At 50.4% G+C, this 57,671-nt stretch carries 50 protein-coding genes (1 of these 50 running past the window's edge); 6 read left to right on the plus strand and 44 right to left on the minus strand.

Annotation, left to right across the window (positions count from 1 at the left end; translation table 11 throughout):
• The 9 genes from ACFSB2_RS23140 to ACFSB2_RS23180 form a co-directional block, all read right to left on the minus strand.
• The coding region (locus ACFSB2_RS23140; protein WP_377945473.1) for a glycosyl hydrolase at positions 1–3,165 on the minus strand (3,165 nt) is incomplete at its 3' end.
• A 33-nt stretch (positions 3,166–3,198) separates the two neighbouring features.
• Positions 3,199–5,238, minus strand: a complete 2,040-nt coding sequence (locus tag ACFSB2_RS23145) for a hypothetical protein (protein WP_377945474.1) — start codon at positions 5,236–5,238, stop codon at positions 3,199–3,201.
• 397 nt (positions 5,239–5,635) lie between these two features.
• On the minus strand, positions 5,636–7,642 hold the full coding sequence (locus tag ACFSB2_RS23150) for a glycoside hydrolase family 71/99 protein (RefSeq protein ID WP_377945475.1): 2,007 nt from the start codon (positions 7,640–7,642) through the stop codon (positions 5,636–5,638).
• Between the two features lie 60 nt (positions 7,643–7,702).
• Positions 7,703–9,304, minus strand: a complete 1,602-nt coding sequence (locus tag ACFSB2_RS23155) for a hypothetical protein (RefSeq protein ID WP_377945476.1) — start codon at positions 9,302–9,304, stop codon at positions 7,703–7,705.
• 97 nt (positions 9,305–9,401) lie between these two features.
• A complete protein-coding gene (locus ACFSB2_RS23160; protein WP_377945477.1) occupies positions 9,402–9,656 on the minus strand; it encodes a hypothetical protein in 255 nt (84 codons plus the stop codon).
• 229 nt (positions 9,657–9,885) lie between these two features.
• Positions 9,886–10,086: a twin-arginine translocase TatA/TatE family subunit gene (locus ACFSB2_RS23165; protein WP_377945478.1), complete on the minus strand. Its 201-nt coding sequence runs from the start codon at positions 10,084–10,086 to the stop codon at positions 9,886–9,888.
• Between the two features lie 41 nt (positions 10,087–10,127).
• Positions 10,128–10,952, minus strand: coding sequence for a twin-arginine translocase subunit TatC (tatC, locus tag ACFSB2_RS23170; protein WP_377945479.1), 825 nt, complete (start codon positions 10,950–10,952; stop codon positions 10,128–10,130).
• Positions 10,953–10,994: 42 nt separating this feature from the next.
• Complete coding sequence (locus ACFSB2_RS23175; protein ID WP_377945480.1) at positions 10,995–11,231, minus strand: twin-arginine translocase TatA/TatE family subunit; 237 nt, start codon at positions 11,229–11,231, stop codon at positions 10,995–10,997.
• Between the two features lie 675 nt (positions 11,232–11,906).
• A complete protein-coding gene (locus ACFSB2_RS23180) occupies positions 11,907–13,937 on the minus strand; it encodes a glutaminase family protein (protein ID WP_377945481.1) in 2,031 nt (676 codons plus the stop codon).
• Positions 13,938–14,124: 187 nt separating this feature from the next.
• On the opposite strand from ACFSB2_RS23180, the gene ACFSB2_RS23185 reads away from it, so the two are divergent.
• The gene (locus tag ACFSB2_RS23185; protein ID WP_377945482.1) at positions 14,125–14,961 is read left to right on the plus strand and encodes a helix-turn-helix transcriptional regulator; all 837 of its coding nucleotides are present in this window, start codon (positions 14,125–14,127) and stop codon (positions 14,959–14,961) included.
• A 40-nt stretch (positions 14,962–15,001) separates the two neighbouring features.
• Here ACFSB2_RS23185 and ACFSB2_RS23190 read toward each other — a convergent pair whose 3' ends face one another.
• Genes ACFSB2_RS23190 through ACFSB2_RS23200 form a run of 3 tightly spaced genes read right to left on the minus strand, consistent with a single transcriptional unit; the run spans position 15,002 to position 19,960 of the window.
• Positions 15,002–16,018, minus strand: a complete 1,017-nt coding sequence (locus ACFSB2_RS23190; RefSeq protein ID WP_377945483.1) for a zinc-binding alcohol dehydrogenase family protein — start codon at positions 16,016–16,018, stop codon at positions 15,002–15,004.
• A 32-nt stretch (positions 16,019–16,050) separates the two neighbouring features.
• Positions 16,051–17,541, minus strand: coding sequence for a tagaturonate reductase (locus ACFSB2_RS23195; protein WP_377945484.1), 1,491 nt, complete (start codon positions 17,539–17,541; stop codon positions 16,051–16,053).
• A gap of 28 nt (positions 17,542–17,569) precedes the next feature.
• Positions 17,570–19,960, minus strand: a complete 2,391-nt coding sequence (locus ACFSB2_RS23200; protein ID WP_377945485.1) for a glycoside hydrolase family 95 protein — start codon at positions 19,958–19,960, stop codon at positions 17,570–17,572.
• Between the two features lie 146 nt (positions 19,961–20,106).
• Between ACFSB2_RS23200 and ACFSB2_RS23205 the strand changes: the two genes are divergently transcribed.
• Both ACFSB2_RS23205 and ACFSB2_RS23210 read left to right on the plus strand, forming a co-directional pair.
• Positions 20,107–20,982, plus strand: coding sequence for an AraC family transcriptional regulator (locus ACFSB2_RS23205; protein WP_377945486.1), 876 nt, complete (start codon positions 20,107–20,109; stop codon positions 20,980–20,982).
• A gap of 348 nt (positions 20,983–21,330) precedes the next feature.
• On the plus strand, positions 21,331–21,966 hold the full coding sequence (locus tag ACFSB2_RS23210) for an LA_3659 family protein (protein WP_377945487.1): 636 nt from the start codon (positions 21,331–21,333) through the stop codon (positions 21,964–21,966).
• A gap of 27 nt (positions 21,967–21,993) precedes the next feature.
• Here the strand turns inward: ACFSB2_RS23210 and ACFSB2_RS23215 are convergent, their stop codons facing one another.
• The 8 genes from ACFSB2_RS23215 to lacZ all read right to left on the minus strand — a co-directional run bounded on the left by ACFSB2_RS23215 (position 21,994) and on the right by lacZ (position 30,550).
• Entirely contained in the window at positions 21,994–22,200 is a 207-nt protein-coding gene (locus ACFSB2_RS23215; protein ID WP_377945488.1) for a hypothetical protein, read from the minus strand.
• Between the two features lie 13 nt (positions 22,201–22,213).
• Positions 22,214–23,731, minus strand: coding sequence for an arabinosylfuranosidase ArfA (gene arfA, locus ACFSB2_RS23220; RefSeq protein ID WP_377945553.1), 1,518 nt, complete (start codon positions 23,729–23,731; stop codon positions 22,214–22,216).
• A 130-nt stretch (positions 23,732–23,861) separates the two neighbouring features.
• Positions 23,862–24,527, minus strand: coding sequence for a bifunctional 2-keto-4-hydroxyglutarate aldolase/2-keto-3-deoxy-6-phosphogluconate aldolase (locus tag ACFSB2_RS23225; protein ID WP_377945489.1), 666 nt, complete (start codon positions 24,525–24,527; stop codon positions 23,862–23,864).
• A 3-nt stretch (positions 24,528–24,530) separates the two neighbouring features.
• Positions 24,531–25,574, minus strand: coding sequence for a 4-hydroxythreonine-4-phosphate dehydrogenase PdxA (gene pdxA, locus ACFSB2_RS23230; RefSeq protein WP_377945490.1), 1,044 nt, complete (start codon positions 25,572–25,574; stop codon positions 24,531–24,533).
• 132 nt (positions 25,575–25,706) lie between these two features.
• On the minus strand, positions 25,707–26,162 hold the full coding sequence (locus tag ACFSB2_RS23235; protein WP_377945491.1) for a VOC family protein: 456 nt from the start codon (positions 26,160–26,162) through the stop codon (positions 25,707–25,709).
• Between the two features lie 113 nt (positions 26,163–26,275).
• The gene (locus tag ACFSB2_RS23240; protein ID WP_377945492.1) at positions 26,276–26,503 is read right to left on the minus strand and encodes a hypothetical protein; all 228 of its coding nucleotides are present in this window, start codon (positions 26,501–26,503) and stop codon (positions 26,276–26,278) included.
• The gene (locus ACFSB2_RS23245) at positions 26,500–27,330 is read right to left on the minus strand and encodes a sugar phosphate isomerase/epimerase family protein (RefSeq protein WP_377945493.1); all 831 of its coding nucleotides are present in this window, start codon (positions 27,328–27,330) and stop codon (positions 26,500–26,502) included. Before ACFSB2_RS23245 ends, ACFSB2_RS23240 begins: the two co-directional genes overlap by 4 nt.
• 100 nt (positions 27,331–27,430) lie before the next feature.
• Positions 27,431–30,550: a beta-galactosidase, LacZ type gene (lacZ, locus tag ACFSB2_RS23250; RefSeq protein WP_377945494.1), complete on the minus strand. Its 3,120-nt coding sequence runs from the start codon at positions 30,548–30,550 to the stop codon at positions 27,431–27,433.
• A 181-nt stretch (positions 30,551–30,731) separates the two neighbouring features.
• On the opposite strand from lacZ, the gene ACFSB2_RS23255 reads away from it, so the two are divergent.
• Positions 30,732–31,568 (plus strand): helix-turn-helix domain-containing protein, encoded by an 837-nt coding sequence (locus ACFSB2_RS23255; protein ID WP_377945495.1) that lies wholly within the window; start codon positions 30,732–30,734, stop codon positions 31,566–31,568.
• 60 nt (positions 31,569–31,628) lie between these two features.
• Here the strand turns inward: ACFSB2_RS23255 and ACFSB2_RS23260 are convergent, their stop codons facing one another.
• The gene (locus tag ACFSB2_RS23260; protein WP_377945496.1) at positions 31,629–32,456 is read right to left on the minus strand and encodes a phytanoyl-CoA dioxygenase family protein; all 828 of its coding nucleotides are present in this window, start codon (positions 32,454–32,456) and stop codon (positions 31,629–31,631) included.
• Between the two features lie 82 nt (positions 32,457–32,538).
• Between ACFSB2_RS23260 and ACFSB2_RS23265 the strand changes: the two genes are divergently transcribed.
• Positions 32,539–33,372, plus strand: a complete 834-nt coding sequence (locus ACFSB2_RS23265) for a helix-turn-helix domain-containing protein (RefSeq protein WP_377945497.1) — start codon at positions 32,539–32,541, stop codon at positions 33,370–33,372.
• 57 nt (positions 33,373–33,429) lie between these two features.
• Here ACFSB2_RS23265 and ACFSB2_RS23270 read toward each other — a convergent pair whose 3' ends face one another.
• The 11 genes from ACFSB2_RS23270 to ACFSB2_RS23325 form a co-directional block, all read right to left on the minus strand.
• Positions 33,430–34,101 (minus strand): HAD hydrolase-like protein, encoded by a 672-nt coding sequence (locus ACFSB2_RS23270; RefSeq protein ID WP_377945498.1) that lies wholly within the window; start codon positions 34,099–34,101, stop codon positions 33,430–33,432.
• Positions 34,102–34,187: 86 nt separating this feature from the next.
• The gene (locus tag ACFSB2_RS23275; RefSeq protein WP_377945499.1) at positions 34,188–34,691 is read right to left on the minus strand and encodes a universal stress protein; all 504 of its coding nucleotides are present in this window, start codon (positions 34,689–34,691) and stop codon (positions 34,188–34,190) included.
• 213 nt (positions 34,692–34,904) lie between these two features.
• Positions 34,905–36,434 (minus strand): alpha-glucosidase/alpha-galactosidase, encoded by a 1,530-nt coding sequence (gene melA / locus ACFSB2_RS23280; RefSeq protein ID WP_377945500.1) that lies wholly within the window; start codon positions 36,432–36,434, stop codon positions 34,905–34,907.
• A gap of 115 nt (positions 36,435–36,549) precedes the next feature.
• Entirely contained in the window at positions 36,550–37,482 is a 933-nt protein-coding gene (locus tag ACFSB2_RS23285; protein ID WP_377945501.1) for an AraC family transcriptional regulator, read from the minus strand.
• Positions 37,483–37,525: 43 nt separating this feature from the next.
• Positions 37,526–37,771, minus strand: a complete 246-nt coding sequence (locus tag ACFSB2_RS23290; RefSeq protein WP_377945554.1) for an integrase core domain-containing protein — start codon at positions 37,769–37,771, stop codon at positions 37,526–37,528.
• A gap of 420 nt (positions 37,772–38,191) precedes the next feature.
• On the minus strand, positions 38,192–38,668 hold the full coding sequence (locus ACFSB2_RS23300; RefSeq protein ID WP_377945555.1) for a nitroreductase family protein: 477 nt from the start codon (positions 38,666–38,668) through the stop codon (positions 38,192–38,194).
• A 682-nt stretch (positions 38,669–39,350) separates the two neighbouring features.
• Positions 39,351–39,572: a hypothetical protein gene (locus ACFSB2_RS23305; RefSeq protein ID WP_377945502.1), complete on the minus strand. Its 222-nt coding sequence runs from the start codon at positions 39,570–39,572 to the stop codon at positions 39,351–39,353.
• A 138-nt stretch (positions 39,573–39,710) separates the two neighbouring features.
• Positions 39,711–40,364: a YesL family protein gene (locus tag ACFSB2_RS23310; RefSeq protein WP_377945556.1), complete on the minus strand. Its 654-nt coding sequence runs from the start codon at positions 40,362–40,364 to the stop codon at positions 39,711–39,713.
• 284 nt (positions 40,365–40,648) lie between these two features.
• On the minus strand, positions 40,649–41,221 hold the full coding sequence (locus tag ACFSB2_RS23315) for an O-methyltransferase (protein WP_377945503.1): 573 nt from the start codon (positions 41,219–41,221) through the stop codon (positions 40,649–40,651).
• A 28-nt stretch (positions 41,222–41,249) separates the two neighbouring features.
• Positions 41,250–41,960, minus strand: a complete 711-nt coding sequence (locus ACFSB2_RS23320; protein WP_377945504.1) for a GDSL-type esterase/lipase family protein — start codon at positions 41,958–41,960, stop codon at positions 41,250–41,252.
• Positions 41,961–42,012: 52 nt separating this feature from the next.
• Positions 42,013–43,029, minus strand: coding sequence for a Gfo/Idh/MocA family protein (locus ACFSB2_RS23325; RefSeq protein ID WP_377945505.1), 1,017 nt, complete (start codon positions 43,027–43,029; stop codon positions 42,013–42,015).
• Between the two features lie 245 nt (positions 43,030–43,274).
• On the opposite strand from ACFSB2_RS23325, the gene ACFSB2_RS23330 reads away from it, so the two are divergent.
• Positions 43,275–44,165: a helix-turn-helix domain-containing protein gene (locus ACFSB2_RS23330; RefSeq protein ID WP_377945506.1), complete on the plus strand. Its 891-nt coding sequence runs from the start codon at positions 43,275–43,277 to the stop codon at positions 44,163–44,165.
• A 96-nt stretch (positions 44,166–44,261) separates the two neighbouring features.
• On the opposite strand, the gene ACFSB2_RS23335 is transcribed toward ACFSB2_RS23330, so the two are convergent.
• The 12 genes from ACFSB2_RS23335 to ACFSB2_RS23390 all read right to left on the minus strand — a co-directional run.
• A complete protein-coding gene (locus ACFSB2_RS23335; RefSeq protein ID WP_377945507.1) occupies positions 44,262–44,765 on the minus strand; it encodes a DUF1854 domain-containing protein in 504 nt (167 codons plus the stop codon).
• Positions 44,762–46,957, minus strand: coding sequence for an ABC transporter ATP-binding protein (locus ACFSB2_RS23340; RefSeq protein ID WP_377945508.1), 2,196 nt, complete (start codon positions 46,955–46,957; stop codon positions 44,762–44,764). The genes ACFSB2_RS23335 and ACFSB2_RS23340 overlap by 4 nt, the downstream gene beginning before the upstream one ends.
• Positions 46,958–47,019: 62 nt before the next feature.
• Complete coding sequence (locus ACFSB2_RS23345) at positions 47,020–47,451, minus strand: MarR family winged helix-turn-helix transcriptional regulator (protein ID WP_377945509.1); 432 nt, start codon at positions 47,449–47,451, stop codon at positions 47,020–47,022.
• 135 nt (positions 47,452–47,586) lie between these two features.
• A complete protein-coding gene (locus ACFSB2_RS23350; RefSeq protein ID WP_377945510.1) occupies positions 47,587–49,365 on the minus strand; it encodes a glycoside hydrolase family 2 protein in 1,779 nt (592 codons plus the stop codon).
• Between the two features lie 32 nt (positions 49,366–49,397).
• Positions 49,398–50,366: a glycoside hydrolase family 43 protein gene (locus tag ACFSB2_RS23355; RefSeq protein WP_377945511.1), complete on the minus strand. Its 969-nt coding sequence runs from the start codon at positions 50,364–50,366 to the stop codon at positions 49,398–49,400.
• A 63-nt stretch (positions 50,367–50,429) separates the two neighbouring features.
• On the minus strand, positions 50,430–52,271 hold the full coding sequence (locus tag ACFSB2_RS23360) for a glycoside hydrolase family 127 protein (RefSeq protein WP_377945512.1): 1,842 nt from the start codon (positions 52,269–52,271) through the stop codon (positions 50,430–50,432).
• 119 nt (positions 52,272–52,390) lie between these two features.
• Positions 52,391–53,410: an aldo/keto reductase gene (locus tag ACFSB2_RS23365; RefSeq protein ID WP_377945513.1), complete on the minus strand. Its 1,020-nt coding sequence runs from the start codon at positions 53,408–53,410 to the stop codon at positions 52,391–52,393.
• Between the two features lie 51 nt (positions 53,411–53,461).
• Positions 53,462–54,328, minus strand: coding sequence for an aldo/keto reductase (locus ACFSB2_RS23370; RefSeq protein ID WP_377945514.1), 867 nt, complete (start codon positions 54,326–54,328; stop codon positions 53,462–53,464).
• 21 nt (positions 54,329–54,349) lie between these two features.
• Entirely contained in the window at positions 54,350–55,567 is a 1,218-nt protein-coding gene (gene larC / locus ACFSB2_RS23375; RefSeq protein ID WP_377945515.1) for a nickel pincer cofactor biosynthesis protein LarC, read from the minus strand.
• 90 nt (positions 55,568–55,657) lie between these two features.
• Positions 55,658–56,407: a nickel pincer cofactor biosynthesis protein LarB gene (larB, locus tag ACFSB2_RS23380; RefSeq protein ID WP_377945516.1), complete on the minus strand. Its 750-nt coding sequence runs from the start codon at positions 56,405–56,407 to the stop codon at positions 55,658–55,660.
• Positions 56,408–56,409: 2 nt separating this feature from the next.
• Complete coding sequence (gene larE / locus ACFSB2_RS23385; protein WP_377945517.1) at positions 56,410–57,237, minus strand: ATP-dependent sacrificial sulfur transferase LarE; 828 nt, start codon at positions 57,235–57,237, stop codon at positions 56,410–56,412.
• A 30-nt stretch (positions 57,238–57,267) separates the two neighbouring features.
• A protein-coding gene (locus ACFSB2_RS23390) for a HoxN/HupN/NixA family nickel/cobalt transporter (RefSeq protein ID WP_377945518.1) crosses the window boundary here: on the minus strand, positions 57,268–57,671 show its 3' end. The gene runs 610 nt beyond the window's last position; only the last 404 of its 1,014 coding nucleotides appear in the window; its start codon lies off the right edge, out of view; it ends in the stop codon at positions 57,268–57,270.

Here is a 57,671-nt window from a genome sequence, read left to right on the forward strand (position 1 = left end):
TTGAAATCTGCATCGTATTGTTTTGTCATCGTAGACACCTCGAATCAATTTACTTATTTTCACATTCTTGATTCGTTGTGTCCACACTTTTAACCTAACACCAGCATATACAGGCACCATGTGCAGTGGGCCAAACGTGTTTCGCCTCGTCAATACGACATCCACCTCAATTGGCCAGCCATTTCTGATCTCCTCGGTAATATCTATCTCATAGGGTTGCCATGCGATCATTTTTCCACCACTCTGTTGCGAGTGAACTTTGATGTATGCCGCTTCGAATTCGGAGAAGGCAAGCAACACGTTTTCACTTTGATCAGGCACCATTCCTGGCTCTAAAATATAAGTAATGACACCCGAGTAAAATGGTAGCCCCTGCCCTGTGACATCGCCAATTTCCAGTTTCTCAGGTAAACCAGTAATGATTTTTCTCGCTCTGTCAATCTGCACCCCAAACTCACCAAGAAGATAAATGGCTTCCAAATTCACCGCATCATGAAATGATACGGATAGCTGCACTGTGTTAGTGCCCACTTGCAGAATGTCCGTCGATACTGAAATACGCTTAAAGCACCTATCGATCCACCAACCGCGTGGATTGCTCGTATCAATGCCGTGCCCATTGATTTCAACTTGGAACAATTCGGGCGCTTCCAAGACGACTTCAACATCGCTACTTGGTAGCTTGTCGATCTCGAAGTCAAAGGCCAACGTCAATTGACACTTGCATTTTGGCCATTCGGTCTTGGCATACCAAGGTTGAATCATCTCTCCGCCGCGCGGTTTCATGCCAAAATGCTCGCGAATCTCTCTATCCACTTTAAGAATCTCTTTTTGAGTTTGCCATTCTCCAGCATCTACACGATATCTAGCTATATCCAACACACAGACGTTTGGTTCGCTCAGTCGATAGTTATACGAGCCCTCAAATTCGCCAATGACTTCCACTTCACTTTGCGTTTCTTCAAAAATGCCATCTTCTTGTTCTGTCAACTGGACAAATAAATGTTCACCCGTCGGTGGGAAGTCCACACAAACTTCTACTATGTCTTCGAGATGCTCCGATAGCATTCGTTTTTTTGTCCCATTCACACAGTCCCATTCCTCGACAAAACCGCCATTCACAAGCGGAAATTGAATGCGTGCGTTTTGATATCCATGTTCACGATTGACGTTCATTAATAGCACAATATGCCGATTTTCGTAAACCCGTACTTGACTGTAGATATCTTGGATAGTCTCTCCTGTTCCTGCATCAATGACCCTGACGCTTGGTGCACCTTGAGTAGTACATGCCGCAACAACTGCCTCCATCTCAAAGGGTACTGTTACAACTGTTGCTGCAAAGTGTTTGGCTTCGTCCGAAGCCAACGCATCGACATATGTCGGCACGTCACCGACAAAAACTACCTGTCCCCCTAACTTCGCAAATTTCTGCAGTACTTGGAGTGTGGTTAAACGAATCGTCGTGACACCGGCAATCACAACCACTTTGTAGTTCGCCTCTCCAACCCATAATATAGGACGTCCTATTTCATCTATTTCAATTCGATGTAATCGGTGAATCATGTCTTCATCACCGTAGTCAAAGTCAATTTGCGAACCAGCAAGAATATGGAACATCTTCTGGTACGTTTCCTCTAATGCTTGAATCGCTGAAGAAGTCGTGGAGAGCCCTTTTGACCACCCTGGATAAACTTGGCACCAAACACTCTCAACTGGATTGATAACTAAAACATCACAAACCGGTTTACCTTGCATCATCATGTATCCAAGTCGCGAAAAATAAGTTTCGACATAATCATAATCTTGCCACCATGTCGACTGGTGCAAGATGCTTGCCGGAAAATCACGTTTCGCTTCGCCTTCCATCGTATACCACGACAAGTGATGACAACGGAGATTGATGCCAAACAACGCCTGCCAGTCTCCCACCGCTTTATGTGACTCAAACGACATCTGCCATCCTGTACAACCATATAATTCCGACAGCAACCACCTCTTACCAAGTTGCCTCGCTGCTGAAGACAGCTGTTTGACAATCCAAAAGTTTTTGTTGCCTTCTGATAACACATCAACCCCTGGGTGCCCCATATGTTCGTAATATCGCATCACAGAGCCAGACATCGCGACTTGCGCAGTTAGACTGTCTTCATGCAAGATATGCCCGGTCAAAACCAGATTATTTTCTTCACACCATGCGTTTAAAGGTTTTGCATAGTTATTGAGAAATAACTCCTGTAACAATTCGACATAATGCCATTTTACTTGGGAGACAACCTGACCACCGGGGCGTAAAAATAGTTCCGGCAATTTTGCAACAAGATCGTAGCCGTATTTACCAGTGAAATCAGCAAAAAGAGAGTACGTCCAAGGCGCTAACCACTGTGCATCTTCATTGTGAATACCAAAACCGTCGAATAACGCTCCACGATGTGGTTCATCCGTAAAGATCCCTTTAATCGACTTCCCTAACCTATCACCGCAATACGCTTTATACTTCTCGTGTGTAAGCTCAAGAAACCTTGCTGTTGCCTCTGCATTCATCGTATCCAAATACGTATAACCATTGTAAAAGCTCTCTTTTTTCATTTCTTCAACAGAAAAACACAAAACACTAAATCCTTCTCTAGCTACAAATGAAACTTTGCTGTCCAACTGCTCACACTGTTCATAATTCAATCCATCCAATCGACAAGAAAACGCAGCAATAAGATTTTCCGACCACTCAAAGTCGCGTGCAGCAACCACCCGTAACCGGATGAACTTTAACCTATACTCTGGAGTTTGTGTGACCATACCACCAGCAGTTCCGCTCGGCCACCTGTCCTCGTCATACAGCCACGCCTCCATCCCTAATTTTTCCGCTTCATCTGCACACGCATTGATGAGCTCAAACCATTCATCTCCCAGATACTCCGTGACTAATCCTGTTCTTGAGTGCATAAAAAATCCACCAAAACCCATTTCTTTCATCACGTAAATCTGCCGAATCAGTTCCTCCTTATCGAGCTTCCCGTTCCATGACCAGAAAGGTTTTCCTCGATACTCGCTATTCGGATTTGTAAATTGTTGATACATATTCCCCATGTCTTCTCCTTCTCGCACCCGCTTTGGCGTGACAATCAACACGTTTGATTCTTTTAGATGGTTTACGCTGTTTCTCATAAATGCGATGTCATTGTTTTTCGGAAGGAGCGATTACGACTCTAAAACCTTAAGTAAATTCATCGCAATCGGATCCGGCATGATGGCCATGCCGCCATAGTTCCCCGTTATACTATTGTGAGTATCAGCAAAAGTGTCGTCGAGCAAGCCCTGTCTGTACAACTCGTCTGTCTCAGGCATGTTATGAGGCTGCCAGTTTTCCAATTGATGGTCGATCATAAAACGTAAACCAGCGATGGTGATCCCTTTTTGATAACGGCGCCAATCGATTTCTGGATCAACCTCTCCCCAATCAATGCCCAAACCAATGGATGTTGCAAATGTTTCCAATATTTCCCATTGAACATGATCTCGCACCCAGTTGGCAAAATACCAGTCACTGGAGCAGAAACAAGGTTTCGTGTTATACATCAACGGGATTTGTTTAGGTTGCCAAAGATGAGTAAATGGCAACAGTGAACGGAGCCATCGAATCGCCTGCTGCCGATACACCTTCACACCAAAAACCTTGTACCCCGTGTAATATGCAATGGCTGCGTGACCTGCAGCCAAAAGATTCGGGCTGTGTAAAGGCGTTTCCCAAAAATCCCCTCCTTCAGGGCGGCGCATTTTTTGGCAAACATCCAATGCCTTCTTCGCGCCATCAAGGAATTTATGTTCACCAGTTGTTTCGCCTAACATCATTAGTTCCATCGCAGGCAGCATAGAAATCGCGAGTGCTGTATCTCCAGAAAGCCCCATTGGTTCTATAAAGGCGCGAGCGACGACAAAATCATCTTTAGAGTAATGTCTTCCGTCGGGATCAAACGGAAAAGTACCGTCCTCAGACTGCCATGCAAGCAATTCTTCTCCATATTTTAGCTGTTCGGCCTGATTCATGCGCTCAATCCGCTGTCCTCTCAGCTTCGATGGAGATCTGAAATTTGGTTGCCGTCGACACCAGTCCAGCTTATTTTGCAATTCCCTTCCCAGGGCTGTATCTCTGTACCGACTTAAATACAGTTCGAGAAAACGAGGCTCATAGGGTCCGAATGAATCCGGATGCTGATGATTACCAAATCCTATGTCATCTTTCCAAAAGCGACTGTTATAGGCATCCGCAATTCGATGCAACGCCTCTTCCAGTGGCCAACGTGGACATGGCGGCTCGGGCATTCCTTTACGCTTGACCCATTCCACCACAGCATCAAGGCTTGTGCCCCTATGGAGGAAAACTTCAGCTTCAAACCTTATCTTTTGCCCTGGATGTAATTCAAGTGGAACATCCGCATACACTTTGTTTTCTTCTGATTCTTCCACGACATCTGGCACCATAAGCCCCATTAGATGACTACTTTGTCTGTCGATAAAATTCGGTGACGCAAACACGGGCTGGGCATAATGCTTCCTATAATTAAACCATTGGGTTGCCAATTGATTGGGATTCCATGAAATTCCTAACACTTGGCCATGATGGCTGATTGCCATGAGAGGAATCGCTACTTTATTGGGATGAGGAACGAAACGTTTTGCCCAAGGATCTTTGAACCAATCGGTTCCGCTCGACCACTCATCGTCAAGAAGCCATTCTACACCTGGAAAAATCGCATCCTCTTTGTCCGCGCCAAAGGCATCTACCCCAGCTTTTAACCATGGACCACGTACATACCTCGCATTTAAGTTGGCCATAGATGTGAGATTGAATTCGACCTGTAAACGTGGTGCATTCGACAAAAGCGTAAGAGAGACCTCTCCTTCGAGACAATGCTCTTTAACCGGATAGTGGATCCAATTTTCAAATGAAGTACCCTGCAATTTTTCTTGGACAATCACCGATTTGACTGTAAAAACGAGCCTTTGACCAAAATCCCCCGTCATTTGCTCAACATCATCCGCTTCCAAACGCATCGGAACATCTTGATCTCTAAGCATGATTTCACCTAGGTGGTCCAGCACGCCCATGAACTCGCCCGATGGTGTATAAAACTCCACCCATCCCCAACCTGTGATTCGTTTGTGCACCTCCACCCGCAGGAGATTGTTCTCCAGTATAACCTTATCGCCAGTGTAGCTCGCATGCTGATAACTTGGCATCTTGTAACGCTCCCATCCATCTCAAGTCTCCGTATAGATTTGCATAACGTTATAAGCTAAATTTCTGAAGCAACCCGTTTAAGCGTCTTCTATGTTCTATTTTAACAAATAACAAAATAAAATGGACATAAAACCTCATTTTCACCCATATAAAACAAACTAAAACAGACAATGAACTTTGACAATCGGCGCCAATTGTCAAAGTTGAAGCGTATGTCGCTTAGGGAAACCTGGGGGAATGTGTAAAGACAAAATGAATCGCTAGACTGGGCTAATTTCAAGAACATCTTCATCGCTTTCTAGTGCTTTCGGGAAGCGTAATGATTCTCTTCCCGAAAGCGATTCGAATCTTGTCTGGATTTTCACAGATGACCTTGTTCAATGACACGATTTCCGCTCAAGGATACTTGGAGTCAATGTCTACTACAGGATATGGCTTATCTGTTCTGTACTGATTGATCATCTCTTTTATCAACTGCAAGTAATAGTTATCCCAGCCATCCGAGTTTGGCCCATTCAGTTTTTTGACATTCGTCGGTTCAATGTCATTACTTGCTGTGGGGCTATGCTCATCCGGTTTCGAAAAGTTATTCCACTGTTGCAGTAAAACTACATCAGGTTGATAACGGAAAATGCCTTGCATGTATTGGACAAGCGTCATACCAGACATTCGAAGTTTCGCATCCTGCGCCAGCCAACTCGCCTCACCCGATTCATTGCCACCAATCGCACATGTTGCAACTGAAAATTCCGCGTAGATCTGTTGGACACCTGAGAACGCAATCCAGCCATTCGAATTGTTATCTACCGCCTGAAAGACGACCGTTTGCCCAGTTAAATCGTGTACATCCCATTGAATCTCCTGGAAAGAGTCACTGCCCGGAGTATGCGCTTTTCTCAACGTTTGCCCCGTAGTCGCATTCTTCAGGTAATACCAACATTGATTGCCACTGTTGTCCACATCGTCATGCCCAGCTGCATTGAAGACAATGGAGGTTCCAGTAATAGCGAAGGACGAACTTGTGATGCTCCCTGTTGCACTATCCCCAGACGAATGCGTATCAGCAAAAGCCCCATCCGGTGAAGTTCGTCCTGAAGAATCCTCCCCATTCACCACAAGTGTCCATGAAGGATCTGCCTTCCACCCCGCCAACCCCTGCCCGACGATCCCAGTACGGAAAACAGCAGTCAGATTCGATTGTGGCTGACGATCCACATAAGCAGAACCGATGACGGTGCTATCCGTTCCTTGGTGATACCACCAAGTCGGACTGTCTATAGGATTGGAAATTTCCATGTAGTAGGTGCCAGCTGGTTGTGGATCACAGCTCAATGTATACCAACTGTTGTCGGCCATGTTCGTAAGGTCCTTACTTGCCACCTTAGTCAAAGCCGTCTCCGGATCACCCTTATATAAAGTAAATGTCACACCGGAGTCTGTCGTGCCGTACGTCGCTAACAACGCTGTAACTTGAGTCAAATTGCCGTAAGTGAATGTAAATGACTGGCCATACGTGTGACCTGGTTGAAGTGCTTGCCATGCTCCGTTGTTCGCGGTCTCAGACACTGAATCCCCTGCAAATTGAGAAATTCGTGTTTGTGTGCCGCTCATGAGCGGCGTTCGATCTATCCAACTCCACTGTCCGGCAGTGTCTCCACTAATTTCATGATAAGCGGTCATCCATCTGACGGTAAAAGCATCATCCGTCCAATCTGGCGGATTGCCTGTAGCATTTGTGCCACGAAATATCAGTAATAGCGGTTTGCCATCATACTGCTGTAGAATCGGCTTATACTGCGGATCGTTCAAATAAGTCTTCTTAATTCGTGAGATTTGCGCACGAAAATTCGTGGTGTTCACTTGACCATTATCCAATCCGAGCATCAAAGAAATTTTTGGATGAGCCTGTTGTTTTGAACCTTCACCCAACTTCGCATATTGGTTAAAAACTGAGTCCGTTGCGTTCATAATTTGTTGTGCTACACCATTGCTCCAGTTGTCGCCTAGATTATCAGACCAGTCGATGAGAATAAAATCTACACCCGCATCAATGAGCCATTTTGCATGCTGTGTAATCACATTCGGGTCATCTGAGCGATAGAGTCCCAGCTTCGGTGTAGCCTCACGTGTTGCCCACTCATTTACGCCAGGCATAAAACTTGTTTGATACCCCATGGCAAACAATGTTTTTTGTCTCGCTGAATTGGAAGTGACATTCATTTTTCCTGACTTTATTTTCTTATCTGACACGATGGAATTGGCCAAAGCAGTCGGAGTTTCCAGAGCACCAGCAGCTAGCATGCTACCAACACCCGCCGTCATCACACCCAACACTTTACGACGAGTAACCTTTGTACCATTTTGCTCGTTATTTGAGCTACTACCTTCCTTTTGGACATTCATCTTCTATGCCTCCTATGAAAATCCGTTTGCATTACCAAACGCTCTACATTGTCTGGTGAATTACGGATATCGCAAGTCGAGTTCTACATCTGGAATAGGTCGTCCCTGGCGATATTGTTGAATCAACGCTTTGACTAGATTGAGATAATAGAAACCCCACCCATCCGAATTTGGACCATCTAAATTGTTGACGACAGTTGGCTCAATGTCGTTGCTTCCCTCAACTGTCAGTTGATCTGTTTGACCAAACTCGTTCCACTGTTGAACAAGCGCCACATCTGGTTCAAAGGTAAACACCTCTTGCATATACCGCACGAGCGTCGCTCCAGAAAGGCGTCGTTCTGCATTCCAATTTGTCCAACCATTCATACCTGTCGAGCCACTTCCGAATATCCCTGTCTGCGCCACAGAAAATTCATTTTGTATTTGAACCAGACCAGAGCACGCCAACCAAGCGTGATCAGCCCCTGCATTTCCGTCGACAGCTTCAAAAATTACTTTTCGTCCTGAAAATGCTCTGACATCCCAAAACACAGGAATAAAAATATCTTCGCCTGGTGCATGCATTTGCTTCAAGATTTGTCCCGTAGAAGCATCTTTCAAATAGAAGAAGTTTTGTTTGCCACTATTATCTGGTTTGTCATACCCCGCTGCGTAAAAGAAAAAGAACGCGCCCGTGATTTCAAATGACGGACTCGTCAGAATCCCCGTGGCCGCGTCACCGTTTACCCGAGTATCTGCAAAGCCCCCATTTGGAGAAGTGCGCCCAAATTTATCACTTCCGTTCTGGACAACTTGCCAAGCAGAATCCGCATTCCATCCTTTAAAACCATCAACCGCAAAATTAGACACACTCGTTTGGGGACCATATAGTGTGGGCGCATTATCGATCCAGCTCCACTTTCCATCAGCTGGCCCGATATTTCCATTGTAAAGTGCGCCTTGCCAACGAACAGTAAAGTCGGAATCATCCCAATCAGGAATTGCCCCAGCACTAGGTCCCATATAGACGATTAGTAACGGCTTGTCCTTATACTGCTGCAATATTGCATTATATTGAGGGTTATTCAAGTAGTTTTGCTTAATGAGGGCAATCTGTTCGTTCCAATGGTCTGTTCCTACTTCTCCTCCATCATCCAATCCAAGAAGTAGAGCAATCTTGGGGTGTTTTTGTATCTTGTTATATTGTTGAAATACCGCGTCGGTGCCTCCTATAATGGCTTGAGCCGTCCCATTGGTCCAATTCCCCCCTAGGTTATTCGACCAATCCACCAAAATAAAGTCATACCCTGCATCTACCAACCACTGTGCATGTTGATTAATAACATTCGGGTCATCCGATCTGTAAGTGCCTAGTTTTGGTGTTGCCTCCCGTGTATTCCATGTTACCCCGCCTGGTACAAACCATGTCTCGTAACCGATACCAAAAAGGGTTTTTATTCGAGCCGTGGAAGGGTTAAATGGACCTTTGTTTTTATTCGGTTCCGATTTCTTGACAGAACTTGACGATGTTTGTGTTGTCGCGAGTGCAGTTGGTGTTGTTATCCCCCCCGCAACAATACCTCCGATGCCTGCCGCCATGGTACCAAGCATTTGCCGCCGTGTAATACCTACCTTCTCAGCTTGATGATTTGCTGAAACTTCCTTCCATTTTTGCTTCATTACCCATACCTCCTAATGCAAATCAATGTATCGTTTGGAAAGCATTCAATCATATCGACAAGTACCCTCAAGTCTTATCGGCTAAAAACTTAGACTCTTATGGTGCGTCGTTCGATTCTAAATTCCTTTTGACAAACGGTGTTTCATCGGAAAACGCATTGACTGGATCAGATGACCAATCTCCCTCACTTGCGCCATCTACGTTGCGGACTACATTTTTAAGCCATTTCGGGAAAAGGAGCACACTCCCAACCGCAACGAAAGACACACCAAGTTGCCGTACTGCCTCTCTGCGATCAAACATTTCGTCGTCCTCTGAATGTTGTGAAGCACCAATTTTACGAGTTGCCATGAGACACACCCTCTTTACCAAAATGGCTGTAAGTGCGGAGAAATTGGTTTCCATCTGCGACTTTGCCTTCTACACTGTCGCACTCGCTTAGGAGCAGCAATTCGCTACGACTTTGCTCCTCATCAACGATGGCCTCCGCATCTAAATTTCACTAGTGAATAAGCTCCTGCCCGACGGTATAGATAAATAAAGCCTGTGATATACCCTGCTACTTCGATTCGGAAAGGACTTACGGTTTCTTTGTCTGTTCTGGTTTCTCCGCTTTCGTTTCCGTCTCGTCATCCGTCGTAATGCCCTGAGTTGCGCGTTTGAACTCTGATAGTGTTCGTCCCAGTGATTTCCCGAAGTCAGGAAGTTTCTTTGGACCAAAAACCACCAAAGCGATGACCAAAATCAAAATGAAACCTGGAACGCCAATGTTGGATAACATTCCCTATTCCCTCCTTCTTTGATATACGCCATGAGCGCACGTCAAGCCGTAGTGCGACGATTTTCCTCATACTCGTCCATTTCTGTCTGCCGCCTCCGATAAGCAATCTTCGCCACAGACACGCTGATTTCGTAAAGCAAAATCAGCGGAGCCGCTACACTAATATGTGAGATGAACTCCGGAGGGCTTAAAATAGAAGCAATGACAACCATGACGAGGTATGCATATTTTCGAGCTTTCGCTAAGTGCCTCGGTGTTAGCACCCCAATTCTCGCCAGAAACATCATGACGATAGGCATCTCAAAGAGAAACCCGAACGGAATGACGATTCTCCCCATAAAACCAAAATAGTTCCCCGCCGTAATCATTGTGCTGAAGTTTTTCTGCGCAAGATTAAGCAAAAAATGATAAACCAAGTGGAATACTACGAAATATCCGAAACAAGCTCCACCAATAAAGACAAGCACAGTCATCGGGACAAAGCGGACTATGATTTTTTGTTCACGCTTTGTCAGTCCTTGTCGAACAAATATCCATGACTGCCATACCGCAAAAGGCAGTGTCACGCCGATGGCCGTGCCGCCAGCAATCGTCATGTATACGCCAATCACTTCACCAGGGCTTAGGACAGTAAGGCGGTGACCATCCATGGCACCAATTAAGAAATGATAGATATGGTTGACGAAAATCAATGACACAATGAGGCAAACGATAAATACCCCCAAAATGATCATGATTCGTTTTCGTAATTCTTCCAGATGCTCCACCCAACTCATTACAGCGAATGACTCACCCTCTGTATCAGTCTCTATATTGGAGGTCATCAAATTCTTGACAACACTCGTTTTCCGTGCTGACTTTGCCATCTCTACCCTCCATTCCAAAAACTGAGGCCAGTGCAACTTAAATTACACTTGACTCTCAGATGAAACATCAGACGTTTTGGTTTCCTCTGCACGAACCTCAGTCCTCATAGACACTTGCTCTTCATCCTCATCGATGGCCAAGTTTCTTGTGGCGCTTTTGAATTCTTTCAACGTATTCCCAAATGATTTACCGATTTCAGGTAATTTCTTTGGTCCAAAAACAATCAAAGTGATGACCAAAATGAGAATAAGCCCAGGTATACCGATGTTTGACAACATTACATCCCCCCCCCCTATTTACCCTTATCCATTTCCCTTAAACTCAATGAAATCGTTTTCTTAAATCTTATCTTTCACATTTCAATGTTTTTAAGATCCATTTCATCACCTCCGCTCAAGAAGACTTGCATCAGAAGCCAGAATGTTCACACAATACTAACCGCAATTAAACAAAAATCAAATTAAACAATTCAATCATATTCAAATATTAATACAATTTCAATGTGTTGTTTCATGATTAATAAAAAATTATTTTTAGGTTTTTAATCCATTAAATCAACTAGAACACAGATTTATATCTTAGAATTAAGAAGAAATATCAAAAACATTGAACAACTACAACGAATATTTCTCATAGGATTCAGTTGATAAATCTCTGTAACAAGCGATATTATGTTCAGTTGCATCTACCTCGTTTCATCATTTTTATTCAATTTCGCAATTCGGCACAGATATCAAGCACATCAAACCAGAGCAACACCAAAAGCAAAGATAAAAAGTCCTATACACAGATTATTTACTTATACTTACATCACCTTGATGCATGGTCAACGGCATTTAACATTGGCTGTGGATGTGTGGCATTTCGACAACTGCCATTAGAAAAAAAGAACCGAAGCATAGAATGGCTTCGGTTCTTTTTCAATGTCATTATTTTACAAATCATGTTTTCCCCTACCGCGCAAGCCCTTTCTCCACCAGCAACTTCATAAAGATGCCACCGATGACAGAGCGATGCTGGAACGACTGTTGTGTGCGATCCGTCGTGCTATACCAATCGGTAAATGGCACGCGGCTGGGACTGGCGTTGAGAAAATCGTAGAGCGGTTGAATAAGAGCCTGGAAATCCGCTGCAGATGTGGCCAATGATGCTGCCCAGACAAGCCAATCCGTTTTGGTATAGTGCCTGCGGCTGTCCAGCGGTATGCCATATCTGTCTTGTTGCTTGATATAGTAGTTGACCTCCCGCTGCTTCACCTCTTCAGGGAACAAGTGAAGCTCAAACAGCTGATCCCAAATCATGTTGTACTTGAGGCTCCAGGTGTCTGCATCCACAAAAGTGAGTTTATAGTGATCTCCCTCACGGGCTGTCTCCTCCCACTTTTGGGCCATCTTCCGCGCCGTGTTGAGGCATTTCTCCCCTTCGTCGTCTTTGCCAAGCATGTTGCACAACAGGGCATATCCGGCGACTCCCATGATCGCTTTAACAGACAAGTTGGTGTTGTGCGCCAGATGCCCGGCGAAATCATCTGTACACAGTTGGTTGCCTGGATCCTGGCCATATTCTACGAGATACGCATTCCATTTGCTGAGCAACGCCCAGTTGTCCCGCGCGAAGTCAGCATTTCCCTCCGCCACACACACAGCCGCCATCATGATGAGCATGTTGCCGCACTCTTCGACGGGCATTTGCAGTTCGAGGAGGAGTTTCTTTTCCCGGTTTAAGCCGTACACTTGACCATTGGCTTTCGGGTAAACGCCTACATCGTGCGGGGCAAAATCAAACTTCCAATCTGCCGTCGCAGCAAACCGAAAAACTGGGCGCATCATCCCCTTGATGAGTTCAGGATTGTAGAGCAAGAACAGCGGAATGGACGGATAACTCACATCGACCGTCGCCATACAGCCATTGCTGAAACACTCTTTCGAGAAGAAGAGAATATCCCCGTTTTCGTCTGCGACCAATTTGTGTGCGGCAATCGCTTGGCGATAGGCAAGAGCCAGCATCTGCGCGTATGCCGCTCCCCCCGCGGCCGTTCCCGACTGCAGCAGTTGCGTGTTGAAACGACCGCACCTTTGCATGATATCCGCATACTCGGCCACTGCACTCCCCAACATCGCGGTGAAGGAAGCTCCATTTCGCCGCCAATAGGCCGGAAGCGGTTTTTGGAAATATTCGATGGAAGCGACATCATCATAAGCCACCAACAAGTGTCGATCCGTCGATTCTCCCGCCGCGCAAGACATATCCAACACCGTCGCCATCACAGGCAGACGTTCCCCAACCGTCTGTGGGCCTTGTTCATCTTGCTGCCCGATATCCCCGTCCTTCATAAAGTTTCGACGGACTTCGTGCGAGGCAATCACCGTTTTCGCGACGGCGCTGTATGTGCTCGGAATGGCAAGATAGACGTGCCCCCAATCAATTCGAATATCATCGCCGCTGTGTCCCAGGACATCCTGCGTGGTTGTCCCCATGTACATCGCCGTAAATTGTTCATTGTCCGTACGGCCCCAAGTCACTTGTTGATCCGGTGTATTGACACACCATTCACCCGTAATATCAAAATACAATTTGACATCGTGTTGCTGGCCATCGATTGCCCGCGCGCGAAATGTGATATAAGACGCTGGTCGAGACAGAATTTCAAGCTCATCTAGGAGGAGCGGCGTGGTAAAGTCCACGACCAGTTCAACGCCGCCAGCTTGAAATGTGTAGGTGCTGGAAAGCGGTTGCACCTCCAGGCGCGTTTGCGCCATGCCGATGGCTTCCCCCGTATTGTGAGCAGGCGTGTCAGCCAAGCCGCATTTTCCGATGAAACGCCAAGGTACGCCGTCAATCATAAGCATGCCCATCATCCCGTTGCGCTGCCCTGTCCAATGCACTGTGTGATCGTCATACAAAGCGTCCGCAGGCGACCACACACTCAAATAGGGATCGACCGTTACCAGTGGCACCGCAGGCGGTCTAAAGTTTGTATTCATCTGAATCATCTCCACTTAGAAGCATAGTGAACTATGCAGATTTGATTTACGTAATCAACTACAAAATATAGTTGAGCGTCCGATTTCACAATGCATTTAACGACTCTTTTATTGATGTTTTCTTTTGCGATCTCTATATTGGACAATAAATAGAACACAGGGATGATAGGAAGGGTTTTCGCGCACAATGGCTCATTTTACGATGCATCGCATTGGCTTTGACGTGTCAGACAGGCAAGGGTTCATGATTGACAGACCAAAGGGAAGCGGGGACTATCTGTTTCTGCACTTTCTCTCCAGTGTGGATATCCAACAGCAGCATCAGTTGGTGACCACTGAACCAAATGCTTGCATTCTCTATACACCAGACTGCCCACAATGGTTTCATTCACCGAACCACGAACTACAGCACCATTGGTTTCATTTTACGTGCGATGAAATGCCACGCTTGCTGACCCAATGGGAATTTCCCTACAACCAGATTTTCTATCCCTTTGCGCCGACGTTCATCGCTTTGTTTATCAACGAATTGCTCACCGAACACATGCGCAAGGACTTGCACTGGCAAGACGCCATCGATGGCCTGACACTGCAGTTTTTCGCCAAGCTGGCCCGGGATCTGAAAACCGCGCGCCATACAAAGGCCAATCCCGCCCAGGCGGCCACCTTGGAGAAATTCAAACAAATACGCGCCGAAATGCTGCGTCAGGTCGAGCTGCCATGGACCATCCGCGACTTGGCCAATATGGCCGGTCTCAGCGATTCGAGATTCTCTGTGCGCTATAAGGAGTTGTTTGAAACCAGCGCCAAAGAGGATCTGATACGCGCCCGACTGGAGAAGGCAAAGCATTTGCTGACGAACACGGCCTTAACCGTCAAAAGCGTGGCAGAACTCGTCGGCTATACCAACGAGTTCCACTTCATCCGCCAATTTAAAGAACGTACGGGTTGCACGCCTGGCCAATATGCCATGAGATGGCTCGAAGTCGATGCGGTTCAAAGCCAAACGCCGTTGCCGGATTGATGTTGCCATAGGAGGCGTGATCGAAATGGACAACGCGATTTTATTCGATCTCGACAACGGCCTTGATCACATGGGATTCAGGTTTGGTCAATCCTTCGAATTCATCGACGAAATCGGCAAAGTTGACGTGGTGTGTCACGTACAACTGCGCGTCAATGACACCCTCGCGGACTGCTTGCAAAACGACGTCAAAATCCGCGCGCGTCGCGTTGCGGCTCCCCAGCAATGTCAGTTCCCGCTTGTGCAATTCTGGATCCGACAAGGCCACATTGTCCTTGACCAAACCGACAAACACCAGTTTGCCACCATGCGCCACATACTGTAGCGCTGCCTCCATCGAGCGCGCATTCCCTGTCGCATCAAACACAACGGTCGGCATGTCCCCATCCGTCCATTTTTCGATCTCGACAGCCGGTTGCCCCGCTGCATGCACAAGCCCGTCCACATTGGCCCATTTCTGACAAAAGGCGAGCCGTTCCTCATTGATGTCCATCACCAGCACTTTTGCGCCACGCTGTTTGGCAAACGCCATCACACCAAGCCCAATGGGCCCTGCGCCAATGACCAATACCACTTCATCTTTTTGCAGTTGCGATCTCCGCACAGCATGCGCCCCAATGCTCAACGGCTCTAAAATCGCAGACTCATCGAGTGTCAATGCATTGGTTTGGATGAGATGATCCAACGGAACAGATATCCATTCGCACATCCCACCATCCATGTGCACACCCAGCACTTTCAAATCAGTACAACAGTTGGTTTTGCCGGATCGACAAGCGATACATGTTCCACAGTGCATATAGGGAATGACAGCGACTTGATCTCCCTTTTGAAACCCATGAGGATTCGCATCGACTTCTTCGATCACGCCAGACAGTTCATGCCCGAGTATCCGCGGATAGGCAAAATAGGGTTGATTCCCGTAGTACGCGTGAATATCTGTCCCGCAGATGCCAATGCGCCGCACCCGGACCAGCGCTTCTGCTTTGCGACGGGTGGGTTTGGCAAGTTCAATCATTTTGAACTGCTTCGGTTGTTCACACACAATTGTTCTCATAAGGACACCTGTTCCTTCTCTCAAATTTTGCGTCATTGATATTCCGCAAGATGCTTGCCTAGTAAATCCGCCAAGCCATCGACTTGCGTCAAATCCGTCCCCCATAACTCAACATTCGCAAGTGTGTGCACCCCGACTTCGTCAAGCGAAATCTCTTTGGTGTCATGGCGCGACCACAACGTCGCAAAAAACTGCAGGACCGCTGGCTCATCGCGAAGGGGATAAATTTCTCCGTTGAGCCGCGCGCCGACATAGCCTGCTTCGGTTTGACGACATTTGTACAAGCGCACGAGCGCTGCCAGCGCCTCCACGATGTGCGTTGGGAGCGCGCCTGTCTTCGTTTGAAAATCGAGTAGGGAAGGAAGCAAGCGCACGCGGAATTTACTGATGCTGTTCATGGCGATATCCAACAGCCGATGTTGGATGAACGGATTGCAAAACCGCTCAAACACCGTGTCTGCATAAGCTTGCAATTCCTCTGCGTCCAGCGCGAGCACAGGCATGATTTCGCCTTCGATGGCTGTTTGGACGAAACGTCGCAGGCGCGTATCTTCCATGATTTCACGCACGTGATGAAACCCGCGCAACAAGCCAAGTGGGGTCATCAGCGTGTGCGCCCCATTCAGAATGCGAACTTTGCGCACGTGGTACGGCTCTAGGTCTTCTACCCAATGCACATTGAGGCCGGCTTGTTGAAACGGGAGCAGTTTTGCGAGACGTTCATCCCCCTCAATCGCCCAAAAATGATAGGGTTCTGCCGTATTTAAAAAAGCGTCTTCATATCCCCAATCTGCAAACAACTGTGCAGCCTCATCTGTGGGGTAACCCGTCACAATCCGATCCACCAATGAATTGAGAAACCGATTGTGATGTTTCACCCACGCCACAAATTCATCTGGCAAGCCCCAATCCGCACTATGCCGCAAGACGCCAGTGCGCAGCAGATCCCCGTTATGCTCCAAAAGCTCGCACGGCAACAGCACGAGTCCCTTGTCTGCTGCGCCTTCAAAGTGCGAGAAGCGCCGAAATAAGAACGCCGTGAGCCGTGCAGGAAACGATACCAGCGGTTGATCACCTGTAAACGGCGTTGGCACGTAAGCTAACCCTGCCTCGGTCGTATTCGACACAACGACCTCCAGGTGGGGATTTTCCGCTAGGGAGAGGAATTCTGACCACGTTGCATAAGGATCTACGGCATCGCTAAACACCGAAATGACTTCACTTTGCTCGACCAGTTTCCCCTGTTCCAAGCCGCGGGTGAGCAGTGTGTACAATCCTTCTTGGCGTCGCAGATCAGCAAGCTTTTGAGCGCCAGCAGGACGTGGCTGTGTGACGACGATGCTGCCGTCGTATAACCCCTGTTTACGACAGGTGTGCACCATCCAGTCGAAAAAACCGCGCAGAAAATTCCCTTCCCCAATTTGCAGGATTTTCACCGGACTTGTTCGCGCAGACTCAAACAGTGCGCGTTGGTTCGCATCAAGCTGTGTGTGGTTCAATAATGGGCGTGGTTTGCTCGGCATCATCTCATCCCCTTTGACGCTGTCGACTTCATTCGTTCAACGTGATCGCCGATTGTACGCGCTTTAAACGATAGCTTTGACCAACCTCCGTCTCGAAGGAGACCGTCCCATTCTCCAACGGATCGACAGGCGTACCGCCCGCGGCAGATTCGACCAGCATCGGGACGCCCGACTGTATAAGACAACGACCGCCAGACGCTGAACGGATCTCCGCTTCCTGCAAAACGCCGTTTTCCCATTTGATATCGACCTGGAAGCCACCTCTTGCTTTGAGGCCGCTCACGCGCCCTGTCGGCCACACTTCAGGCAGGGCTGGCAACAATTGAAGTACGCCGGTGTGCGATTGCAGCAACATTTCGGCCACGCCAGCGGTAAAACCAAAATTCCCATCGATTTGGAATGGGGGATGCGCATCAAACAAGTTGGTATAGACGCCCCCCGAGTGGTAGTTGTGTTCATCTCCAGTGACCAAGCGCAGGAGATTGGCAATCATCCGATGAGCTCTATCCCCGTCTTTAAAGCGAGCCCAAAGGCCAATCTTCCACGCTAAACTCCAGCCTGTGCCCCCATCGTCCCGCCGTTCCAGCGACTGCCGCGCCGCTGCGAAGTATGCCGGATTGTCCCCTTCTGTAATTTGATGTCCAGGATAAACGCCAAACAAGTGGGAGACATGGCGATGATGTACATCTTCGTCATCAAAGTCTTCAAACCACTCCTGCAGTTGTCCATGCTTGCCAATCTGCATGGGCAACAACTTTCCTCTTGTTTCAATCCATTGATTGCGCAAAATTTCATCACATTGCAGAACGGCTGACGCAGCTATGCAATTTGTGAACAAATCCCATATCAAGGACATATCCATGGTGGAGGCCATGCTGACCGCTGCCAGTTCACCGCTTGCCGTGCGGAACTTGTGCTCGGGAGAAGTCGAAGGCGCGGTGACCATATGCCCTTTTCCGTCTTCAATCAGCCAGTCCAAATAGAAGAAAGCGGCCGACTTCATCAATGGATACGCCTGCTCACGCAAAAATGTTGCATCTTGATTGAATGCATAGTGTTCCCAGAGATGCTGGCAGAGCCACGCCGCAGACATCGGCCACATGGTCCAGGACGCATCGCCGTGGCCATAACCGCCAACTGGCGCAGCCTGACACCATATATCGCCGTTGTGATGAGCTGTCCAACCGCGGCAGCCATAATTGACTTCCGCTGTTTTTGCGCCGTTATGCGCAAGATTTTGCATGTAGTCAAACAACGCTTCATGACACTCTGACAAATTACAGGTCTCCACATGCCAATAGTTCATTTCTGTATTGATGTTCAGCGTCCAGTTACTGCTCCAAGGCGGCTGAATTTCATGGTTCCATATTCCTTGCAAATTGGCTGGCTGTGTGCCCGGACGCGAACTGGCAATCATCAAGTACCGCCCATACTGAAACAACAGCTCAACCAAGTGCGGATCTTTCACGCCATATTCGACAATCCGTCGATCCGTCGGCATATCTTCCGGCACGTCAGACGGTCCAAGCTCAAATTCCACCCGCTTGAACAAAGTCTGATAATCTGCGACATGCGACTTGTACAGCTCCGCATGCGACTTTTGCATCGCGTTTGCCAAGTACGCACGCGCAATTGGCGATGGATCCCGATCCGGCACTGCATCAAATCCCTTAAAACTGGTTGCAGCACTAAAGAAGATAGTCACCTCCGTGCCATCCTCCACGTGCAACCCTTGCGCATCGGCGCTGACCGTGCCCGCCTGCAGACTGACACCCAATCGCCCTTCAAAGGACATGGCCTTTGTCGCGCCAAATTCACCGTATACGATAGCGTTTTCACTGTGATAGTAATTGGGATTCACGTGCTCTGGGCATATCCCGTTCATTTGCAATGCTTTACCGAGCGGCGTGATTTGATATTTGTGTTCGCTCGCCATGGTGGCCGTAAAATTTAACATACCAGGGCGACTTGCCGACAGGTGCATCACCACGACCTGATCTGGGTAAGAAGCGAATATTTCACGATGGTAAACGACCTCTCCGATGCGGTATTGAACACGAGTGGTCGCTGTCTGTAAATCCAGACTTCGCTCATAATCTGTGCCGTCCCCGTCATGGTGAAATTGGATATACAGGTCACCCAATGGCTGATAGGATTGGTTGTAAGGCCCCATCATTTGTTTGCAAAGTTGATCGGCCTTCACGTATTGCCCGGCAAAAATCAAACGCCGAACCTCTGGCAAAATGTCCTTTGCTGATGGATTGTTGTATTCCTTGGGTCCACCGGACCACAACGTGTCCTCATTCAACTGCAAATGCTCTTTTTTGACACCGCCAAACACCATCGCGCCCAACCTGCCGTTGCCAATCGGAAGCGTATCCGTCCATGTTACGGCAGGTGTTCGATAGCGTAATTTCATTTGGGAAACCTCCGATAGCGTTCAAAATATGTACTTCTGAATTATATGAATTCAGTTGCCGCATTTGAATTGCGAAATCCACCAAGTACATACTCTATTTTGCGGTATGATAAAGTGAGAAATTTTGAAGAAATGGTGAACATATGATGCCAATCCGTGAAATTGCGCTGTCAGATGTCTCTTTCCCCTTCCGCATGGTTTACCAGGATACGAAGGATCCCGCAAGTGAACTCCCAGATCACTTGCACGACAGATATGAAATTGTCTACGTGTATAACGGACTAGGGACCTTTTTTATCGACAATACGTTACTCGATATGTGTCGGGGGGATTTATTCGTCATTCCAGGGAACACAATTCACCACGCAATCCCGAACGCTGAAAATCCAGTGACCTCCACTGCCGTTTTTTTCGACGCGATGTTGTTGCAAAACCCGTTTTTTGGCGATGGGTTTTCCATCCTTCAGAACATAGAAGGCAATCGGAGCAAAAACGTCTACCAATTTCGCCTGACCAAGGCGGAGCAAGGCACTGCAGAAGCACAACTGGAATCCATCTACAAGGAGTGCTTGCAGCCGCAAACAGGGTATCAGCAAATCATCGCCCTTACATTACAGTTGATGTTGATACGCTTCATGCGGGCGGATCGCCAAAAATCGCAGGAGACCTCCATTGCGCTCACCAGCCCCGCTTGGTTTAAGGACGTCCTGCAACATATTGAAAACCATTTGCAGCACACCATCACTTTAGGAGAACTCGCCAATGTGGCCATGATCAGCCAATCCCATCTCAGCCGGGCATTCAAACGGTTCGTCGGCTTGAATCTCGTCGACTACATCACGACCAAGCGCATGATCTTGGCGAAAGAATTGCTCATCAACACCGACGCAAAGGTGGCCACCGTATGCGAAAACTGTGGTTTTGAAAGCTTGCCGCACTTTCATCGGACCTTTAAGAAATACACTGGCGTCACCCCAGCGACATACCGAAAACTGAACGGGATGAGCTTGGGACGGTGGTAGAGTTGCGAAACGCGCCTTTGATGGCGGAAAATAGAGTTGTAGACTGACCCTCTTCGAGGTTGTCAGCCCTACGTTTCGTTTTTGCACCTTAGGGGCTTCATCCATCCCTCCACCGGGATACACACGCATCGAAACAGCCATCTCAGCCGCCTGTAAGCTACTGTGATAACTGAAATCAGAATACACTGTATTTCCGTAGACATATTTTATGGTTGTATAGTTGCCGTCTCCACCTATTTGCTCACCAATACACCATATTTAACAACCACTGGCAGCTAAAAAGAGTCCCCCGCCCTACCTCATCATGATATACTGTAATTGGCAAACATAGACGGGGGAGGTCTTTTGGTGGACGTTGAATTGAAAGCCTTTTTGGAAAACATTCAAAGTGAATTAAAGCAAGGGTTTCTAAAAGTTGACCAACGGTTCGAACAGGTTGACCAACGACTCGATGGCGTTGACAAGCGCTTCGATCAGGTTGACCAACGGCTCAATGACGTTGACAAGCGCTTCGACCAGGTTGACCAACGGCTCGATGGCGTTGACAAGCGCTTCGACCAGGTTGACCAACGGCTCAATGACGTTGACAAGCGCTTCGACCAGGTTGACCAACGACTCGATGGCGTTGACAAGCATCTTAGCCAGGTTGACCAACGACTCGATGGCGTCGACAAGCGCTTCGACCAGGTTGACCAACGGCTCGATGGCGTCGACAAGCGCTTCGACCAGATTGACCAACGACTCGATGGCGTCGACAAGCATCTTAGCCAGATTGACCAACGGCTCGATGGCGTCGACAAGCATCTTAGCCAGATTGACCAACGACTCGATGGCGTCGAGAAAAAACTTGATGCAACTTACCAACACGTTGGCAAGCTGAGTGAAAATATGACGGACGTCAAAAGATCAGTCGAATACATCCAGCACAAGACCATGGAACACGACAAAGACATCTACTTTCTCAACAAAATGGCAAATTCCTAAATCACAGCACTACATTCGGCGCTATTTTCACGGTGCTGGGCCATCAACTGTATCGTCGTCCAAAATCATCTGAACTGATTCAGTCACTGTGGTATCCGTGCCGCCGAGGTTCCCAAACGCCTGGTTCACTTTTCGCTCATCGCTCACATTGCATTGGACATTGGTGCCGACAAAAATGCCAGACGCATTCGAGAGATTCCCCACTTCTAAAAACTTGTAAGAAATTGATGTCATGCTCAATCACCTCTTACTGTATAGGTATGCCTTGACTTGGACGCATATCTACCAAACGAATCACATTCCACGACAATTTGGGCAATGACGTTGTCACAATGCCGCCACTGATGGTTGTGTTGTGACTTTTCTGTGGTACAACGTGCTGTGGATTGGTTGCCGTATTTGTCGCTTTTGCATCTTCATGCGTCAAGACAAGATGTTCGATCACGTCATAGCCTTCGAAATTCCGCAGGTCACATGTAAGTGATAGCGCATCTGATTCATCCCGATTGACCGCAAAAATGGTCAACGCCCGCTCCGCCTCATTCCAAACAACTGTCGTCTCCAGCATGGGAACATCCGTAAAATCCTTTGTGTCGTACTTGGGGCTTGACACCAGCGGATTTAGCACGACGCCTCGGCCATAAACGGATGCATGCAGATATGGGTAATAAATGGTCTGCCGCCATGCATCACCGCCATTCACGGTCATAATCGGCGCTATGACGTTCACCAATTGTGCAAGACAGGCCATTTTGACGCGATGCGCATATTTCAGCAAAGTGATCAACAAACACCCAACCACGAGTGCGTCCTCAAGTGTATAGACATCTTCAAGTTGTGGCGGCGCAATGGACCATGGTTCAATCTGCTCGTCTGCCTGGTTGGAATGGAACCACACATTCCACTCGTCAAATGACAGATACATCGTTTTTTTGCTGCGTTTTTTCGCTTTCACATAGTCACAGACCGCGATGACGGAGCGGATAAATTCGTCCATATCCATAGATTGAGCTAGATAATTTGACGTATCTCCATCCCGGTTGCCGTAGTAAGAGTGAAGGGAAATATACTGGACGTGATCGTAGGTGTGATCCAACACGGTGGCTTCCCAATCAGGGAAAGTGGGCATATGTCGATTGGAACTGCCACAGGCCACGAGCTCAATGCTGGAATCCACCCATTTCATCGCTTTCGCCGCTTCACAGGCCATCCGCCCATATTCTATTGCCGCCTTGTGGCCAATCTGCCAAGGGCCGTCCATTTCATTGCCCAAACACCACGTTTTGATGCTGTGCGGCTTTTGATAGCCATGCGCAATGCGCAAATCACTGTACGCCGATCCCGCCGGATGATTGCAGTACTCCACCAGATTGCGCGCTGCATCGACGCCGCGGGTGCCGAGATTGACGGCCATCATCACGTCCGCATTGGCGGCTTTCGCCCAGTCGACAAACTCGTTGGTTCCGAATAGATTGGTCTCCACGGTGCGCCAAGCGAGCTCCAGACGCCGCTTGCGCTCGTCCCGCGGTCCAACGCCGTCTTCCCAATTGTAACCGGATACAAAATTCCCGCCCGGATAGCGCACAATCGGCACTTTCAACGCCCGCACGAGTTCTAATACATCCGTGCGAAATCCATTGTGATCGGCAGTCGGATGATCCGGCTCATAAATGCCGCCATAAACGGCCCGGCCCAAGTGTTCGATGAACGAACCATACAGGCGATCATCGACGGTTCCAATCTGAAAGTCCTTTTCGATCACCATTTTCGCTTGTTTGTTGTCAGCCACTGGACATGACCTTTCACAAGTAGAAAGTGAAAAACCTTGGAAAACGACAAATGGCGGGCATCTCCATTGCCCGCCATTTGGATGCAAGCGCGTCACGCACATCAATCTATGCCATTTTCGCCTGTTTGTATGCAGCGACATATGCTGCCGCCTTCTTTTGCACGAGACTGTAGTCTCCGGTTTTGACAGCTTCGTTTGTCAAATCGGATCCGATGCCAACCGCAATGGCGCCAGCCTTGACCCAAGCCGCCAGGTTGTCCAAGCTGACACCGCCGGTCGGCATGATGTTTGCCTGTGGCACTGGCCCTTTGAGCGCTTTGATGATGGCTGGCTCGTACAAATTGCCAGGGAATAGCTTGACGATGTCTACGCCTAGTTCCAGCGCCTCCAGCATTTCCTTCACCGTCATGACACCTGGCATCACGGGTACGCGATACCGATTGCACAAGGCAATCGTCGCTGGATTGAGCGAAGGGCCGACGACAAATTCGGCGCCGCTCAATATCGCTTGGCGCGCCGTCTCGGGATCTAGCACCGTCCCTACGCCAATGATGGCATAGTTCGCAGCATCACTTGGTTGACTCGTATATTTGCGCGCGAGCGTTTCGATGGCTTGTAAGGCAAAAGGAACCGTCATGGTCACCTCGATGACCTTGATGCCCCCCGCAATCGCCTGTTCCGCCAGCGCGACGACTTCCTCCGGTGTGTCTCCGCGCAAAACGGCGACGACGCCCTCCTCGACAATTTGTTGGATCAATTGCAATTTTCGCATCTTTTATTTTCCGCCTCCTGCAATTCGTTCAGCCTGCGTGCTTGTCAATTTTACGCCTGCATTGGCATATTCGGCAGCAACCCGCGTCGCCTCAATCATGCTGATGGCACTGGCGATCCCCTGACCAGCAATATCAAAGGCTGTGCCGTGATCGACACTGGTGCGCAGAATCGGCAGACCGAGCGTCACACTGACTGTTCTTTCAAAATCCATCATCTTCGCGGCAATGTGCCCTTGGTCGTGGTAGAGCGACAACACAGCGTCAAATCGCCCTATCCGGCCCATGTGAAACACCGAATCCGCCGGGACGGGTCCGGTCACATTCAAGCCGCTGGCGACAGCTTGTTCCACAGCGGGCGCGATGGCGTCCACTTCCTCACGGCCGAACAGCCCATGTTCCCCTGCATGTGGATTGAGTCCGGCCACTGCCAAGCGCGGCGAGTCCAAGCCGAGTTGCTTTAAAGCCTCAATGGTCTTCTTGATGCCCGCAAACACGCGCTCCTGCGTGATCATCTGGCACGCTTGCGCAAGGGAGACATGGCGCGTGAGGAAGAAGATTTTCAGACTTAAAATGGAGAACATCGTCATTTCTTCCTTGGCGCCGGTCATGTCGGCAAACATCTCTGTGTGGCCAATGTATGGAACTTTTGCCGCTTGCAAGGATTCCTTGTTCACTGGCGCGGTGACAACCGCATCCACCAAACCGTCCAGCGCCAATTCGATGGATTTTTTCACATATCCGAAAGCTGCTGCACCACATTCTGCCTGAATTTGGCCGTACTGCACCTGATTTTCATCTGCCAAACCGAGGTGCAGCACATCAATGGTGCCCTGTTGATACAGCCCTTCGTCTGGTGTTGTGATGGGATGAATCTCTGCCGAAAGGCCAGCACACTGCAACGCCTTGCGAATCACACCGGTGTCGCCGATGATGAATGATCTCGATGTTCGATGCACCTGTTCATCCAGCACCGCCTTCGCGGAAATTTCCGGACCGATACCTGCAGGATCTCCCATCGTCAAAGCCAAAATAGGTCGTTTCGTCACTAGCTATCTCCTCCTTTCGGCAGGATACCCCGATTCTGAAAATAAAGCGATACCTTTCTATTTTAAACCCAGCGCCAAGCCAAAATCAGCGAACGAAAATCACCTGTGCCATTTAAGCGGCTACCATTTTCATCATTTATCATTTTCCAGTAGTTCAAGTATGACTTTCAAATCTTGCAACGTGTCCATGTACGCGTAACGCCCGCCCGTATACTCGCCTTTTTGCACCAGCGGCATCTGGTTGCGTTCCATCCGCATGATTTTCTCCTGCATCCCGTCAATGACAAAAGCAATATGATGCGGCCCCTCGCCATGCTCGTCCAAATATTCTCGCCAAGTGCTTGGATGATGATCCGGTTCAATCAATTCCAATTGCAGTGACCCCATATGAAAAAAGGCAAGCTTCGCCCGCGCTTCCGAAGGCTGACCGCGATATTCGGTTTTGGCGACATCCACGGTGTCGGTCAGTGACCATTTCGGGCATTCGACGCCAAAAAAATCAGCATACGCTTGAGATGTTTTCTCGATATCATTCACTAAAATGCCAATTTGGGCGATCACTTTCGTTCCGATGATATTTTTATCCATTCGTGTAACCTCCTATTTTGTTGCACGTATGATACAAAAATTGAAAGCCCTTCCCTATATCTCGTATTGTATAGTATAGGTAATATTTCGAACATATCCGCCGTGCCAAACCATCAGCCTGACGAATTGATGCACATCGGTCTCCATCTGCCAAGACAAGCTGGCGATTTCCAAAGTTGCATGTGGCAAATCACCGCCAAGCGCTGACCCGCTGCTGGAGAAGTCGCCCCTACACAAACGAGGTCCACATAACGAGCAGGCTGCAGCAGCAACTGCTCGTTGTGTGGACCCTTACATGTACTGACATCATCACGCTGCAAAGCGCTTTCAAGGCGTCTCACAAAGAGATGCCCAGTTCACCAGCCGTCTCCCGCACGAACTGCGCTGCTTGCTGATACGCCTGTTCCGTGTCCAGATGCTCCAAAAGAACAGGCGTATCTGCCGGCATCTTGTTCAATTCACGCAAGAACGTCCGATAATCCAGCGCCCCCGTCCCCGGGCGCGTCTCCGCCAAATGAACCGTCAGCTTGCCAGACAACAGGATGTCTTTCGCGTGACAAGATTTCAAGTACGGCCCCAACTTGGCAAAACATTCCCGAATGAACGCCGCATTTTCGTAGTACGTTCGCGGGCTGTTGATCATGTTCACGGGATCCAGATGCACGGCGAACTGCTTGCGGTCAATCGCCTGAATCAGCTTCAAGTAGGCATCCGGCGAATCTGGCCAAACCCATGGCATGGATTCGAGCGCAAAAAAGGCGTTGCGCGGCTGAACGGCATCGATGATCTCCCGGACGGTGTCGACCGTCAGATCAAACGTCTCATCCGACAAGTTGTCGGGATGCGGCCCGTCCCACTGTTCACCGCGCGATCCGGCGATATTGACGCAGCACCGCGCGCCCATTTCCTCCGCCAAATTGAGCTGCTCTTTGCAATATGCCACTGCCTTTTCCCTGATTTCCTGCACTGGACTGATTGGGTTACTCCAGGCGCCCACTTCCGCAATGAGAATATCCTTCTCCGCTGCAACTTGGCGAAACGCTTGCTTCAACGTCGGCGCATCGCTGCTCGCCACTGGACAACCGGTTGCCCGATAACCAGCTTGTTGCACCGCGCGCCCCCATAGTTCGGGATCTTTTTCGACAAAAACAGGTCCACCGAGTCTCATCATTCATCCTCCCATGGGATCAGCATGATTTACGGATATGTCCTACAGGCATTGCTGATGCCCGTCACACATGATACATGCGCGACGGGCATCGATTTTCCTACTCTATCACTTGTTTGCTGAGCGCCGTTTGTGACGCGACATCGGCGGAAAACGGCCGCAGGCGCACGGAGAACGCGAACGGTTCGGTCCGCAATTCGTGTTGCGGTAGGACACCTGGGCCGCAACTGGCCGATCCAATGCCGGTTTGCGCATGGTCGAGGTGCAAAATCAGCTGACCCGTGTCTGCCAATTCATAGGTGTGCGAAGCCGCTTCCAACTGTTCTGCCGTGAACCGATGGATGCTGAAGTTGAGCGTCGGCGCACCGACAGCGAGCAGGCCTACACCTCGCCTGTCAGCGGCGCTCATCCACCTGACGTCTGTCCGATTGCCGTTCTCCTGCGGGAACGTATACGGTGTGTACAAATCATCGACCACCGCGCCATACAGGCCCATCCGCGCAGCCTGCTTGGTATCGGCGTAGGACTCGCCTGGGCCGCGACCATACCAGCTGACATGGTCGAGCACCTGCGGCAGGCGAAGCGTCAAACCGACCCGCGGCAACGTCTTCGGCCCACCTTCTGTCGGCTTGCCCTCCACTGCGACGAAGACGTCGCCGTTGCCATAAACGGTGTACTCGTAACGACAGTGCATCCCCCAACTTTTCACCGGCGGCGCAATGCGCGCCAACACCGTCACGCGAATGGCCTTGCCGCCCTCAATCGCAGCCCACTCAAATTGGTCGATCCGCTGCTGTAAGCGATGCAAGCCGTACGCCTTCCACTCTTCCGCTGCCTTTCCCATCCATCCGCCGCGATCATTGTCCGTCGTCGCGCGCCAAAAATCGAGTTGCGGCCCGCTGTCCAAAAGCGATACCCCTGCATGGACAAACGACGTGATGCCCCCATTCACCCTGTCAAACCGCACTTCCAGATTGGGTCCCTCTATCACCAGATCCGCACCGTCGACGCGGCCGTTCAATACTGGCAAATCCGCCGTTGACACGACGATTTTTTGCTGATTCGCGCAGAGGAAAAACTGTGCGAATGCAATTTCGTGACCGCGTTTGGCCCATTTCGTATCGTGCGCCAAGGTGAAGTCGATGTTCAACCAGTACTCGCCATCCTGTTGTGCAGTCGGATGGACAAACGGCACGTCCACCGTGGCCGACGTCTGCGCCGGGATCTCCGGCAAAGGCAAGACGCCCTGCTGCACGATGACTCCATCCGCCAACAGCGACCAGGAACACGCGATGTGGGAGAGCGAAATGAAGTCGTAGCGATTTGTGATGTCCACCGTGCCTTTGGCCAAATCAACCGCATCCACCTTGATGGGTTCAATCACTTTTTTGTACTCAATCAACCCAGGCGAAGGCACCCGATCCGCCGACACCAACCCGTCGATGACAAAATTCCCATCGTGTGGCTGCTCGCCAAAATCGCCGCCGTACGCGAAATACGACTCCCCTGTTGCCGTCTGCTGACGAATGCCGTGATCACACCACTCCCAGACACAGCCGCCTTGCAGGCGCCGATGGCTGTAGATGGCTTCCCAATACTCTGTCAAGCCGCCGGGGCCGTTCCCCATGGCGTGCGCGTACTCACAGAGGATGTGCGGTTTCGTCAATTCTGTGCGCTCACCCAGTTGGATCAGTTCCTCGACAGACGTGTACATCGTGCTGAACACATCGGCGGCTTTGGCCTCTCTATCACCTTCGTAATGGATGAGACGCGTCGTGTCATTGGCGCGAATCCAGGCGGCCATCGCTTCGTGGTTGCGGCCAAAGAACGATTCGTTGCCAAGCGACCACATGATGATGCTCGCGTGGTTTTTGTCCCGCTCGACCGTGCGCACAACCCTGTCCACGTACGCCGCTTCCCACGCTTCGTTGTCACTTAGCCAATTCGGATGCTCCGTATTGCCAAAGCCATGGCACTCCAAATCTGTCTCGTCGATGACATACAGCCCGTATTCATCGCACAAATCGAGAAAACGTGGATCATTCGGATAATGCGATGTCCGGACCGTGTTGATGTTGTGTTGCTTCATCAGCAACACATCCTGCTGCATCGCCTCCAACGGCACCGCCTTGCCGAAGTCTGGATGGTGGTCGTGGCGGTTGACCCCCTTCATTTTGATGGCCGATCCGTTTACCAAAAAGACGCCATCCTGCAGGACGATGCTGCGGAAGCCAACCCGAACCGGCACCACTTCGAGCACGTCGCCCGCCGCGTCGTAGACAGAGACGAGCAGCCGATAAAGATATGGATCTTCAGCAGACCACTTGCGCGGGGATTCGACGCCCCACTGCACGTCCATGACGGTCTCTGCGCCCGCTGCAATGTCAAACGTCTGCACATGGCGTTCGCCATCGAGTGGCTTGTCCGTGGCATCCAACAGTTCGAATGTCACTTTCCCCCCATTCGTCGCCGTCAAGGCGTGATTTCGCAAGGTCGTTTTCACCGACAGCGTCGCATCTTGGTATGCTTCGTCAAACTGCGTGGTGACGAACAGATCCGCCACGTTCAATGGCGGCCGCGCCAGCAAGTACACATCGCGAAAAATCCCGCTCAACCACCACTGATCTTGATCTTCAAGATAACTGCCATCCGACCACTGCACCACGCGAACGGCAATTTGGTTGTAACCAGCGCGCAGATATTTGGAAATGTCGAACTCTGAGGCCAATCGACTGCCCTGACTGTAGCCCACTTCGTTGCCATTCACCCAGACGTGAAAGGCGCTATCCACGCCCTCGAAGCGTAAGGTGACAAACTCCGAAAGCCAACGCTCGGGGACAAAGAACGCCCGTTTGTAACATCCAGTTGGATTCTCGGTCGGAATATGGGGCGGATCGACCGGAAATGGATAATCGATGTTGGTGTAGTGGGGATGGCCGTAGCCATGCATTTGCCAACTGGATGGAACCTGCAAATCAGCCCAGTCCTGCACGTCGTAATCATCCTGAAAAAAATCCTGCGGCGCTTTTTCTGGCGAAGCGTGATATGAAAACTTCCAGACGCCATTTAAAGATGTAAAGAACGGAGAAATGCCGCGCTCGAATGACAAAGCCGTCGTTGCATCGGCAAATGGCACAAAATACGCGCGCGCATGTAATCGATTTCGCTCAAGACATGTCTGTGTTTCCCAATCGTGAACCGTTGTTTTGTCCTGTGACAAACATAACCCTCCCTAACCTCACTGTGCTGCTTTACATATTCAGTCGTAAGGGCAAGTCCCTGCATCGACGAAACGTGGACGACTTGGACATGCCGTTCACTACCATACTATTTGAAAGTCGATATGCACGATATAAAATATAATCTGTATCGCATAGGAAAAAATGAAACGAGGAATCGTTGTGGAATTTGACGATCACGGTCAACGGATGACATCTGATTGGAAAAACACACTCCCTTTGCACATTGAATCAGTGGGCATCAGATCTGGGCAGGAAACGATTTCCCGCGAACACGGATACTTCTGTTTTCACTGGCTGTCCACCGTCACGGGCTGTGGCGCTTTTTCTGTGCATGGGCAAACTTATCGACTGAATGCCAATGAGGGCATACTGATCCCTGCCAACACGCCCCACCGCTATCTGGCAAGCGGATCGCACTGGACTACGTGGTACTTGACCTTTGACGGTAGCCTTGCCACGTCGATTGTCGCCTCCTTGGCCATCCCCTTGGCCATTCCCCTGCAGTGGGACGAAGATGCGCCACTAGCGGATATTCATCAACAATTTGGCAAGCGATTTTATACGAGTTTTGACATGGTGGGGCCGAATGGTTCACTTGAGGTTTATTCGTTTCTCATCCTATTGAAACAATATGCGCGTGTGAGCGGTCAGCCCTCCTTTGCCAAATGGCATCGGAAGCTCACGCCGCTGCTGATTGCGATTGAAGAGGCGTATAGCAATCCAAATATGGGGCTGGCCTGGATGGCACAGACGTTGCAAATCAGCCCACAGCGGGTCAACAGCCTGTTCCGCAGCGTATTTGACATCAGCCCATATCAATACGTGCTGCAATTGCGGATTGTAAAATCGAAAGAGTTTCTGCTCTCGGAACCTGACCGCCCCATCCACGATATTGCCCACCGTGTCGGGTTTTATGATGCGAGTCATTTCATATCGACGTTTCGCAAGTTTGCAGGCATGACACCGGAAACCTTCAGGCGGCAACACTTTGGCTGACACAGTCGCATACTGGCTGGCATTGACTGCGCCAGCCAGTATGCTATCCACCGCGCGGCATCAGTGTGGACCGACTGCCGCGTACTCTGTGCCACAAGGACCGCCAGATGTGTTCACTTCCCGTTCGACAACACTGCCATCCGCAGCGTACAGTGGGAAATACCACTGCGAGATCTTCTTGGCCGACTCACCGGCATAATGACAGATAAATGCCCGTCGGAATCGATCTTTGCTCTCATTCGGATAGGACCCATGAATGACGTTGCCGTTGAAAAATAGAACATCTCCCGCTGCCAAAATCACGGGGACAGGTGTCAGCCCTTCTGGCACATCCACCTCATCTGTCGTAAATGACACTGCAGCATCTGCCGTGTGCGGACATTGAATCTCCTCTTTTTGCGTGTTGGGCACGACGAACAAACCGCCGTTTTCTTCATCCACATCATCCAACGGCGTCCATGCCGCGATACATGTGCCCGGTTCCACCTGCAAATAGAAGTTGTCCTGATGCAACGCCTGCCCTCTGGCGCCAGGCGGCTTGAAGTACAGCATGCTCTGAGCCGCGATGGGCTCTTCACCAAGAAGTTGCCGCAAAATGTCCATTACGCGTTGATCCAGCATATACGCCATGGCTATGTCATTGACACGATGCGGATGCATCATGCGCGGATACGCTTTCAGAATGTCACCGCTCGCCTTCGCTTCCTCGACCGGCACCGCCGTGAAACAGCCTGGAATCGAGCCTTTGGCGTGCATGCTCATAAAATTGTCCTTTAACGCTTCAACTTCCGCTGCAGAAAAGAGGTTCCGCAGAATCAAATAACCTTCCTGCTGAAACGTCTCCACATCACTTTTGCGAATCAAATGACCAAGTCGCTCTGTACTCATGAGGAATCCCCCCAAACTCTATGTTGACAACTCGTGTTACCGTAATTATAAAAACAGTCCGACAAAGAACGGAATGAATGATATGGCTAATTCGCTATACAATCCTGCTGACATTCCTGAGTCGCCGCCGCCATCCGGCGTGCTCGTGCCAGGCTATTTTCGCAAATCCCAATCCTATGTGACCCACCGCTCGAAAGGCACCAATGACTGGCTTTTGACGTTCACGCTTTCCGGACAAGGCGCTTTTTATCTGGAAGATCAAGTGGAAACTTGTGAGCATGGCGATGTCATCATGTTGTCGCCGGGCACACCGCATCACTATGTCACATCAGGTAATATATGGGAGTTTATGTGGGTCCACTTTGTCCCACAGCCGGAATGGGCGCCGTGGTTTCAGACCGTGTATGTAAATCGCGCGCTCATCAAAACGCACGTGACGGACGTGTCTGTCCAACAACGGCTGCGAGCGGCTTTTCAGCGATTGATTGGCGATTGTGAAGGGTTTGGCGTGCATCGCCAAGCGCTGGCCATGAACGCCATGGAGGAAATTTTGCTGGTGTTGACGCAGCGGATCGAAAGCGAAAACAGAGGGGTTGATCCGCGAATTGACGAGGTGCTCCACCATTTGGCCAACCACTTCGCAGAGCCGTTGACCATTGACGAATTGGCGGCGTTGACCCGTTTGTCACCATCCCGCCTGAGTCATCTGTTCAAGGCGCAAGTCGGCGAATCCATCATCGACACACTGATCCAGTTGCGCTTGCGTCACGCAGCGCGCCTGCTGGCTCGGACGACCGAACGCATCGTCGACATCGCCGCTTTGGTCGGGTTTCAGTCCCCATACTACTTCTCCCGGAAATTCCACAGCCAATACGGACTGAGCCCGAGCGAATACAGAAAACAACACGGGAAATGACCGCCATGCTCGATGCAGCTAGCACTGTGGGCCGCTATTGCGTCAGATTACGCGTTCTTACGCGAGATATTTGTCCAGTTCGCCAAATAAAGAAAGCAGCAAATCCGCATGGCGCAGTTCTTCCGCTTGATGAAAACCGCCATAATTGCAGCCAACCACAAACAAGCCGTTGGCCTTGCCGGCCTCTACGTCAGAGGACCTATCGCCGCACATCCAGGCAGATTGCAAATGATGTTGCTCAAGCAAAAGGCGCACCAAATCGATTTTTGATTGCGTCTGAAATTCGCCAGCGCTGTAGAGCCCCGCAAATAGAGGCGCAAGTCCTTTTTCTTGGATGACTTCTTTCACATACTGTTCCAGCCCATTGCTTGCCACATACAGTTTGTAGCCCCGGTCATGCAATTTCTCCAGTGTCGTCGCAACATCTGGATACATTTCGCCAAGCCCTTGTTTGAGCAGTTTGCTTTGGTGATGAAGCAGCAGTTGATTTGCCCGATCCCGCGCCGCTTGGGATCCGTTCGGCATGACATTTTCCCATATCTCTGACAGCAGCAGTCCTAAACTCTTGAGAAACTTTTCTTCCGCAGGCGTCTCTTCTAAAAAGAGACCTTCCGCGCGCAGTTGATCGAACGTCGCGTGATACGCGGGCAGAGACAGCGTTTCTGTGCGAAACAGCGTGCCATCCAAGTCAAAAATCAAAGCTTCTGGACGATTGTCCTTGATTTGCATAAACACTTTCCCACCATTCAGTCGTTTATGTAGAAAAAAATCCGCGCAAGAACTGCGCGGACCAAACTGAGCACATGACCGAACGGTCACTTGACAACCAAGACTGGAACAGAAGCGTCTTGTACGACTTTCTGACTGACACTCCCCAAGAACAATCGCTGCAGGGCGCCTTTTTCGTGGCAACCCATCACGATGAGATCCACCTGTTCATCATCCGCATACTGACAGATTTCCGTTGCCGGATCTCCTGATTTCACGATGAACTGATGACGAATGTCTGCAGTGTCCAATTCCTGCTTGATTTGATCCAGCATGGACGCTTGCTCTTCCAGTCTGGCTTCTTCCACTTTTTGCTCGGGAATCGGCGGTGGCATGACAGCACCTGGTGTGCCTGGAATGCCAAAAGTCGTGGCCATCCCCGTCGGCGGGTAGACGACGTTTGGTACCCCCGCAACATACCCATCCAGCGACGCAACATGAAGCACCGTCAAAAGACAATCTTCATGATCCGCCCGTACGGTAAATGCTTCTTGCATGATTCGATGACCAAGCGGCGAGTTATCAACTGCGACCAAAACATGTTTGTACATGGAAATCCTCCTTCGTTGTAAATGCTTGTAGGCACTAATGATGGAAGGATATCTTTCGTACGCCCATGTATATTATACCATAATACACACTGCCCCGTGCCTGTTCGTTACAAGTCAACGAAGACCGCCATGCGCGATGCCCACCGAACTGGGGAATCACCTGAAATGCCAGTCGGTCAAGGCATCACGTATGGCGGACACGAAAGCGCCGATTCAATGGGACGAGAGATGCACCTGTTCATGCGCTGCCGCCGGACGCTCCTGCGCTTTATCCGCTTCGCCCGCATTTTTATTGGCCAACGCCCGATCTTCCTGCATTTCTTCCACCGACTTCACTTTGAGCCGCGCAGCCCCTTCATTTTCGCGCGTCGGGATGAGATTCCCCGCCTGCAAACGCTGTTTGGCTGCAGCGATGGCCGTGGTGTACTGCGGCAGCCATTTTTCCTGTGCCACCAAGAGTTCATCGACCATTTGCCAGATTTCCGGCGGGTTGCACACCGCCCCAACCAGCGGATCCATCATCATCGCTTGCCGCAACAAAGTGTCGTCACCGCGAACCGCCGCCTCGACCGCCAATCTCTGCACAGAGATGCTCACATTGCATACAGCGGCGCAGCCCAGCGGCAAATCGCCGACGCGCGGCATGTTGATGCCGTTTCTATCCACATAACCAGGCGCCTCGATGATGGCGTCATCGGGCAGATTGGAGATGATGCCATTGTTGACGACGTTAAAGTGGCCACGATACACTCTGCCCGTTTCCAGGCCCTCAATGATATAAGAACCATGCTCCTTGCTGCGATGCTCAGTCGTATATTGAAGGGCGGGGTCTTTCAGCCAATTGGGGAAGTCTGTTTCAAACCAGTTGCGCCCTTCCGTGCAAACGCGCAAGTAGCCGCCCGTTTCGCCGTTGATCCAACTGCCGAGATCTATCCAATCCCTGATTTCATCCGGACGCTTGCGATACCAAGGCACATATTCGCTCAAGTGCCCGTTGCTCTCCGTGCTGTAATAGCCAAACCGCCGGAGCATGTCGATACGGACTTTTTCCGTCTTGCTGAATTCCGGGTGCTGCTCGAACGCCGCCAACAGCTTTCCCGTCAAATCTTCACCATTGTGCTTGATCTGGATATACCATGTCTGGTGATTGATGCCCGCGCAAATGATGTCCACTTCTTCTTGCTTGAGCCCAAACGCCTTGGCAATTTGCGCATGGCCCCCTTGCACACCATGACATAGACCGATGGTCTTCACACCGCCATACACATTGCATGCCCATGTCATCATCGCCATCGGATTCGCATAGTTGAGCATGATGCACGCTGGGTCTGCCAACTCGCGCACATCTTTGCAAATGGCGAGCATTTGCGCAATGCCGCGCTGCCCGTACATGATGCCGCCTGCGCAGAGCGTATCCCCGACGCACTGATCCACACCGTATTTGAGTGGGATGTCCACATCCAACTGGAATGCTTCCAGTCCGCCAATTCGCACCACGACAAACACGTACTTGGCGTCTTTCACCGCTTCCCGCCGATCCGTTGTCGCCGTAATTTGGATGTCCAATCCATTTTCACGGATGTCACGTTGGCAAAGCTGTGTCACCATCTCCAAATTGTGCGCATTGATATCTGTAAACGCGACCTCTATATCGTGAAATTCGGGTACGGCCAGCAAGTCGCGCAGCAATCCACGTGTAAAACCAATGCTTCCCGCGCCAATAAAAGCGATTTTAAATGACATGAAAATGCCCTCCTTCGACGTGCACACGTGATGAATCTCATCACCCATTGTGCCACGCAGCCCAAGGAAGCGTTATCAATATTCTCATGTAAAGCGTCCATCGGTGTATAAAATCCTAACCTTTTGTCGATCTCGCTCGTACCGCGGTCGTCACGCGTCGGCTTTCCAATTCGGTTCGATCCCTGCGAATTTTGAAGCTCTTTCTGTATTCAATCGGCGTCTGTCCCGTGTGCTTTTTGAAAACGGCGCTAAAGTACTGACTGCTGTTGATGCCCACACTGTAAGATATATCCATGACGGGAATGTTGGTCTGCGTCAACAGCATCTTCGCTTTCTCCAATCGCAGCGTTGTGAGATAGTCCATGACCGTACAGCCCATACTGGCTTTAAAAATGCGATGAAGATACCCGGGATGAATGCAGACGACAGATGCAATATCCTTCATGCGAATATCGCAATCGTAATGATGATGCAGATAGGCAATGGCCCTTTTGACATATACATCCGCCTGCTGGTGTCCCGCTTCGCCCGCTTCCCCTGCCAACCTGGCGATTTGAATCATCAACTGCGCGAACAAAAGGTGAATCATCATTTGGGCTTCTACGCTGTTTTTATCCAGTTCAAGCACCAAGTTTTTCAGCGTGTGATACACTTCGTTAGAATCCTTCAACACGAAGTAGGGCGCGTTTTTCGCAAATAATTGAAACAAGGTGGGGTCATGGTTGACCAGTTCTTTCAAGGAGGGAAACAGCTGACCTTCATCTGTGAATTGAAACTCCACATTGATCATGCGGCACTGATGCGGTTTTGCGACAATCAACCGGTGCATGGTGTTCGCATCCAATACGATAAAATCGCCTTTTTTCATAGAAATCAACTGGGTTTCGGTCTCCACCACACATTGCCCTGAAATCACATACATGATTTCAATTTCCGCATGGCTGTGAAACGGCATCTGGAAATCTTCCCACTGCTTAAAATAATAGACAATCACTTTTGGATGAAAAGCGCCGGCCATCAAAGCGGGATCGTAAAGACTGTGGCCCAAGGAAATCGCCCTCCTCCCCGTCGCGACGAAACAGCAGTTTCTATCAACCTACGCTCAAAATGGTTTGGAATTGAATCGGCGTTTTATCGCCAATTGACGAATAAAGGCGTCGACGATTGTACCACCGTTCAGTGTACGCCCAGATTTGTCGTTTTGCACGTGACCGTGTTTTGTACTTCTCCAAATGAATCAGTTGTCCCTTGATCACGCTGTGAAATGATTGAATGCAGGCATTGTCGTAATAGCAACCTTTACGGATCAGGCTTCGGAAGTTGCAACGCTCGACTATCGTTCGCTCGTTGTACAACTCCATCCATCCGCGAGTGTTCCGATGGGGGTTCAAATAGCGACGCACATCTTCGGTGATGTTCTTCTTAAATTAGAAAGCCTTTGAACATCGGCTCTTTGTTACTGTTTACGACAGGCATTAACTGTACAAGGAATCTGAACAGAATGCGCTTCCCAAAGTATAGGCGTTATTCTGTAGGTTTAGTGACAAAAGAAATGCCCATTGATGCGATATCAGTGGGCGTGTTTTATTATCCAAATCAATTGTTTTTTCATTCACATGACCACTTGTTTGTCCTTCAAATGAATGATGGTTGCGCAGTTGTTGATTCGTCTATTTTTTAACCAGCTCAATATCACCTGTTTCTACTTTCAGAAGTCGATAATATTTGAGGATACCCAAACCATTCTGATATTCTCATTACTGCAAATGTTTAATTTTGTCCACTATGGGCGTGCGTGGTTTGCTGGATGGCACATTCATTGGATAACCAACCCCAAAGATACCAACCACTGAATATCCTTCGGGAACTTCAAGCGTTTCCCGAGCAACTGGTGTCGACCCGATTGAAGCCCACCGTGTCCCCACTCCGTTTTGCCACGCTAGCAGAAGAAAATTCTGCACGAAACACGAAGTAGCGATAAGGTTTTCCTCTTGGTCGACAGCCACGTTTGCCCCTTTCGACAACACCGCTAACACCAGAGGCGCATCGCCAAAGTTCGCCTTATGGTTCAACTTCGCCCTCGTTTCCGGACCTATTACAAGAACCTCCCACGGTTGAACCATCCTGTGATTCGGCGCGAAGCCCGCCGCATCTAACCATGTCATGACCTGCTGCATGTCTACTGGCTGATTGGTAAATTGCTTAATATTTCGCCGTTCCTTTATGATCTCCATCAAATTCAAACCAAATTCACTCCTCAGACCTGAGTAAGTGTACTTTTTACCTGATACACTCTAACCACCGCTAACACCTCTGCACAGCAATTTCAAGAGATACGCTCCTAACTATGGTCATCTGCTGTACATTCCCGGAATTAGTTCCTGTACATCCATCAAAGATGTATGTGTAATCTACACCTCCTCCTTTAATGGCCTTTGCTACGAAGAAAGTAATTGAGCAAATTGGTAAAGCTTCTATGATCAAGATATTATATTTAGTCAATGCTTATTTCAATAGTTCGATACACCTAATTTTGATGTGTGATATGTACAACTGAAAAAGGAGACCACGAAAAAAAAGGGGCTGCGTGACTTCCGTGATTTGCAGTCACCTTATAGCCGACAACCATTTGACGGCGAGTGGATCCTCCTTATTTTTCGGAACTGATGCTTTCCATGACCCGACGCAGATCCTGCTCGCTGGGTGTAGGTGTGTTATTGATTTGATGAGGTTGTGTTACGGAGCTAATTGGGCAAATATCCCTCGATGGCTCTCGGAGTCGGTCTACAAGCGGCATGTTCCTACTTGCTCTTCTGACACTCATTGTCATGATCACGGTCGCTTTTCGTCTACATAAATAAAATTCACCCCGTTCGGTTTAGCCGCCAGCTCGGGGTGAATTTTTGATCCGCCACATCATGTGGCTTTGAGTTGAATCAGCCCATTCATAGCATACAGGCATACAATCAGATATTTGATAGACAGACCGGCTTGCAAGATGACGCCGAGGCGGTTTTTTCTCCGCATCGCCTTCATCGAGCGGTAAAACGCATTGAGATACGCATCCAAGTAGTCAGCGACGATGTCTTGGCGCGTATCTTCTGGTATGTGAATGATCTCGTCAATCAGATCTTGCATTTCCCCGGTCTTGTGACCACTCCCCATGCCTAAAGGCAGGGGCTTCTCAGAACACGCATGGCGCAACCCGCCTACATAAGCCCCTTTCTGGCCACTTTGATACAGGTCGCATCCTACAGTCTCAAAACCGAATGTCCATCAAGAATGACTATCCACCTGCGAATCCCACGTCACTTGGCCATCATGCTGTTCATCTGTCTCCGGTTCCTCTGCACTGGAAACCCCAATGACTCTATACTTCTTATCCACCAACCAAAATGTCATTGTCGCTGAAATGCTGAAGAAAAAGGTGAAAAACAAAATTGGTATGATGGAAGATAGATAGATAAATCCTAAGAGAAGCACAATGTTGCACAATGTCAGCAATGGTTTGACCATGGTCAATTTAAGCGCATTTAAGACGAGTTGCCGTGTGGTCAGGTTCATATGCACCATCAGTGGATACACGTGAATAAATGTCGCAATGGCGATGAGCATCAAGACATCCCAAGCAATCATAAAGACACCGCCGAAGGCCATGTGGACAACGCGGAAATCAATCGTGAAAAGTACCAGCAAGACGAGGATGGCAAGCCCGACAATTGAACTCTGTTTGAGATTTTGGCGAAATCCCATCCAAAAAACGCTGAATATCGCAGGTTCATCTTCGTAGACAATTTTTCTGGATACCGCAAACAAACCAGCCATTGCCGCTGGAATCGTGACAATCGGGATACAAAAAACCAAAAACAACAAATTCAATGTGATGTATTTATAGATGAACATGCATATGCGGTAAATGGGACCTGTCATCGAAAACAAATGGATCACACTCCTGTCTAATGAGATGGATGAAGAAGGTTATCTTAAGAAATGATCCTCATAACTTGATTCTACCGCAATTTTCTGAAGAACTACAGTAACCGCTTTCGAAAAACGAGTGAAGATATTGGATATGCGCAAATTTGGCTTGACGGTTGAAGGCATTCGAGATGAAAAACGCCAGCCTTTCCCTGTGGGGTGGCTGGCGCAATTTCGCTTGAACTGGCCGTGGTACGTGGATGTAAGCGCCCCTCACAGGACACCCTACTTGCCTTTTACTGCTTGTATGTCAGCTCGACACCGTCATCTATCGGCACAGTCACCGTGTACGCGTCTTCAAGCGCGCGGACCTGCTGTAGATATTCCTTGATGCCGACATCACGCGCTTGTGAGATGATGTCATCGGCAGCGACGACGCCACCGGACTTTACATGCGGCCAAACCAATTCCAGGTACTGAGGATAATCGTCTTTCCATGCGTCAATAAAGACGAAATCCCACGGTCCTTCAAGACGTTTGACCGTCTCCCGCGCGTCCCCTTCCACCAGAGTGACGACATCAGCCAGACCGGCGCGATCATAGAAAGTATTCGCCAATTGTATCTTATATGGACTCACTTCACACGTAGTCAGTGTTCCGCCGTTTGCCCGCGCCGCTTCTGCCAAAAACAGCCCCGAATAACCACCCGACGAGCCAATCTCCAAGATGTTTTTGGCGCCTGACATGCGAACGAGCATGTGCAAAAACAGCGCATTGTCAGATGAAATGCGATACAACGGCTCTTTTAAATCATTCGTCTTATCAAGTTGTTCCACCGCTTGGATAACCGACCAAACTTGCTTATCCATCCGTCTACCTCTTTTCCGTTTATGCCCGTTACAGCGTGATGCCGTGCTTGTTCAGTTCTGTCCGCAACACATCTGCCATGATGTCGTAACCCAGCACATGCGGATGCAGCCCATCATCGGCCAATTCCGCGCGCAGGCGGCTGCCGTCCTCGGTGGTCATATGGGAATGATAGTCGACATAGATGGCTCCTTCCCGTTTCGCCATCTCCGCCAGTTGAGCATTGGTCGCGCGCACAGCCTCGTTGCGCACAACATCGCCAGCCGAGGCCGGGATATTGGTCGGTAGAATGGAACACACGATAGGCGTAATCTGGTTTGCGTTCGCCTCTTTGACCATTGCCGTGATATCCTTGACCACACCCGGAATGATATCTTTAGGCTGCCTGCGATCCGCTGCTGTCCATCCGTCCAGCGCCCAAAAGTTGTTGATGCCAATTTTGATGACCACATGTTTCGGTTTCAACTGGACGACGTCTGCGGCAAACCGTTTGCTCACGTGTTCGCTGATATCGCCGCCGATGCCGCGGTTGACGACAAACTGGCCGCTCCGGCCAAAGTAAGCGTAAACATCCCACATATGTGTAATGGAATCGCCGATAAAGACAAAGTCGACGGGAATGCCATGCGACAAAATGATTTCATTGCCAATATCAAATTCCCCCCGCCGACTGTCCGCGGCGGCAACACTGCCGAATAGACCCGGCTTCACTAAATCAACACGTGCAGTTGTGGTTGACATATGCATGATTCTCCCATCTCCAAGACAGCCTTGAGCAGTAATTAACAGATTGTCAAAGGCGTACCTTTTGACCTGTTTTGGCACTCTCAATGGCGCCGAAGACCATCGCCACACTCTTGATGTTGTCAACGCAGTCGGTCTCAGCTGGTCTGTCTTGCTCAAGTGATGCAAACATTTCGTCAAGACATCCCCAATGTCCTTCACGCCCCGACCAAACAATCGGAACATTCACTTCCTTTATCGCGCGATGAAATTCCGCTGGGCCTGATTCGTCCACCACTTGGCAAATGGGGTCTTTCGTTCCATCCCAAAGCAGTGTCCCCTTGCTGCCAGTGATGCGCCAGTCGGACTCCCATGAGGTGTTGAATCCTTCCGCACACCAAGAGCCCCTGTAAGAGAACACCGAACCGTCACTCATTTCGAAAATACAAATCGCAGACGCATTTCCCTGATACCAGGAACCCGGCGGATTGAATTCATGACAATAGACCGAACGCGGGTCCGCGCCAGAAATAAATCGTGCTTGATCAAACGTGTGGATCGCCATGTCGAGAATCAAAGGATTGTCCATCGCATCGCGGAAGCCGCCAAAGTGCGCGCCAATAAAAAAGTCTGCGTGTATGGAGCCGACTTCCCCAATGGTCCCTGCTTGAATACTGTCCCGCACCGCGCGAATCTGCTTTAGATATCGCCGATTCTGCATCACGGTATAGCGCTTTCCGGAATCGTTCGCAACTTGCAACATCGCACGTGCATCGGCCATCGAACTGCCCATCGGCTTTTCGCCGAATACGTTACACCCCGCTTCGAGCGCCGTTGTCACCACCTGTCTGTGGCTTTCCGGAATGGTCACGTCGATGACCAGGTTGGCGTCGGTCTGGGCCAATGCTTCTGACAAATCACTGAACACTGGCACCTGAAGCCCACGGCGTTCCGCCATCTTTTTTGCGCTTTCAATAAAAATATCCACCAAGCCGACAATCTCTGCGTTCTCACGCTGCGCGATATCATCCAGCCACGTATTGGACATGCCACCGCAACCAGTCACAATCACTTTATGAGTCGCCATTCACCACATCTCCTTGAGGTCATGATGCCGCTTTGTCGCCTGTCTACAAATTAGGCGGCGCAAAGCGCGAATACCTATATCGTATAATTGTTATCGCTTTCGAACTACGTCGAAGATCACCTTCAATTCGTACAATCTTACGCTTTTTGTGTGAAATCCAGTTATGATAGAGTGAGCATCCAGTAAATCCATGCAAAAGCGCCTAGGTGTCCACCTGATTTTCAGATAGAAAGCGGCGATGCAAGATGTCTATCCAGCCACGGCGAGAGATGACGGTCATTCCCGATAAAACGTTTCCCATCAACGTCTTCCATATTCGGTCTATAACCCCGCACTGGCACGATCACCTCGAGTGGATCTATGTGCAAAACGGCGCTGCCCGCGTGCAAATCGATGGTGATTTTGTCCGATTGGAACGTGGAGAGTTTGCGTTTGTTCATGCAAAACAGGTACACGCGGCCACGTCGCTTGATGCCAACACAGCGCTCGTGGCCATTGTGTTCAATGAGGCGTTGGTGCGAAACAGCGGTTTGGACAATACAGAAGAACGCTATTTTTCTCCTTTTTTGCGCAACAAACTGCAGATCCCCAATTTTTTAAAAGCAGCGGATCCGCTCATCGAAGATATCCGCAGCGCCTTTCTGCGCATCATGGAAGAATTTGAGCAAAATCAACTTGGCTACGAACTGTTCATCAAAGCGGAGCTGTTCCGGACATTCGGCCTCATCTTCCGCCATTATGAGTCCATCATCGCGCATGCCCGCGGCTCGCGGCCTAAAACGGCAGATTTCACATCGCTGTTGGGGTACCTGCGCACAAACTACGCAGCCATGATGCGCATCCACGAAGCGGCCAAAATGGTCAATATGAGTCCCAATCACTTTTGCAAGACATTCAAACAGTTGACAGGAAAAACGTTCATCGAATATCTGCACATGCTCAAGGTGACAGAGGCAGAGCGGTTGCTTCTGGAGTCGGATCTAGCGGTTACAGATATCGCGACAAAGGTGGGATTCAACAACCTGACGTATTTTGGACGCGTATTTAAAAAGTATAAAAATCAGACGCCTAGTGATGTGCGAAAACAACGTGCAATGGAAATACCGAGCAGGGCGGCTTTTTTGCTTCATCAATAACAGCGTCTGTGAATAACAGCGTCTGTGCCAAAAGCAATCACTTCTACTTCGACACAGACGACTAGGCCCTACACATTCAAATCCACGTCAAAGACATCACTGCACCTTTTTCAGTTGTGCCCGACTGCGCGTGTCGAGCGCATCGATGCGCACTTCACAACGCTGCCCATCCACATCAGTCACCATCATCCGCTCGCCATCCAATGTTTGAATGTGATCATGCAAGTTGCGCAACAGCAGTTCCATCTGACCTCTGTCTGTCTGCACCTTCCACCGCCACATCCCCGGCTCCTGTTTGATGCGCTCAATACGTGTGACAATTGGCACAAGGTAGCGCAGCATCAATTCCTGTTCCGCGTATTGGCGCGATTCCCTGGGCAATGCCCGCAAATCGTCGATCACGCCGATTTCTTCCTCTTTGCCTGGCACGGAGATGACAATAAATCTGTCTGGTTCCGACAGCGGAAACCCCCGCGCCAACGCAACTTCCTCGTACCAAATGCCGTCGATGGTCGCTTCCAGCACACCGCTTTTCCCGCGGTGAAATACAATCGTCTCCGGGTTGAGTTGGCGTATTTCGTACGGTTGAACATCATTCATTCACCGACACCTCGAATCTGCGACAATTCCGTTTGCGCCTTCACCAAGCCGTAATACACACCTTCTGTGCTCAACAGCTCTTCGTGCGTGCCCGCTTCGACAATTTCACCGCGTTCGAACACGACCAACCGATTGGCATTGCGCAGGGTGGACAGGCGATGGGCAATGGCGAAAGTGGTGCGCCCTTTGACCAAGCGCGCCAACGCCTCCTGAATCTGCCGCTCTGTTTCCGTGTCCAATGAGGCTGTCGCCTCGTCGAGAATGAGAATGCGCGGGTCGTGCAACACTGCGCGCGCAATGGCGATCCGCTGTTTTTCGCCGCCTGACAGGCGATGGCCGCGCTCGCCGACCCGTGTGTCATACCCATCCGTCAAGCGCATGATGAACGAGTGCGCATTGGCAATTTTCGCCGCGCGCATGATTTCGTACTGAGACGCATCTGGTTTTGCGTAAGCGATGTTCTCTTTCACTGTGCCATCAAACAAGAATGTCTCCTGCAACACCACGCCAATCTGGCTGTGCAAATCCTCCTGCCGAATATCGCGCAAGTCTGTGCCATCGAGCAGGATGGATCCTTCATTGGGATCGTAAAAACGGCACAATAGATTGATAAACGTGGACTTGCCAGCGCCCGAGTGGCCAACCAGGCCGATCATCTCCCCCGGTTCGACTTGCAGATTGATGTTTTTGAGCACCGGATGATGGCGTTCGTAGCCAAACGAAAGCCCTTCAATCTCCACTCGCCCTTCAATTAAAGGCATCGGTACAGCGTCTGCAGCCTCCCGCACATCTGGAATGGTATCGATGATTTCAAACACCCGCTCTGCGGAAGCGAGGGCATTGGTCACCCAGTTGATCAACTGGCTGAACCACTGCAAGGGTCCGAAAAACATGTTGAGATACGTGATGAAAGCCATCAATGTCCCCAACGTGATGCTGCCGTGCAACACCTCTCGCCCACCGAAAAACCAGACGAGCACGGTGCCGAATGAACTGATGAAGTTAAATAGCGGGAAGACACCCTGCCACAGACCGTCCATCCGCGTGGAGAGATCGACCATCCGGAGATTGGCTTCCTGGTATCTGTCTTCTTCCATCTGCTCCTGACCGAACGCTTTGACAACGCGTATGCCGTTGAGCGAATCGCCAACCAACACATTCAACCGCACGCGCGTGCGCCATAAACGATACCAACGCAGTCTGACAAAAGGCCAAAGCGAGATAGATGTGATCAAAATCAATGGTGTCGTAATGAACGCAAGCACAGCGAGAAACCAATTCAGCCGCAACATCATGACGATGATGGCCACCAGCGACGTGACTTGGCTGGTCATCATAATCAGTCCGTCTGTGAGGAACTGTTGCATTTGCTGGGCGTCATTGTTGACCCGACCAATAAATTGCGATGTCTGGCGTTTATCAAAATAACTTAAGGATAATTTCATGAGCGCGTCATAGATGTCGCGCCGTATGTTGCCCATCATGCGGCTACCGAGCCATACACCCAAGTAACCGCGCACAGCCTGCAACACGGCTTGTAGCAAATTGGCCAATAGCAAGGACAGCACCAAAATCAACAACATACTGCCAAAGTTGTGTGGCGTGATGACCTTATCCACAATCACCTTGGTCAAGTAGGGCGGCACCAAAGAGATCCCCGTGACCGCCAGCAATAACAGAATGGACAGGATCATCAGGTTGCGAAAGGGCTTAGCATACCGTATCAAGCGGACAACCACTTTGCCCTTATCCACGCACAGTGGACACACGTTGGTGCCTACATCAAGCGGTCTGCCGCATGTCGGGCAAGTGCGCGGCAAATCCTTCTCAGAAAGGTGCGGCAGTTGTTCCCCCTTGGCCACCGCGTTGATGGCATTCTTGAAAGCGGATACTTTCTGGACCAAACGCGGGCTGTAATGCGCTAAAACAACGGGGCCGTCCGTGGTCTTCACAGACAAGCGCCCTGCGCCGATATACATCTGGGCATCAGCTGAAATGATGACGGAAAGGGCAATGCGGTGCTGTTCACGACCATCTGCATCCAGCATGACCAGCGCATTTTTGGTTAAAATGGCCCACTGTTCTGAAAACTTCCCAAAAGCATCGACATCTGTGCACAGACTTTGAAGAACATCCTCTCCCAGTTCGGACAACAACGCTTGTGGCAAAGCATCAATGATTTGCGAGTTCATACCTCACCTTCCCAACACCTTCATTTATGAGGAGGATTGATGATGGAAGCCAACCGCCCTTGTCAGCCATTTGTCACATTCCCAGCCAACCGGCCTAACAATGTCAACAGATGCTGTTGCTCATCAGGCGCAAACTGGTCAAACGCATTTTGTAGTCGCGAGCGCGAAGCCGCCCACATCGTGTGCATCATGCCCTCTGCTGTGGCAGTCAGACTGACGTGCCGGATACGGGAATCCTCCGCGCTTTTCGAGCGCGAAATCAGATTCACCTTTTCCAACCTGTCGAGCATCTGTGACATGGTGCTTGGCTTGACGTCCAGCCTTTGCGCCAATTCACCGATGGTGCTCCCCGGTTTGTGATGCAAGTGCCGAAGAATCATCCATTGCACACGTGTAATCGGTGCGACCCCCTCTATATGCGCGCCTGATCTGATGGCACGGTTGATGGTATGCAAATGATCAAACAGTTGTTCAAGGGATTCTTCCGCTGTCACCAAACTCACCTCGGCTTATATTCTATAGCGACACTAAATATTTATCAATCTGTAAATGCAGACAAATGATCACAAAAAGACACCCCAAGATCATCCAATGTGACCTCGGGGTGTACAACCTGTCTTGCCGATTGTTTATTTGTCGGTCGATCCGCTCGCCACCAAGTTCTCCTGCTCAATCGCCGCAGCTTTCGTGTTGATGGCGCGAATGATTTTTGCGTCGAACTTCGGTTGCCGATCATACGTATACAATCCGTTGACCTCTTGCTCCACGTCGTACAACTGCGTGTAACAGAACGCGCAAATGTTCGGATTGTCCAGCAGTGCCGTCGTCAACCCTTCATAGCGCTGCAAGAACTCTTCCTCAGATGTCGGTCGATTTCCATAGCCCCAAGACTTCTCATCCTTTTGATTCGGATTCCACCAGATTCCACCGTACTCGCTGACGAAGTACGGCTGCCCTTCGTAGCGCTGCCGTTGCGGGAAGGTGTTGTACGCTTCACCGCCTTGTTTCATCGGTTCAAATTTAGCGGCAAACACAGCTGGATCTTGCTCGTAATCATGAATGTCAAAGATATCTGTGACCACGTGGAAGTTGCCGCTGGTGTCAATCACCGGCCGGGTGGAGTCGAGGGCCTTTGTCACCTGATAGACAATGCGCAACACTTCGTCATTTTGCCGCGCGTTTTTCGGGCCATCCCACGTCTCGTTGAACGGACACCAACCGACAATCGCAGGGTGGTTGAAATCGCGTTCCACACCCTCTATCCATTCAGGCAAAAACCGCTCCAGCCCTGTTGCCGTCGTGATATCGAGCCCCCAGTTGGCCTGTTCGCCCCAAACGAGATAACCGAGCTGATCCGCCCAGTACAAAAACCGCTCTTCAAACATCTTCTCGTGCAGGCGCGCTCCGTTAAACCCAAGTTCCATCGACAGCTCAATGTCCCGCCGCAAGTCCGCATCGGTCGGCGCTGTGTAAATGCCATCGGGATAAAAGCCTTGATCCAACACCAGACGCTGAAACACCGATTTGCCGTTGATGAGTATTGCCTTGTCCTTGAGTGACACCGAGCGCAGGCCCACATAGCTGTCCACCGTGTCCACAACCTGATTGGCCTGCACCACCTGCAGTTGTAAATCGTACAACCGCGGTGCTCCGACTTCCCACAAGTGCACTTCTGACAATGGGACTGTCACACGCACATCTGTCGTGCACGCTTGTGCTACAGCACTGCCGACGGACTGCTTGTCATACGTTGCTTGGACGTGAAGCTGTGTATCGCCGCTGATCTGGCCATCTAGTTTGGCCTCCACATGCACGCACGCATTCTCCGGATCCGGGTAGAATTTTAACGAGGAGATATAGGTTTCATTGACACACTCCAACCAAACCGTCTGCCAAATGCCCGTGGTTCTCGTATAGTCGCAACCGTGCGAATGATACAAGCTGCTCTGTTTGCCACGCGGCTGCAGGCCGGAGCGATTGTCATCTTCTGCGCAGACGGTGATGACGTTTTCGCCCGCCTCTACAAAATTGGTGATTTCAAAGGCAAAAGACGAATAGCCGCCGCGATGTGTGCCCACACTCTGCCCGTTCACCCACACCTCGGTGTCGTAATCCACTGCCCCGAAATGCAGAAGCAACCGTTTTCCTTGCCAGTCTGCAGGCGCCGTAAACGTACGCCGATACCACACGGCGGCCATAAAATCTTTGTGCTCAATGCCGGACAGTTTGCTTTCCGGGCAAAAAGGCACCACAATCTTCTGACTGAAAGGCTCGGATGCAGCCAGGTTTCTGGCGCGGCCACTGCGACCGTGATCGATTTCGAATTCCCATTCTCCATTTAAATTGAGCCAATGTGTCCGAACCAGCTGCGGACGAGGGTATTCTGGACGTGGACATGTCGTTGTCATGTAATCACTCTTTCTGATGTGAATTTTTAAGGTTAGTGTGTAGCCTGAACAGATTCTCCTGCAGGTACATCCAATGCTTTTTCCAATGACACGGGTGCTTCAAAAATCGGTTTACCATCAACGGCCCATGTAAACCGCTGAGCGCGAGTGCTCCGATTTCCCCATCCTCCGTTTGGATCTGTCATAGCATGGTACAAAATCCAGTCTTCTGTGCCGTCGGGAGAAACGGTGAAAGAGCAATGCCCAACTGAATAGACACCCGCTTTAGGATTTTTGCTCAATACAGGATGTGCTGCCTTTTCCCAATTGGTCGGTTCTAAAACATCACCACCTCGAAATGTCAGCAGGCCCAAGCAGTACGCTTCTATACTAGAATGGCTAGCTGAGTAGACAATATGAATACAGTTGCCATGTTTCAGCACTTGCGGTCCTTCATTGACCGTAGGCCCGTCCACATACGTATGTCTCTCCCACTCATACGTCGGTTCAGATAGCAAGACACGCTCGCCAGAAATGGTCCAAGGGTTGCTCATTGGCGCCATGTACAACACCTGTGTCACATTCTTATCTTCTGGCCAACCAGACCAAATGAACACAAGTTGCCCATCTGTCATTTCAAGCACTGTACCATCAATTGCCCATTTGTCTGTCACAGCTTTTAACTGTCCCTTTAAAATGTACGTTCCTTGCGGGTCATCTTCAACACTTTCCAACACCCACATCCGGTGATTCACGTTGTCGCCATCGTCAGCCGCAAAATAGATATACCATTTTCCTTGCAAGTAATGAAGTTCCGGCGCCCAGAGTTCTTTACTACAAGGCCCTTCCGCAGGTGGAGACCAGACATTTTTCCTTTCTCCTCTGCCGATCCCTGTAATCGTTGGCGACTTGATCACCTCAATATGATTGTCTTTCGAACGACAGAAATAATACCAATCGCCATGACGAATGATCCATGGGTCTGCTGAAGGCGGTGGCAATAACGGATTATGAAACTTCATAGCAGAAACCTCCATTGCTCCTCTAAACGCCCATATTCGGCGCAAACAAGCGGCTATCTTCTATCAAAAATAAAGCGTATGTTCACCATCGCGATCCCTGAGATCTTCCAACCACACTTTCATCCAGCCTGGTTCGCGGTTGTCCCATGCATAATACGGGATCAATTGAAATTCACCTTGCGCACGTGGATTCATACCCTTAACCACGGAAACGGCCTCTAGCAGATCTTCGCGATGTTCGACTTTGAATTTTGTCTCTAAGGAGATATAACATGATTCGGCGCCAGCAACATTGTCCATCTCCTCCAAACAATAAACCAAAGGGCCCCGCTGAATCGCAGCTTTTCCTGTGTTCTCCTTCACCTTCAGATTTGCCCGCACAATCTCAACAGGCATATCCAGTTCAATCGCAATTTTATCTCCACTTTGCCAGGTTCGTTCCAATTCAAAGTAGCCTTGAACAAATTTGTAATCAGAAACCGCCACGCCATTCACCGCGATCTTTGCGCTCTTACACCAACCTGGCATCCGCAAACGAACGGAAAAAAACGAACTCTCTTCCAAATGAAGCGCGATCCCGATATCTCCGTTCCACGGATAATTTGTGGTCTGCGTGACTTTCACACGCCCCTTGTCCCAATCAATAATCCCATCACCTGCAATGTACTGATTGACGATGATGCCAGAAGCAGAAGTCGCATACATATAGTTTCCAATGGAAGGGATGAAGCGTGAGATTTGCGTCGGACAACACGAGGTGTCATACCATGCCACACGATGGTGCGCACCATTCGACGCCAGTGGATTTACATAAAAGAACTGTTCTCCTGATAGGGACACACCCGCGAGCGCGCCGTTGTACATTGCCCGTTCCACGATGTCCGCATACTTGCCATCCCCATGCAACAAATTCATGCGATGATTCCAATAGACCATGCCCACCGATGCGCAGGTCTCGCAGTAAGCCGTTTCATTGGGCAAATCGTAGTCCTCTGTAAATCCTTCATTGTGCTTGGATGGACCGATACCCCCTGTGATGTACATGTTGCGCAGGACGACGCTCTCCCAAAGTCGATGCAGCGCCTGAAGATATCCTTCGTCCCCCGTCATGGCCGCCACATCCGCAATCGCGGTGTAAAGATACATCGCGCGAACAGCATGCCCATGAACATGCGTCATCTCGCGGATCGGCTTATCATCCTGACAATAGGCTGGCCCCCATTCTGGCTTGTCCCAAATGGCGCCTTCACCATGCCCATGTCCTCTTTCTTCCAATAACCATTGCGCAAGCTTCCAATAGCGCTCTTGTCCCGTCTCCCGGTACAACTTCACCAACGCCAATTCGATTTCTTCGTGCCCAGGCACCCAATGGCGCTTGCCTGGTCCAAACAGCGCATCATAGTGATCCGCCAACTTGCATGCCACATCTAACAACGTGCGCTTCCCAGTCGCCTGTTTGTAAGCAATCGCCGCCTCGATCAAATGCCCACCACAGTACATTTCGTGTTTGTCCATGTCGGTCCATTTTTTATCAGGCGCCACCAATGTGAAATAACACAATAAATAGCCGTCTTCCTCTTGCGCAGCCGCGATCAACGCAATGATCTCATCCGCCTTTTTTTCAAGCGCCACATCCGGCTGATTCATGAGGGAATACGCAACCCCTTCAAGAACTTTGTAGACATCGGAATCATTAAAAAAGATCCCTTCGAAGTCGCCTTCCATTCGACCTGCAGCTTTTGCGAAGTTGGCGATTCTCCCCGTTTTTTCACACTGTTCAAGGCATGCGCGCAACGTGCTGTGCTGATGCGCTTTTAATCGCGGCGCCCAAAACGCATCTCTGATGGTCACCTGGGTAAATGGCACGCCTTGTAAACTCTGATGTGCACGATGTACGGTCTTCATGGGAAACATCCTTTCATTTGGCGAGTGTGTATTTTCAAGCCATGTATGCTACTTTCGTAATGGACACACGAAATCCCCGGTGCGCACATCTCACCGGGGATTCCAACGCGCCACTGCACTTACTTTGCACGGCCGGATTGCTGCTGCTGCTCGGCAGCCACATCATACGGATAAGTCACCGGCAATCTGCTCGCGCTTTCCAAACGGGCCAATTGTTCCGCTGAAAGGGACCAGCCAGACGCGCCGAGGTTGTTGTTCAATTGCTCCATTGTCCGCGCGCCGATGATCGGCGCCGTGACCGCTTGCTGTTGCAGCAGCCAATTGATGGCCACTTGGGCTGGCGTTTTCTCTGATTCCTTGGCCACCTCGAACAAGGCATCGAGGACGCCCCACGTGTATTCGTTGTTGTAGTTGCTCCAGGACTCGCCCCAGCCATGCTGCTCGGCCTGATACACGCGGCTGTCTGCTGGCGGTGTGGACATTCCGCGTTGGAACTTGCCACTCAGCCAACCGCCCCGCAACGGACTCCAAGGGATGACGCCGAGCCCTTCGTAATCACACAACGGCAGCAATTCGTACTCGGTTGCGCGACACAAGAGGTTGTATTGCGGCTGCAGGCAACTAAACGCCTCCCACCCATGCTGCCGACTGAGTTGAATCGCTTTTTGCAGTTGCCATGCCCGGAAGTTGCTCGCGCCAATGTAACGGACAAGCCCTCTGTGCACCAGATCATTCAGTGTGCTGAGCGTTTCTTCCAACGGGGTCAACGGATCCCACGCGTGGACTTGATAGAGATCGATATAATCCGTACCGAGCCGTTTCAAACTCGCTTCGACGCCAGCTAGAATGTGCTTGCGGCTGAGCCCGACATCGTTTTGCGCATCGCCCATCGCGAAGCGCACTTTCGTCGCGATGACATAGTCATCCCGGTTCTTGGTCTTCAGCCAGCGCCCCACAAGTGCTTCTGATCCGCCACGGGAATACACATCCGCCGTATCGATGAAATTCCCGCCAGCCTCTACAAACGCATCCAAGATGCGAAAACTGTCCGCCTCATTTGTCTCGCGACCAAGTGTCATGGTTCCGAGGCACAAATCGCTGACTTTCAACCCTGTCTTGCCCATCAAACGGTACTGCATTTGCGTATCCCTCCTCAATTTGAAAGCACAGTGGAACCGACCGTGCCCGGCTCAAAATGCACCAAAGGGCGAAGCGAATTGATCAGCGGTTGCCATCAGCGCACCCTGTGCTGCGACGTCCATTTTCTCGTATTTCGCACAGGCCTCCACAATTTTCGGCAACAGGCGAACATCCCCAGCGCTCGGCATGCCTGTGACGACATCCTGTGACAGCACGAATGACACGCATTTGTCGACGTACGCTTGCTCGTCAAATGGTTCATACCAGGTGGCATACCGCTTTGCATTCTCGCTGGGCCACTCGCCGCGCGCGACCGCCTTGATGGTCATCAGTCCCGCGTCTTGCTTTTTGATCTCGGCCGCCAATGCGTCAAAAGACTGGCGATATGCTGCGTTGTTGTACAAAATGAAATTCAATGGCGTCAGCACGGTCTCGAACGGGTAGCGGCGCAGGGCTTCCAAGTGCACCGTGGGGGCCATGTGCCCATGTCCCGTGATGCCGATGTGCTTGACCATTCCCTGTTCTTTGGCTTCAATGAGCGCTTCCAGCGCGCCGCCAGGCGCTGTGCACTTGTCCAGTTCTTCAAAACTGGTCACCGCGTGAAGCTGAATCAAGTCCACATTGTCCACCTGTAGCCGTTGCAGTGAACGCTCAATGGAGCGTTTGGCGCCGTCTCTATCCCTGTCTCCCGTTTTGGTGGTCAGGAATATCTTGTCGCGAATTTGCGCCATCCATGGCCCCATGCGCAATTCCGCATCCCCATAGGAAGCCGCCGTATCAAACTGATTGATGCCCGCGTCCAGCGCGAATTGAATCGACTTATCCGCCTCATCCTGCGACACATCCGACAAACTGGCAGCGCCAAAAATAATGACAGAGCTCATATGTCCGATCCGACCTAAACGACGTTTTTCCATAATCGCAACCTCCTTGGGATTCTAGCGATGGATGTCATCTGCCACGGCTTGCGCCAGCGCAGATTGGTACACTTGCTTGAACGAAACACCCTGTTCTTCAGCGATCTTTTTGCAGGTTTCGTACTCCGGCGCCACATTCACCGTCGCTCCGCCCAATTTCGCCGCTTTGACAGCGACAGAGCCATAGTTGGTCTGTACTTCCATGGTCTCCCTTGGCAGTTCCAATTTCTCGACGTCATAGTAGCGCAACCCGATACTTGACGACTGCCGGAAGATTTCCTCCTGCAAAGCAGGCAACTTCTCACGCGCGCACAGCACTTGCAATTGGATGGCTGGCCGCCCTTTTTTCATCACCATCGGTGTCCAAGTCGCGTCCATCGCGCCTTGCGCCAGTAGCTTTTCGATGATATATCCCGCAAACTCCGGACTCATGTCGTCCACATTTGCTTCAATGACGACCGCAGAAACCGGCTTGGGCAACCCGGCGGCAGATTGCTCGGCACCAGCACTGACCGGCATTGTTGCAGGCGCCCAGTCGCCGAGCTGAATGCGCAGGAGATTGGCGACTGGCAGTTCTTTTGTCCCAGCGCCATAGCCAACTTCCTTGCCGATGAACGGCCTTTTGCTGTAAGGCTGTGCCAGTGTGCGCAAAATGGCGGCGCCAGTCGGCGTGGTGGTTTCGCCCCAAAGCCCAGAGGAATACGTGGGAAATCCCGCCAGCAACCGCGCGGTCGCTGGCGCAGGCACAGGCATCACCCCGTGCGCGCACTTGACCGTGCCACCACCGACCTCAATCGGCGTGACGACACATGTCGGCTGTCCGAGCAGATGCCAGGCAATCATGGATCCCACAATATCGACAATGGCGTCTACCGCCCCGACTTCGTGGAAGTGAATCTTTTCCGGCACTGTGCCATGCACGGCGGCTTCGGCGACAGCCAAGTGGTGGAACGCCTCTTTACTTTTCTCCTTCACAATCAGTGGCAGATCACTTGCATCGATGATCCGCTCGATATCCGGCAAGTGCCGATGGTGATGGCTGTGCGCGGTCAGCACATTGACCTTTGTCGCGGCAATGCCGCTTGGTTTCACGCGTTCTACCACAATCTCGTATTCGTGCACGGACAATCCCGCAAGTTGTTGACGCCAAGTATCCTCTGGCACGCCGAGATCCAGCCAAGCGCCCAGGAACATATCTCCACTGGCCCCGGCAACACATTCGATAAAAGCGACGGTCATGGTGACACCCTTTCTTCACATGGTTCGCGGTGCGCTTCTGCTGAAACTGAACCGGCTACCGCTCAAACTTGTACAATGCGCCCGTAAACATCAGGCTGGACTGCCCATCTGATTGATCATGCTCGCCATGTAGCCTGCGCCAAATCCGTTGTCGATGTTGACCACAGCCATGCCCGGCACACAGGAAGTGAGCATGGCGAGCAGTGGCGTGACGCCATTGAGCTGAGCGCCGTACCCCACGCTGGTGGGAACCGCAATCACCGGTTTATCTACTAAACCCGTCACCACGCTGACCAGCGCGCCCTCCATCCCCGCTACGGCGACGATGACTTGCGCCGAACGCAACGCGTCCACCTGCCGCAGCAAGCGATGCAGCCCAGCGACGCCGACATCGTAGATGCGCTCAACATGATTGCCCATCACCTCTGCCGTAATGGCTGCCTCCTCTGCAACTGGCAAATCCGACGTCCCTGCGGCCACCACCAACACTTGGCCCACCGACTTTTGCGCCCCTCGCCGAATGACAATGGTCCGCGACAGCGATTCGTATTCGGCGTCATCGACTTTGGTCCGCAACAGGTCATATACCGCCTGATCCGCCCGTGTGCCCAAGACATTGCACTCACCGCGGAGGGCAAGCCGTTCCAGAATGATCGCTGATTGTTCCGGCGTCTTCCCCGCGCAATACACCACTTCCGTAAACCCACTGCGGTGCAAGCGTTGATGATCCAGGCTGGCAAAGCCAAGCTCCTCGATATCCGCCTGTTTTAAAGCCGCAACCGCGTCATCAATCGACAACGCCCCATTTTGCACTGACTCCAGGATGGTACGATACGACATACTCATGCTCCTTGTTCTTTTTGTGCAGCAAGGATTTCATTGAGACTGCCCGAACGGTATCCTTGCAAATCCAAGCTCACGTAGGCATAGCCAATCTCCTTCAGCTTTGCAGTCACCGTCTCAGCCACCGCCACAATATCCATCAAGTGTTCTGGCGCGACTTCGATACGCGCCAGTTTTTCATGCTGACGCACCCGCACTTGACGAAACCCCAGTTGCATGAGGAAATCCTCGGCTTGGTCGATCATCGACAACTTCTCCGTCGTGATCTTTTCACCATATGGAATCCGTGAAGACAAACAGGCAAACGATGGTTTGTCCCATGTCCGAAGCCCAAACGCACGCGAGAGATGGCGAATCTCGGACTTCTTCAAGCCCACTTCCAAGAGCGGCGCGCGCACGCCCTTGTCACGCGCCGCCTGCAGACCAGGTCGATGCTCGCCCAAATCGTCCGCAATGGCGCCAAATGCGACATGATGATAGCCTAGCTTTTGCGCAATCGGGATCAGATGAGAGAACAATTCCTGCTTGCAAAAATAACAGCGATTGGTCGGATTTTCGGCATAGCCGGGAATGGCGAGTTCACTGGTTTGAATCACTTGGTGCTGGGCCCCCAACTCCTTGGCTTGCAGAATCGCCTCCTCGCGCTCGCGCACTGGATAAGTCTCCGAATCTGCCGTAATGGCCAGCACTTTGTCTCTGCCTAAGCTCTCCATGGCTGCCTTAAGCAAAAATGTGCTGTCGACGCCGCCGGAAAATGCGACGACCACTTTGCCAAGCGAGCGCAGCAGCGTCTGTAAATCCTCGTATTTGCCTTGTATACTATCCATATCGCTGACCTCCATCTTGTCCTCGTGATCCTATGATGACTGTGACTCTGACCAACGCTCCTCGACGCGAAAAAACTTCCAAAAACAGACGGATACCGCCCAAACCACCAGAAACAACGCGACCAATATGTACCCCATGGCACTGAAGTCCAACCCCTGCAACCAAGACCAAAACCCACTGTGCAAACCCAGTTTAGGCGTGAGCACCTGCATCAATTCGACGCCGCCCGTCAAAAGCGCCGCCAACACGCCGAGACTCGTGATGGAGAGGTTGTAATAGACCTTGCGCAACGGGGTCGAAAAAGCCCAGTCATAGGCGTTGGTGATAAAGATCCCATCTGCAGTGTCCATCAGGCTCATACCGGACGCAAACAGGAGCGGCAACGACAGGATACCACTGTAGGGAATCGCGTTTTTGGCCGCGATGGCCGAAA

The organism is Alicyclobacillus fodiniaquatilis, from assembly GCF_042678105.1.
GTDB classification, from domain to species: Bacteria; Bacillota; Bacilli; order Alicyclobacillales; family Alicyclobacillaceae; genus Alicyclobacillus; species Alicyclobacillus fodiniaquatilis.

What these genes read in the sequence shown, in the direction of transcription:
- tatC (WP_377945479.1), bottom strand. Translation starts at nt 10,952, where the DNA reads ATGGCAAAGTCAGCACGGAAAACGAGTGTTGTCAAGAATTTGATGACC.
- ACFSB2_RS23165 (WP_377945478.1), bottom strand. Translation starts at nt 10,086, where the DNA reads ATGTTATCCAACATTGGCGTTCCAGGTTTCATTTTGATTTTGGTCATC.
- ACFSB2_RS23260 (WP_377945496.1), bottom strand. Translation starts at nt 32,456, where the DNA reads ATGAGTACAGAGCGACTTGGTCATTTGATTCGCAAAAGTGATGTGGAG.
- ACFSB2_RS23365 (WP_377945513.1), bottom strand. Translation starts at nt 53,410, where the DNA reads ATGCAGTACCGTTTGATGGGCAAGACAGGGTTGAAAGTCAGCGATTTG.
- ACFSB2_RS23305 (WP_377945502.1), bottom strand. Translation starts at nt 39,572, where the DNA reads ATGCAAGATCTGATTGACGAGATCATTCACATACCAGAAGATACGCGC.
- ACFSB2_RS23180 (WP_377945481.1), bottom strand. Translation starts at nt 13,937, where the DNA reads ATGAATACAAACTTTAGACCGCCTGCGGTGCCACTGGTAACGGTCGAT.
- ACFSB2_RS23150 (WP_377945475.1), bottom strand. Translation starts at nt 7,642, where the DNA reads ATGAATGTCCAAAAGGAAGGTAGTAGCTCAAATAACGAGCAAAATGGT.
- ACFSB2_RS23235 (WP_377945491.1), bottom strand. Translation starts at nt 26,162, where the DNA reads ATGGATAAAAATATCATCGGAACGAAAGTGATCGCCCAAATTGGCATT.
- melA (WP_377945500.1), bottom strand. Translation starts at nt 36,434, where the DNA reads ATGTCATTTAAAATCGCTTTTATTGGCGCGGGAAGCATTGGTTTTACA.
- ACFSB2_RS23355 (WP_377945511.1), bottom strand. Translation starts at nt 50,366, where the DNA reads ATGAAGTTTCATAATCCGTTATTGCCACCGCCTTCAGCAGACCCATGG.
- ACFSB2_RS23205 (WP_377945486.1), top strand. Translation starts at nt 20,107, where the DNA reads ATGCCAATCCGTGAAATTGCGCTGTCAGATGTCTCTTTCCCCTTCCGC.
- ACFSB2_RS23320 (WP_377945504.1), bottom strand. Translation starts at nt 41,960, where the DNA reads ATGTCAACCACAACTGCACGTGTTGATTTAGTGAAGCCGGGTCTATTC.
- ACFSB2_RS23245 (WP_377945493.1), bottom strand. Translation starts at nt 27,330, where the DNA reads ATGAGACTCGGTGGACCTGTTTTTGTCGAAAAAGATCCCGAACTATGG.
- ACFSB2_RS23200 (WP_377945485.1), bottom strand. Translation starts at nt 19,960, where the DNA reads ATGAAATTACGCTATCGAACACCTGCCGTAACATGGACGGATACGCTT.
- larB (WP_377945516.1), bottom strand. Translation starts at nt 56,407, where the DNA reads ATGTCGTATCGTACCATCCTGGAGTCAGTGCAAAATGGGGCGTTGTCG.
- ACFSB2_RS23335 (WP_377945507.1), bottom strand. Translation starts at nt 44,765, where the DNA reads ATGAATGATGTTCAACCGTACGAAATACGCCAACTCAACCCGGAGACG.
- ACFSB2_RS23155 (WP_377945476.1), bottom strand. Translation starts at nt 9,304, where the DNA reads ATGAAGCAAAAATGGAAGGAAGTTTCAGCAAATCATCAAGCTGAGAAG.
- ACFSB2_RS23160 (WP_377945477.1), bottom strand. Translation starts at nt 9,656, where the DNA reads ATGGCAACTCGTAAAATTGGTGCTTCACAACATTCAGAGGACGACGAA.
- ACFSB2_RS23360 (WP_377945512.1), bottom strand. Translation starts at nt 52,271, where the DNA reads ATGAAGACCGTACATCGTGCACATCAGAGTTTACAAGGCGTGCCATTT.
- ACFSB2_RS23275 (WP_377945499.1), bottom strand. Translation starts at nt 34,691, where the DNA reads ATGTACAAACATGTTTTGGTCGCAGTTGATAACTCGCCGCTTGGTCAT.
- ACFSB2_RS23145 (WP_377945474.1), bottom strand. Translation starts at nt 5,238, where the DNA reads ATGCCAAGTTATCAGCATGCGAGCTACACTGGCGATAAGGTTATACTG.
- arfA (WP_377945553.1), bottom strand. Translation starts at nt 23,731, where the DNA reads ATGGTGATCGAAAAGGACTTTCAGATTGGAACCGTCGATGATCGCCTG.
- ACFSB2_RS23225 (WP_377945489.1), bottom strand. Translation starts at nt 24,527, where the DNA reads ATGCGAAAATTGCAATTGATCCAACAAATTGTCGAGGAGGGCGTCGTC.
- ACFSB2_RS23325 (WP_377945505.1), bottom strand. Translation starts at nt 43,029, where the DNA reads ATGGCGACTCATAAAGTGATTGTGACTGGTTGCGGTGGCATGTCCAAT.
- ACFSB2_RS23270 (WP_377945498.1), bottom strand. Translation starts at nt 34,101, where the DNA reads ATGCAAATCAAGGACAATCGTCCAGAAGCTTTGATTTTTGACTTGGAT.
- ACFSB2_RS23195 (WP_377945484.1), bottom strand. Translation starts at nt 17,541, where the DNA reads ATGCCGAGCAAACCACGCCCATTATTGAACCACACACAGCTTGATGCG.
- ACFSB2_RS23310 (WP_377945556.1), bottom strand. Translation starts at nt 40,364, where the DNA reads ATGACAGGTCCCATTTACCGCATATGCATGTTCATCTATAAATACATC.
- larE (WP_377945517.1), bottom strand. Translation starts at nt 57,237, where the DNA reads ATGGATAGTATACAAGGCAAATACGAGGATTTACAGACGCTGCTGCGC.
- ACFSB2_RS23215 (WP_377945488.1), bottom strand. Translation starts at nt 22,200, where the DNA reads ATGACATCAATTTCTTACAAGTTTTTAGAAGTGGGGAATCTCTCGAAT.
- larC (WP_377945515.1), bottom strand. Translation starts at nt 55,567, where the DNA reads ATGACCGTCGCTTTTATCGAATGTGTTGCCGGGGCCAGTGGAGATATG.
- ACFSB2_RS23370 (WP_377945514.1), bottom strand. Translation starts at nt 54,328, where the DNA reads ATGGAAAAACGTCGTTTAGGTCGGATCGGACATATGAGCTCTGTCATT.
- ACFSB2_RS23350 (WP_377945510.1), bottom strand. Translation starts at nt 49,365, where the DNA reads ATGACAACGACATGTCCACGTCCAGAATACCCTCGTCCGCAGCTGGTT.
- ACFSB2_RS23190 (WP_377945483.1), bottom strand. Translation starts at nt 16,018, where the DNA reads ATGAGAACAATTGTGTGTGAACAACCGAAGCAGTTCAAAATGATTGAA.
- ACFSB2_RS23315 (WP_377945503.1), bottom strand. Translation starts at nt 41,221, where the DNA reads ATGGATAAGCAAGTTTGGTCGGTTATCCAAGCGGTGGAACAACTTGAT.
- ACFSB2_RS23265 (WP_377945497.1), top strand. Translation starts at nt 32,539, where the DNA reads ATGGCTAATTCGCTATACAATCCTGCTGACATTCCTGAGTCGCCGCCG.
- ACFSB2_RS23340 (WP_377945508.1), bottom strand. Translation starts at nt 46,957, where the DNA reads ATGAACTCGCAAATCATTGATGCTTTGCCACAAGCGTTGTTGTCCGAA.
- ACFSB2_RS23175 (WP_377945480.1), bottom strand. Translation starts at nt 11,231, where the DNA reads ATGTTGTCAAACATCGGTATACCTGGGCTTATTCTCATTTTGGTCATC.
- ACFSB2_RS23330 (WP_377945506.1), top strand. Translation starts at nt 43,275, where the DNA reads ATGTCTATCCAGCCACGGCGAGAGATGACGGTCATTCCCGATAAAACG.
- ACFSB2_RS23300 (WP_377945555.1), bottom strand. Translation starts at nt 38,668, where the DNA reads ATGGAGATCATAAAGGAACGGCGAAATATTAAGCAATTTACCAATCAG.
- ACFSB2_RS23185 (WP_377945482.1), top strand. Translation starts at nt 14,125, where the DNA reads ATGGCTCATTTTACGATGCATCGCATTGGCTTTGACGTGTCAGACAGG.